The organism is Streptomyces sp. NPDC048389, from assembly GCF_040706335.1.
Taxonomy (GTDB): domain Bacteria; phylum Actinomycetota; class Actinomycetes; order Streptomycetales; family Streptomycetaceae; genus Streptomyces.
Window position 1 is genome coordinate 1 of the sequence record NZ_JBEZKP010000032.1, and the last position, 57,671, is coordinate 57,671.

At 70.0% G+C, this 57,671-nt stretch carries 48 protein-coding genes, 1 tRNA gene and 1 pseudogene (1 of these 50 running past the window's edge); 24 read left to right on the forward strand and 26 right to left on the reverse strand.

What is annotated here, in order from left to right:
* Nucleotides 1–244 precede the first annotated feature (244 nt).
* From AB0903_RS21480 to ssd, 4 genes are read right to left on the reverse strand one after another with little or no spacing between them, the layout of a single operon-like run.
* Entirely contained in the window at nt 245–1,033 is a 789-nt protein-coding gene (locus tag AB0903_RS21480; protein ID WP_366705075.1) for a type II secretion system F family protein, read from the reverse strand.
* The gene (locus tag AB0903_RS21485; RefSeq protein ID WP_366705176.1) at nt 1,030–1,863 is read right to left on the reverse strand and encodes a type II secretion system F family protein; all 834 of its coding nucleotides are present in this window, start codon (nt 1,861–1,863) and stop codon (nt 1,030–1,032) included. Before AB0903_RS21485 ends, AB0903_RS21480 begins: the two co-directional genes overlap by 4 nt.
* A 14-nt stretch (nt 1,864–1,877) precedes the next feature.
* Nucleotides 1,878–3,026 carry a TadA family conjugal transfer-associated ATPase gene (locus AB0903_RS21490; RefSeq protein ID WP_366705077.1) on the reverse strand — a complete coding sequence of 383 codons (1,149 nt, stop codon included), beginning with the start codon at nt 3,024–3,026 and terminating at the stop codon, nt 1,878–1,880.
* Nucleotides 3,023–4,135: a septum site-determining protein Ssd gene (ssd, locus tag AB0903_RS21495; protein ID WP_366705079.1), complete on the reverse strand. Its 1,113-nt coding sequence runs from the start codon at nt 4,133–4,135 to the stop codon at nt 3,023–3,025. The genes AB0903_RS21490 and ssd overlap by 4 nt, the downstream gene beginning before the upstream one ends.
* 512 nt (nt 4,136–4,647) lie before the next feature.
* On the opposite strand from ssd, the gene AB0903_RS21500 reads away from it, so the two are divergent.
* Entirely contained in the window at nt 4,648–5,520 is an 873-nt protein-coding gene (locus AB0903_RS21500) for an HAD-IB family hydrolase (protein ID WP_366705081.1), read from the forward strand.
* Between the two features lie 396 nt (nt 5,521–5,916).
* Here AB0903_RS21500 and AB0903_RS21505 read toward each other — a convergent pair whose 3' ends face one another.
* A complete protein-coding gene (locus tag AB0903_RS21505) occupies nt 5,917–6,747 on the reverse strand; it encodes an oxidoreductase (RefSeq protein ID WP_366705083.1) in 831 nt (276 codons plus the stop codon).
* Between the two features lie 103 nt (nt 6,748–6,850).
* Here AB0903_RS21505 and AB0903_RS21510 point away from each other — a divergent pair, with 103 nt between their 5' ends.
* Entirely contained in the window at nt 6,851–7,837 is a 987-nt protein-coding gene (locus AB0903_RS21510; protein WP_366705084.1) for an ATP-binding protein, read from the forward strand.
* 93 nt (nt 7,838–7,930) lie between these two features.
* Here AB0903_RS21510 and AB0903_RS21515 read toward each other — a convergent pair whose 3' ends face one another.
* Nucleotides 7,931–9,238: a hypothetical protein gene (locus tag AB0903_RS21515; RefSeq protein WP_366705086.1), complete on the reverse strand. Its 1,308-nt coding sequence runs from the start codon at nt 9,236–9,238 to the stop codon at nt 7,931–7,933.
* Nucleotides 9,239–9,524: 286 nt separating this feature from the next.
* Here AB0903_RS21515 and AB0903_RS21520 point away from each other — a divergent pair, with 286 nt between their 5' ends.
* The 6 genes from AB0903_RS21520 to AB0903_RS21545 all read left to right on the forward strand — a co-directional run bounded on the left by AB0903_RS21520 (nt 9,525) and on the right by AB0903_RS21545 (nt 17,580).
* The gene (locus AB0903_RS21520) at nt 9,525–11,900 is read left to right on the forward strand and encodes a bifunctional SulP family inorganic anion transporter/carbonic anhydrase (RefSeq protein ID WP_366705088.1); all 2,376 of its coding nucleotides are present in this window, start codon (nt 9,525–9,527) and stop codon (nt 11,898–11,900) included.
* Between the two features lie 257 nt (nt 11,901–12,157).
* Nucleotides 12,158–14,113: an acetate--CoA ligase gene (gene acs, locus AB0903_RS21525; protein ID WP_366705090.1), complete on the forward strand. Its 1,956-nt coding sequence runs from the start codon at nt 12,158–12,160 to the stop codon at nt 14,111–14,113.
* A 195-nt stretch (nt 14,114–14,308) separates the two neighbouring features.
* Complete coding sequence (nhaA, locus tag AB0903_RS21530; protein ID WP_366705092.1) at nt 14,309–15,703, forward strand: Na+/H+ antiporter NhaA; 1,395 nt, start codon at nt 14,309–14,311, stop codon at nt 15,701–15,703.
* Nucleotides 15,704–15,758: 55 nt separating this feature from the next.
* Nucleotides 15,759–16,262: a phage holin family protein gene (locus AB0903_RS21535; protein ID WP_366705094.1), complete on the forward strand. Its 504-nt coding sequence runs from the start codon at nt 15,759–15,761 to the stop codon at nt 16,260–16,262.
* A 54-nt stretch (nt 16,263–16,316) separates the two neighbouring features.
* Nucleotides 16,317–17,264 (forward strand): alpha/beta hydrolase, encoded by a 948-nt coding sequence (locus tag AB0903_RS21540; RefSeq protein ID WP_366705096.1) that lies wholly within the window; start codon nt 16,317–16,319, stop codon nt 17,262–17,264.
* Between the two features lie 124 nt (nt 17,265–17,388).
* A complete protein-coding gene (locus AB0903_RS21545; protein ID WP_366705098.1) occupies nt 17,389–17,580 on the forward strand; it encodes a hypothetical protein in 192 nt (63 codons plus the stop codon).
* Nucleotides 17,581–17,598: 18 nt separating this feature from the next.
* Here the strand turns inward: AB0903_RS21545 and AB0903_RS21550 are convergent, their stop codons facing one another.
* The 3 genes from AB0903_RS21550 to nth all read right to left on the reverse strand — a co-directional run bounded on the left by AB0903_RS21550 (nt 17,599) and on the right by nth (nt 20,558).
* Nucleotides 17,599–18,807 carry a MarP family serine protease gene (locus tag AB0903_RS21550; RefSeq protein ID WP_366705100.1) on the reverse strand — a complete coding sequence of 403 codons (1,209 nt, stop codon included), beginning with the start codon at nt 18,805–18,807 and terminating at the stop codon, nt 17,599–17,601.
* Nucleotides 18,808–18,919: 112 nt separating this feature from the next.
* Entirely contained in the window at nt 18,920–19,657 is a 738-nt protein-coding gene (locus AB0903_RS21555; protein WP_366705102.1) for a CoA pyrophosphatase, read from the reverse strand.
* A 58-nt stretch (nt 19,658–19,715) separates the two neighbouring features.
* On the reverse strand, nt 19,716–20,558 hold the full coding sequence (gene nth / locus AB0903_RS21560; protein ID WP_366705104.1) for an endonuclease III: 843 nt from the start codon (nt 20,556–20,558) through the stop codon (nt 19,716–19,718).
* Nucleotides 20,559–20,849: 291 nt separating this feature from the next.
* Between nth and AB0903_RS21565 the strand changes: the two genes are divergently transcribed.
* Nucleotides 20,850–21,524, forward strand: a complete 675-nt coding sequence (locus AB0903_RS21565) for a Crp/Fnr family transcriptional regulator (protein WP_005314425.1) — start codon at nt 20,850–20,852, stop codon at nt 21,522–21,524.
* A 112-nt stretch (nt 21,525–21,636) separates the two neighbouring features.
* Here AB0903_RS21565 and AB0903_RS21570 read toward each other — a convergent pair whose 3' ends face one another.
* From AB0903_RS21570 to AB0903_RS21585, 4 genes are all read right to left on the reverse strand, one after another.
* On the reverse strand, nt 21,637–22,479 hold the full coding sequence (locus AB0903_RS21570; protein ID WP_366705106.1) for an MBL fold metallo-hydrolase: 843 nt from the start codon (nt 22,477–22,479) through the stop codon (nt 21,637–21,639).
* The gene (locus AB0903_RS21575; RefSeq protein ID WP_366705108.1) at nt 22,476–23,342 is read right to left on the reverse strand and encodes an NUDIX hydrolase; all 867 of its coding nucleotides are present in this window, start codon (nt 23,340–23,342) and stop codon (nt 22,476–22,478) included. The genes AB0903_RS21570 and AB0903_RS21575 overlap by 4 nt, the downstream gene beginning before the upstream one ends.
* A gap of 183 nt (nt 23,343–23,525) precedes the next feature.
* Nucleotides 23,526–24,002: a RidA family protein gene (locus tag AB0903_RS21580; RefSeq protein ID WP_366705110.1), complete on the reverse strand. Its 477-nt coding sequence runs from the start codon at nt 24,000–24,002 to the stop codon at nt 23,526–23,528.
* Nucleotides 23,999–24,160 (reverse strand): DUF4177 domain-containing protein, encoded by a 162-nt coding sequence (locus AB0903_RS21585; protein WP_005314434.1) that lies wholly within the window; start codon nt 24,158–24,160, stop codon nt 23,999–24,001. Before AB0903_RS21585 ends, AB0903_RS21580 begins: the two co-directional genes overlap by 4 nt.
* A 116-nt stretch (nt 24,161–24,276) precedes the next feature.
* Here AB0903_RS21585 and AB0903_RS21590 point away from each other — a divergent pair, with 116 nt between their 5' ends.
* Nucleotides 24,277–25,287, forward strand: a complete 1,011-nt coding sequence (locus AB0903_RS21590; RefSeq protein WP_366705112.1) for an ArsA-related P-loop ATPase — start codon at nt 24,277–24,279, stop codon at nt 25,285–25,287.
* Nucleotides 25,284–26,687: an ArsA-related P-loop ATPase gene (locus AB0903_RS21595; RefSeq protein ID WP_366705114.1), complete on the forward strand. Its 1,404-nt coding sequence runs from the start codon at nt 25,284–25,286 to the stop codon at nt 26,685–26,687. Before AB0903_RS21590 ends, AB0903_RS21595 begins: the two co-directional genes overlap by 4 nt.
* Nucleotides 26,688–27,139: 452 nt before the next feature.
* On the opposite strand, the gene AB0903_RS21600 is transcribed toward AB0903_RS21595, so the two are convergent.
* Nucleotides 27,140–27,484 (reverse strand): WhiB family transcriptional regulator, encoded by a 345-nt coding sequence (locus AB0903_RS21600; protein WP_050791514.1) that lies wholly within the window; start codon nt 27,482–27,484, stop codon nt 27,140–27,142.
* A 409-nt stretch (nt 27,485–27,893) separates the two neighbouring features.
* On the opposite strand from AB0903_RS21600, the gene AB0903_RS21605 reads away from it, so the two are divergent.
* Complete coding sequence (locus tag AB0903_RS21605) at nt 27,894–30,125, forward strand: transglycosylase domain-containing protein (protein ID WP_366705116.1); 2,232 nt, start codon at nt 27,894–27,896, stop codon at nt 30,123–30,125.
* Between the two features lie 113 nt (nt 30,126–30,238).
* On the opposite strand, the gene AB0903_RS21610 is transcribed toward AB0903_RS21605, so the two are convergent.
* Nucleotides 30,239–30,703 carry a GatB/YqeY domain-containing protein gene (locus tag AB0903_RS21610; protein WP_366705118.1) on the reverse strand — a complete coding sequence of 155 codons (465 nt, stop codon included), beginning with the start codon at nt 30,701–30,703 and terminating at the stop codon, nt 30,239–30,241.
* Nucleotides 30,704–31,129: 426 nt separating this feature from the next.
* On the opposite strand from AB0903_RS21610, the gene AB0903_RS21615 reads away from it, so the two are divergent.
* A complete protein-coding gene (locus tag AB0903_RS21615) occupies nt 31,130–32,068 on the forward strand; it encodes a metallophosphoesterase (protein WP_366705120.1) in 939 nt (312 codons plus the stop codon).
* A gap of 167 nt (nt 32,069–32,235) precedes the next feature.
* Nucleotides 32,236–32,309 (forward strand) — tRNA-Pro (locus tag AB0903_RS21620).
* A 99-nt stretch (nt 32,310–32,408) separates the two neighbouring features.
* Here the strand turns inward: AB0903_RS21620 and AB0903_RS21625 are convergent.
* On the reverse strand, nt 32,409–32,894 hold the full coding sequence (locus AB0903_RS21625) for a hypothetical protein (protein WP_366705122.1): 486 nt from the start codon (nt 32,892–32,894) through the stop codon (nt 32,409–32,411).
* Between the two features lie 98 nt (nt 32,895–32,992).
* Complete coding sequence (locus tag AB0903_RS21630) at nt 32,993–33,679, reverse strand: TetR/AcrR family transcriptional regulator (RefSeq protein WP_366705124.1); 687 nt, start codon at nt 33,677–33,679, stop codon at nt 32,993–32,995.
* A 78-nt stretch (nt 33,680–33,757) separates the two neighbouring features.
* Here AB0903_RS21630 and AB0903_RS21635 point away from each other — a divergent pair, with 78 nt between their 5' ends.
* The 7 genes from AB0903_RS21635 (at nt 33,758) to AB0903_RS21665 (ending at nt 46,953) form a co-directional block, all read left to right on the forward strand.
* Nucleotides 33,758–34,300, forward strand: coding sequence for an MOSC domain-containing protein (locus AB0903_RS21635; RefSeq protein ID WP_366705126.1), 543 nt, complete (start codon nt 33,758–33,760; stop codon nt 34,298–34,300).
* Between the two features lie 305 nt (nt 34,301–34,605).
* Nucleotides 34,606–35,181 (forward strand): TerD family protein, encoded by a 576-nt coding sequence (locus tag AB0903_RS21640; protein WP_366705128.1) that lies wholly within the window; start codon nt 34,606–34,608, stop codon nt 35,179–35,181.
* A gap of 662 nt (nt 35,182–35,843) precedes the next feature.
* Nucleotides 35,844–36,488: a hypothetical protein gene (locus tag AB0903_RS21645; RefSeq protein ID WP_366705130.1), complete on the forward strand. Its 645-nt coding sequence runs from the start codon at nt 35,844–35,846 to the stop codon at nt 36,486–36,488.
* Between the two features lie 158 nt (nt 36,489–36,646).
* On the forward strand, nt 36,647–38,749 hold the full coding sequence (locus AB0903_RS21650) for an SPFH domain-containing protein (protein WP_366705132.1): 2,103 nt from the start codon (nt 36,647–36,649) through the stop codon (nt 38,747–38,749).
* A gap of 377 nt (nt 38,750–39,126) precedes the next feature.
* Nucleotides 39,127–44,040, forward strand: coding sequence for a DNA repair ATPase (locus AB0903_RS21655; RefSeq protein ID WP_366705177.1), 4,914 nt, complete (start codon nt 39,127–39,129; stop codon nt 44,038–44,040).
* 84 nt (nt 44,041–44,124) lie between these two features.
* Nucleotides 44,125–45,948 carry a prolyl oligopeptidase family serine peptidase gene (locus tag AB0903_RS21660; protein ID WP_366705134.1) on the forward strand — a complete coding sequence of 608 codons (1,824 nt, stop codon included), beginning with the start codon at nt 44,125–44,127 and terminating at the stop codon, nt 45,946–45,948.
* Nucleotides 45,949–46,191: 243 nt separating this feature from the next.
* Nucleotides 46,192–46,953, forward strand: a complete 762-nt coding sequence (locus tag AB0903_RS21665; RefSeq protein ID WP_366705136.1) for an SURF1 family protein — start codon at nt 46,192–46,194, stop codon at nt 46,951–46,953.
* Nucleotides 46,954–47,299: 346 nt separating this feature from the next.
* Here the strand turns inward: AB0903_RS21665 and AB0903_RS21670 are convergent, their stop codons facing one another.
* The 4 genes from AB0903_RS21670 to AB0903_RS21685 all read right to left on the reverse strand — a co-directional run bounded on the left by AB0903_RS21670 (nt 47,300) and on the right by AB0903_RS21685 (nt 51,989).
* Complete coding sequence (locus tag AB0903_RS21670) at nt 47,300–48,370, reverse strand: hypothetical protein (protein WP_366705138.1); 1,071 nt, start codon at nt 48,368–48,370, stop codon at nt 47,300–47,302.
* A 197-nt stretch (nt 48,371–48,567) separates the two neighbouring features.
* Nucleotides 48,568–49,143 carry a SigE family RNA polymerase sigma factor gene (locus tag AB0903_RS21675; RefSeq protein WP_366705179.1) on the reverse strand — a complete coding sequence of 192 codons (576 nt, stop codon included), beginning with the start codon at nt 49,141–49,143 and terminating at the stop codon, nt 48,568–48,570.
* Nucleotides 49,144–49,639: 496 nt separating this feature from the next.
* The gene (locus AB0903_RS21680) at nt 49,640–50,692 is read right to left on the reverse strand and encodes an aspartate-semialdehyde dehydrogenase (RefSeq protein ID WP_366705140.1); all 1,053 of its coding nucleotides are present in this window, start codon (nt 50,690–50,692) and stop codon (nt 49,640–49,642) included.
* Between the two features lie 25 nt (nt 50,693–50,717).
* A complete protein-coding gene (locus AB0903_RS21685) occupies nt 50,718–51,989 on the reverse strand; it encodes an aspartate kinase (RefSeq protein ID WP_366705142.1) in 1,272 nt (423 codons plus the stop codon).
* A gap of 352 nt (nt 51,990–52,341) precedes the next feature.
* Here AB0903_RS21685 and AB0903_RS21690 point away from each other — a divergent pair, with 352 nt between their 5' ends.
* A complete protein-coding gene (locus AB0903_RS21690) occupies nt 52,342–52,563 on the forward strand; it encodes a hypothetical protein (RefSeq protein WP_366705144.1) in 222 nt (73 codons plus the stop codon).
* Nucleotides 52,564–52,637: 74 nt separating this feature from the next.
* On the opposite strand, the gene AB0903_RS21695 is transcribed toward AB0903_RS21690, so the two are convergent.
* The 4 genes from AB0903_RS21695 to AB0903_RS21710 form a co-directional block, all read right to left on the reverse strand.
* Nucleotides 52,638–53,414 (reverse strand): hypothetical protein, encoded by a 777-nt coding sequence (locus AB0903_RS21695; protein ID WP_366705146.1) that lies wholly within the window; start codon nt 53,412–53,414, stop codon nt 52,638–52,640.
* A 117-nt stretch (nt 53,415–53,531) separates the two neighbouring features.
* Complete coding sequence (locus AB0903_RS21700; protein WP_366705148.1) at nt 53,532–54,191, reverse strand: DUF5063 domain-containing protein; 660 nt, start codon at nt 54,189–54,191, stop codon at nt 53,532–53,534.
* The gene (gene recR / locus AB0903_RS21705; RefSeq protein ID WP_366705150.1) at nt 54,184–54,783 is read right to left on the reverse strand and encodes a recombination mediator RecR; all 600 of its coding nucleotides are present in this window, start codon (nt 54,781–54,783) and stop codon (nt 54,184–54,186) included. The genes AB0903_RS21700 and recR overlap by 8 nt, the downstream gene beginning before the upstream one ends.
* Before the next feature lie 110 nt (nt 54,784–54,893).
* A complete protein-coding gene (locus AB0903_RS21710) occupies nt 54,894–55,229 on the reverse strand; it encodes a YbaB/EbfC family nucleoid-associated protein (RefSeq protein ID WP_366705152.1) in 336 nt (111 codons plus the stop codon).
* Between the two features lie 405 nt (nt 55,230–55,634).
* On the opposite strand from AB0903_RS21710, the gene AB0903_RS21715 reads away from it, so the two are divergent.
* Nucleotides 55,635–56,378, forward strand: a complete 744-nt coding sequence (locus AB0903_RS21715; protein WP_366705154.1) for an SLATT domain-containing protein — start codon at nt 55,635–55,637, stop codon at nt 56,376–56,378.
* Nucleotides 56,379–56,902: 524 nt separating this feature from the next.
* Here the strand turns inward: AB0903_RS21715 and AB0903_RS21720 are convergent.
* Entirely contained in the window at nt 56,903–57,487 is a 585-nt protein-coding gene (locus AB0903_RS21720) for a winged helix-turn-helix domain-containing protein (RefSeq protein ID WP_366705156.1), read from the reverse strand.
* 53 nt (nt 57,488–57,540) lie between these two features.
* On the opposite strand from AB0903_RS21720, the pseudogene AB0903_RS21725 reads away from it, so the two are divergent.
* Nucleotides 57,541–57,671 (forward strand): annotated as a pseudogene (locus AB0903_RS21725) (replication initiator) (its annotated part continues 526 nt past the right edge of the window); the annotation flags it as partial.

The following is a 57,671-nucleotide window of genomic DNA, read 5'->3' on the forward strand; positions in this document are numbered from 1 at the left end:
AACACGATGACACCTCACGCCACTACACACGCACGAAGGGCAGCCACCACCTAAAGCGACACCGGCGGCGTGGGACACAGTGAGTGCCGCGACACGCTTGGTCGTCATCCCGCCGTCGGTACGCATCCCGCGCCTCAGCGCCTTCAGCCGGTCACGCATCGCTTTTCGCATGTTCATGCCTCCAGATGTCGAAGTTGTCGTCTGTCCTGTCGGTGTTTTCGACAGGTGCCGAAGCCGTCGAGCCTCAGTTGCCGTGCAGGAGCCCGCTCGCCAGGCCGATCACAACCGGTGCCACGCCGACCGCGAGGAATGCGGGCAGGAAGCACAGCCCCACCGGAGCGGTGATCAGCACTTGTGCCCTGCGTCCTTGGCGCCCCGCGGCGCGGGCCCGCTCCGCACGGAATCTCTCGGCCAGCCGCGACACCTGTTCCGCGGCCGGCGCTCCGGTGGAGTCGGCCCGCTCCAGACAGCGAGCCAGCGGTTCCGCCCCCGGTATTCCGCCGAACCATTCCCACACGGGCGCCGGTTCGGCCCCGAGGCGCAATTGCGCGGCGGTGTGTGCGAGGCGTGCGCCGACCGGGCCGCCCAGCGACTCCCCGACCGCCTCTGCCGCCTCGCGCGGGCCCGCCCCCGCCGAGATGCAGGCGGCCAGCAGATCGGCAGCCAAGGGCAGTTGGCGGGCCGCCTCCCCGTGCTCACCTGCCTCGGCCGACCCCGGGCCCTCTCGCCGGTCACGGTTGCGCCGCCATCGCAGGACCCAGAAGGCCGCGGCGATCCCCACAGCACCGCCCGCCGGCCCACCGATCAAGATGCAGGCGAGAACCGCCACGCCCAGAGGCGCCGCCCAGCGCTTGCCCCAACGCCGGAAGTCCACTTGCCCCCGTCGGGGTTCAGGCCCGATACACAGCAGGGCCCTGAGCCTCCTTCGCGCCCTGCTCTCCCGCTGCCTTGCTGTCACCAGCGAGAGCAGACAGGCCACCGAGAAGAGGGCCGCCACAGTTGTCCCCAACCTGTGCACAACTTCGCCGTTCACCCCTCCTCCCCGATGCGGACGATTCGTCCGGCCCAGCACAGCCCTGCCGTCTCGAGCAGCCCGCCGACCACCAGGCAGGCGATACCTGCCGGGGTGTGGAAGAGCACGGACAGCGGGTCCGCCCCGAGCGCCCACCCCATGGCGAGGCCCCCGACCGGAAGCAGCGCGAGCAGCGTGATGGTCGACCAGGCGCCTGCCAACTGAGCTTTCAGATCCTTACGTTGATCGCTCTCGGCCTGCAGAGCCGCTTCCAGGCGATCCAGCCCGGCAGCCAGGCCCGCGCCACTGTCCACGGCCACCCGCCAGCAGGCCGCCATACCGGCCAGTGCTTCCGCACCAGGCTGCCGCGCTGCCGTGCGCAGCGCCCCGGGCACATCTCCACCGAACCGGGCGGCTGCCAGTACAGCGGCCTCCGCGTCACCGAGTACGTCCGACGCCCCCGCGGCGAAGAGCAGTGCCTGCGCCGGCTGCATCCCGGCCCGCAGCTCCCCCGCAGTCGCGCCGCACAACTCGATGACTCCCTGGGCCCGCCTGTCGCTGTCCCTTCTGCGCTCCCTGACCAGCAGCCACCGCCGCACCAACGGCACGGCCACCGCTCCCAGGGCCAAGGGCAGCGGCGACTCGGCCGCAAAGGCCACCATCAGCGCGGCCGGCAGGCACAGCCACTCCCTCCGCAGCCTGCTCACGGGCAGCAGCCGCTCTCGCGACCACCACGGAGGCAGCACCACCGCACCCGCGTCCGCGAAGAGCAGCCGCGCCCGCCGCAGCCCCCGCTGATGACCAGCCATGAGACACGCGGCCCCGAGCAGGCACAGCGCCGCCGCGCACATCGCATGCACGGCGTTCACAGCGCATCACCGGCCAGTGCCCGCAGCCGTTCCCATCCGGCCTCGGCCACGAAGGCCCCCTTGCCCCACCTCAGCGCGGGTACGGTCACCACCAAGCCCGCCGCATCACGCTCCAGGACACGGATCTCGGCCACCCGCCGGCGGCCCGCCCGGTCCCGCACAAGATGGATCACCACTGAGAGGGCCGCCGCCAGCTGGCTGTGCAGTGCGGCACGGTCGAGCCCGGCCGCGGTCCCCAGCGCCTCGAGCCGCGCCGGCACGTCCGCTGCCGCGTTGGCGTGGACCGTGCCGCACCCGCCCTCATGGCCGGTGTTGAGCGCGGCGAGTAGTTCGGTCACCTCCGCTCCGCGCACCTCACCCACCACCAGCCGGTCCGGGCGCATCCGCAGCGCCTGCCTGACCAGGTCCCGCAACGTCACCCGCCCGGCGCCCTCCTGGTTCGCCATACGCGACTCCAGCCGCACCACGTGCGGATGCTCGGGCCGGAGTTCGGCCGAGTCCTCGGCCAGCACAATGCGCTCCCGCTCCCCCACCAGCCCCAACAGGCTGCTCAGCAGAGTGGTCTTCCCGGAGCCTGTGCCTCCGCTGATCAGAAAGGACAGCCGGGCCTGGACCAGCGCCCGCAGCAGCCTGTCCCCACCCGGCGGTACCGTCCCCGCCGCGACCAGCTCCTCCACGGAGAAGGCGCGGGGCCGCACGACGCGCAGCGAAAGGCATGTCGAGCCCACCGCGACCGGAGGGATCACGGCATGCATCCTCGTGCCGTCCGGCAGGCGGGCGTCCACCCATGGTCGGGCGTCGTCCAGCCGCCGCTCGGCCACTGCCGCGAGGCGCTGGGCCAGTCTGCGCACCGATGCCGCATCGGCGAACGTCACCTCGGTGAGTTCCAGGCCCCTGCCCCGGTCCACCCACACCCGATCGTGGGCGGAGACCAGCACATCGGTGACCGACGGATCGGCGAGCAGCGGCTCCAGCGGTCCCGTGCCCACCAGTTCACAGCGCAGCTTCTCCGTGCCACCCAGCACCTCGGCGTCGCCCAGCAGCCGCCCCTGGGCCCGCAGTGCGGCGGCCACCCGGGCGGGCGTGGGCTCCGCTCCGCTCTCCGCCAGTCGCTGCCGGACCGCCTCCAACAGGCCGGAAGTCATGCGACGCCCTCCCCGACCAGCACACGGTCCCAGAAGGCCGTGCAGAACCTGGCCAGCGGTCCGCGGCCGTTCCCGCCCGGCGGCGCTCCTCCGCTCTGTGCGGCCGCCAGTCCGGGCTCTGTCGGCAACTCACCGGCGAGTGGCAGCCCGAGGGCGCCCGCCACCCACTGCTCGTCCAGGCCCGCTGCATACGGTCCACGCGCCACGACCCTCAGGTCGGGCAGGACCATGCCCACGACTGACGCCACCCGGTTGGCGGCTGCGACGGCGCGCAGCTCACCGGGGACGACCAGCAGGCCGAGGTCCAGCTGCGCCAGCGCTTCCGCCACGCCTTCGTCGACGCGGCGCGGCAGGTCGACGACGACTGCTCCGCCACGTCGCCGGGCGGCTGCCAAGACCGACCTCATCGCCTCAGGAGGGATGATCACGGAGTCACCGCGGTCCCAACTGAGTACGCGCAGCGCATGCAGTTCCGGCAGCGACTCCTCCAGCGCCCCGCCGGCGACCCGTCCCTTGGAAGCGGCGAAATCCGGCCATCGCCTGCCTTCGGTGTGCTCACCTCCGAGGAGGACGTCGAGCCCTCCGCCCAGCGGATCTCCGTCGACGAGCATCGTGCGCCGACCGCCGCGTGCTGCCGTCACCGCGAGCGCGGTCGCAAGCGTCGAGGCGCCGGCGCCGCCACGTCCACCGATCACTCCGACGGTCAGGGCCGGCCGTCCGACCCCCTCGACGACATCCGCAATACGGTCGACGAGCCAGCTCTCGGCGTCGGGCAGCCGGAGCACACAGTCGGCCCCGATCTCCACGGCTCGCCGCCATACGTCCGGATCGTCCTGGTCCTTGCCCACGAGCATCACCCCGCGCCTGCGTGAGGCCCCGCGGCAGCGTGCGGCAGCGTCGTCGCCGACCAGGACGAGCGGCGCCTCCTCCCACCCGCCGTTCCGCTCCGGCAGCGTGTGATGCACGTCGGGCTCGGCGCCGGCCGCCGCGCACAGCCGCAGCAGATCGTCGAGCAGCTCCAGGTTTTCGGTGATGATCAAGGGTCCGCCCGGCCGCTTCTCCGCGGCGCGCGAGCGGTCCGATGTGATGGATCCGGCCACGATCTCCATCCCTTCCCTCTGCGATCTCGCATCGCATCGAGATCCGTGATTCCTTCGGCCCGCGAGTTACGCGGGTGGAATCACGGTGCAGCGCCGTGAAAAATCGTGTGGATCTTGCTGAAAAACTGTGGACAACTCGCCACTTGTGAATATCCCCGTAGCTCATACCAGTGAGTGCGCGGCGACTCATGGACGATGCCGGGAAGAGTCGGGGAGACCTCCCTGAAGACCTGCCGGAACGCAGCCTGAACGCTACGCTGAGTGACAAATCCGGTGGTGGGTCGTCCGCTGCCGTCGAGGCACGCAGAAGCGCCGCACGAGCGGTGGCGAAACGGGCTGAAGAGAAAAACGTGCCCGGACATGCGACGACCCCCGCCGGGGGGGAGAGCGGGGGTCGTCTCTCCGGCCGACTCGGGGGGGGAGGAGCCGGACCGGGTTAGCACGGTCGCGAACGATCCGTGACTTCCATGGTGTACCCGAGAGCCTTCTCAGGCAAACCCACAGGCCCCAGCGTACGCCGAATGGCGGGCACATATGCTCAGCTCGTGGAAAACCACTCCTTGCCGCGCACAGCCGCCTTCTTTGACCTGGACAAGACGGTCATTGCGAAGTCTTCGACTCTGACCTTCAGCAAGTCCTTCTACCAAGGCGGGCTGATCAACCGGCGCGCCGTTCTGCGTACCGCCTATGCACAGTTCGTTTTCCTGGCCGGCGGTGCGGACCACGACCAGATGGAGCGGATGCGAGAGTACCTCTCCGCACTCTGCAAGGGCTGGAACGTCCAGCAGGTGAAGGAGATCGTCGCAGAGACCCTTCACGATCTGATCGACCCGATCATCTACGACGAGGCCGCCTCCCTCATCGAGGAGCATCACGCCGCAGGCCACGACGTGGTCATCGTCTCCACCTCGGGCGCCGAGGTCGTGGAACCCATCGGGGAACTCCTCGGAGCCGACCGGGTCGTGGCCACACGCATGGTTGTCGGCGACGACGGCTGCTTCACCGGCGAGGTGGAGTACTACGCCTACGGGCCGACCAAGGCGGAGGCCGTCAGGGATCTCGCCGAGTCGGAGGGGTACGACCTGGCCCGCTGCTACGCGTACAGCGACTCGGTCACCGACGTCCCCATGCTGGCAGCGGTCGGGCACCCCTACGCGGTGAACCCGGGGCGCGGGCTGCGCCGCGAGGCTGCTCTGCGGGACTGGCCGATTCTCGACTTCAACCGGCCCGTACGGCTGAAGCAGCGACTGCCCGGGTTCTCCATGGCACCGCGGCCCGCGCTGATGGCGATGGCGGCCGTCGGAGCGGCGGCGGCGACGGCGGGACTCGTCTGGTACGCCAGCCGTCGGCGCACTGTCACAGCGCAGGCCGCGAGCCGGGCCGCCCTCCCCTGAAGGGCACCACAACATCAGCGCGGCCCGGGGCGGGCATCTGCAGTTTCGTCCGTATTTGAACCTAAAAGTAAAGAAGCATCACCAGGGCTTTCACATCGCTGCCCGTAGTAGTACAAAGGAGTCACGGCCCGCGAGACCGAGGCACATCCGAAAGGATCACCTTTAACGCACAAAGGCCCCACGGACCGAAGCATGAAAACCGAGCACCCACGCGACGTCGACCCGTCGATTACGGGCCAGCCGCACCAGGTGACGGGCAAAGTCCCCGACCTGATGGGCAACATTTCGAGGACGCATGGTAACTCGGCGCTCATGCCAGCGGCGGTACCGAAATCGGTACCGCCGCACCCCTTTGCCCGGGACTCCCCCGCTCGGCGCAGACCTCTACGGAGACTGTCAGGCCGCACCCCGCTGAAGTGCCTCGCACACGGCGGTGGATTCCCTGACACCCAGTTCGACGGCGCGGCCGCAGTGGGCGATCCACGCGGCCATCCCCTCGGGCGTCCCGGTCAGATACGCCTCGAAGGCGGCGACGTAGGCGGCCCGGCCCTGCTCGGCGTGGCCCACCTCCGCCGGGCAGATCGACTTCGGGTCGAGTCCGCTTCCCACGAGCACGATCCGCTCCGCCGCCCGGGCGACCAGACCGTTGCACGAGCCGAAGGGCCGCAGAGCCAGCAGCTCGCCATGCACCACGGCGGCGGTAACCAGGGCGGGAGCCTCCGTGCCCGCGATGATCAACTCGGCCAGCCCGTCCAGTCGGCCCGTCAGCTCTGCGACATCCGGCAACGGCGCCCCGATCAGCGGCTCGTCCACCACCTCGCCGGGAAGACGGGGCCGCCCGACGGTGCCGTCGTCCCCCGCGCCACTCGCCGCGACCAGGTGCAGCCGGGCCAGCACACGCAGCGGCGACTGCCGCCAGATCGAGAGGAGCTGACCCGCTTCCGCGGTGAGTCGCAGAGCGGCGCCGACCGTACGGGCCTCCGGCTCACTGCCGAAGTCGGTGCGCCTGCGGACCTCCTCCAGCGCCCAGTCCGCCCCGGACAACGCGGCGGAAGCGCGGGCTCCGCGCAGCGCCGCCTCCGAGGTGATCTCGTTGCTGCGTCGGCGCATGACCCGGTGCCCGTAGACCCGGTCGACGGCTTTTCGCACGGAGTCCACGGAGTCGGCGACGCCCGGCAAGGCGCCAAGGGTCGCGAGGGGATCGGCCGACGAGGCGTTCGTACTCATAGGCAGCGAGGCTACGCGCCGCAGCGGGCGCTCCCCACCTTCGAGTGGCCTTCCTCACCCCGTGCGGCGACGCCATGCCATCACTCCGCTACGCTAGGTGAACATGAAGATCGCTTTCGTAGGAAAGGGCGGCAGCGGTAAGACGACGCTGTCATCGCTCTTCATCCGCCACCTTGCCGCCAACGAAGCCCCCGTCGTCGCGGTGGACGCCGACATCAACCAGCACCTCGGCACCGCCCTCGGCCTCAGCGAGGCGGAAGCAGCCGAACTGCCCTCGATGGGCGCGCATCTTCCGCTCATCAAGGACTACCTGCGCGGTTCCAACCCGCGCATCACCTCGACCGAGACGATGATCAAGACGACCCCTCCCGGGGAAGGGTCGCGTCTGCTCAGCGTTACGGAGGACAACCCGGTCTACGCATCGTGTGCCCGCACGGTCCGGCTCGACGACGGTGACATCAGGCTGATGGCCACCGGTCCCTTCACCGAATCAGACCTCGGTGTCTCCTGCTACCACTCCAAGGTCGGAGCGGTCGAGCTCTGCCTGAACCACCTCGTGGACGGCGCCGACGAGTACGTCGTGGTCGACATGACAGCCGGCTCCGACTCCTTCGCCTCCGGGATGTTCACCCGCTTCGACATGACGTTCCTGGTGGCCGAACCGACCCTCAAGGGCATTTCGGTCTACCGCCAGTACAAGGAGTACGCACGGGACTTCGACGTCGCGGTGAAGGTCGTGGGCAACAAGGTGCAGGGTCCTGACGACATCGAGTTCCTCCGCGAGGCGGTGGGTGACGATCTGCTCGTCACTCTTGGGCACTCCGACTGGGTGCGTGCCATGGAGAAAGGCCGCCCGCTCCGATTCGAACTCCTGGAAGCGGACAACCGCATGTCGTTGCAGACACTGCAGAACACGGCGGAGGACTCGTACGCCGCCCGTGACTGGGAGCGCTATACCCGTCAGATGGTGCACTTCCATCTGAAGAACGCGGAGAGCTGGGGCAACGCCAGGACCGGGGCCGACCTGGCGGCACAGGTCGATCCGGCGTTCGTGCTCCGTGAGCCCGCCCTGGTGCCGCAGCCGGGCTGAGGCGCAGTCCGGCTGCGGCGCATGCGGTCCCACCCCATGGGCTCTGCCCCGGGGGCGGGACCGCCGCCGTCCTCGCTGAACGCACCGTGGCGCTCAGCGCTTCTCCGTCGCCTTCGCCTCGGCTCCCTCTGCGGACTTTCCGGCCGGCGGCGCCGCCGGGGCCACCGGCGCGGCCAGGAACTGCTTCCAACCGCCCTTGGGTGCCTCGCCGACCCCGAGGCCGCGCAGTTTCTCGAGAACCTTCGGATCCTGCGCGTCCAGCCAGTCGACCAGCTGGCGGAACGACACGCACTCCACCTCGCTCTTCACGCACACCGTCGCGATTGTTTCCTCGATGGCACGCATGTAGGTGCCGCCGTTCCATGACTCGAAGTGGTTGCCGATGATCAGCGGCGCACGGTTGCCGTCGTAGGACCGCTCGAATGCCTGGATCAGACCGTCACGCATTTGGTTGCCCCAGTACACGTGCTTCGAGGGGTCTCCCTTCACGGTGCCGGACTGGTTGACCATGAAGTTGTAGTCCATCGACAGCGTCTCGAAGGCACGTCCGGGCACGGGGACCAGCTGCAGCGAGACATCCCACAGGCCGAGTTCCCTCTCCGGCCAGACCTGGTTGTTGACACCGCTGGTGTCGTAGCGGAAGCCCAGCTCGCTCGCGGCGCGCATGAAGTTCTCGCGCCCCTCCAGGCACGGCGTGCGGGCGCCGATGAGTTCCTTGTCGTAGTCGAAGGGGAGCGGCTCCATGGAGGTCAGGCCCGCATTCGTCTTCCAGTTCTTGACAAACGACTTGGCCTGGCGGATCTCGCTCTTCCACTCCTCCACGGACCAGGTGCCGACCCCTCGGTCCTTGCCGCAGAAGTGGCCGTTGAAGTGCGTGCCCACTTCGTTCCCGTCGAGCCAGGCGGCACGCAGCTCGCGGACGGTGTCCCTGATGCCCTCGACGTCGTTGAAGCCGATGTCGGAGCGGCCGGCCGCATGCTGCGGCGGCTGGTACATCGCCCGCTTCTCCTCGGGCAGGAGATAGACGCCGCTGAGGAAGTAGGTCATCGTCGCGTCGTACTTCTTGCCCACTTCGCGGAAATGGGAGAACAGCTTCTGGCTGTCCTCACCGGCGCCGTCCCAGGAGAACACGACGAACTGCGGGGGCTTCTGACCGGGCTTCAGCCGCTTGGGCTCGAGAAGGCCCGGCTGAGCACCGGTGAAGGCCGTGGACCCGTCACCGATCAGGCGTACCGCTCCCTTGGGCGCGGCGACTCCTTCCTTACCCCCTGCAGTGCCCTCCTTGGCGGCCGGACCGCCCGGCGCCTGGGTGCCGCCGGGCCCGGAACACCCTGCGAGACCTGCGGTCAACGCCGTGGCGACCGTGCCGACGACGACGAGCCTCTTCGTGGCGGCCAACATCCGCCCACCTCATTCCTGTGCCAATACGACTGCCTGACGACGGTGCATACGGAGCCGTCAAACTCGCATCGCGACGGCGAGCGGCCGCAGATGACAAGCCGATATGAACTGAATAACCAGCACATCGAGTGAAAGCGTGACCTATTTGCCTCGAAAATAATGCCCGAGTCTTTACTCTGCATTACGATCCATTTACCGAACGTTTGAGTATCCCGCCACTGCACGCCGTGACCCACGGCCGCGTCCCCCATTCCGCGACCGCGCTGCCCCGGAGGAGACGGGAACCATGTCCTGCGCCCCCACTCGCACCGACGATCCTTCTCACCAGCCCGACAAGTCCGCGAAGGACCATCCCGCCCGGTTCGGCCGGGCGTCCCCCGCATCCCCTTTCCAGCGTCCACACCGCCCGCCGCCCGGTGAAGCCCGTCGCTTCCACATCCGCGGTGCCGACTTCTCCGCTTCCATCGCCGTGTTCCTGATCGCACTGCCGCTGTCCCTCGGCATCGCGCTCGCCACGGGCGCGCCGCTGCAGGCCGGGCTCGTCGCCGCGGCCGTCGGCGGCATCGTCGCCGGGCGGCTCGGCGGCTCCCCCCTCCAGGTCAGCGGACCTGCCGCCGGACTGACCGTGGTGACCGCCGAGTTGATCCAGCAGTACGGCTGGCGCGCCACCTGTGCGATCACCGTGCTCGCCGGCCTGTCTCAACTCGGTCTTGCGGCACTGCGGGTAGCCCGCTCGGCTCTTGCCGTCAGCCCGGCAATCGTGCACGGCATGCTGGCGGGCATCGGTGTCACGATCGCCCTCGCCCAGCTCCACATCGTCCTCGGCGGCACCCCGGAGAGCTCGGTCGTCGCCAACATCCGGAGCCTGCCTGCGCAGTTGGCCGACGCCCGGCCCGCCGCCCTGTCGGTCAGCGCGTTGACCATCGCCGTGCTGCTGGGCTGGCCTCGTATCCCGGGGCGTGCCGGCCAGATCGTCCGGAAGATTCCCGCCGCCCTCGCCGCCGTGGTGGTGGCGACGACGATGGCCGCGGTCGTCGGCCTCGGACTGCCCCAGGTCGACCTGCCCTCCTGGCGCAGTCATGCGTTGCCTTCGTTGCCCGAAGGTCCGGTACTCGGACTCGCCGCGGCCGTCGTCACCATCACCCTGGTCACCAGCGTGCAGTCACTGCTGTCCGCGGTGGCGGTGGACAAGCTGGCGGCGGCCCGGCCGGAGTCGCACGGTCCCGTCCCCCGCTCCGACCTCGACCGGGAGCTGGCCGGGCAAGGCGCGGCCAACATCGTGTCCGGTGCGCTCGGCGGACTGCCCGTTGCCGGTGTCGCGGTCCGCAGTACGGCGAACGTGGCCGCCGGCGCCGTCAGCCGGCACTCCACGATGCTCCACGGGCTGTGGATCGTCGCCGCCGCGCTGCTCCTGGTCCCGGTCATCGACCTGATTCCGCTCGCCGCACTCGCGGCGCTCGTGATGGTGATCGGTATGCAGATGGTCAACATCACCCACCTGCAAAAGGTGAAGAGAAACCGCGAGACGCTCGTCTACGCGACCACGCTCGGCGCCGTGGTGATCACCGATGTCCTGGCCGGCGTGATCATCGGGGTGGCGGTGGCGGTCTCCGTCGCGCTGTACCGGCTCACCCGGACGCGGATCACGATCGAGGAACAGAAGGGCAGGCACTGTGTACGGGCCCGCGGCCAGCTGACCTTCCTCGCGGTGCCACGGCTCAGCCGGTTGCTGCACGAGGTCCCCCCGGGGGCGAACGCTGTCGTCGAACTGGACGGTTCCTTCATGGACCACGCCGCGTACGAGGCCCTGCACGACTGGCAGACCTCCCACGTCGCGCAGGGCGGGACGGTGGAGATCACCGGCCGGTCGGGCGTGCCGATCAGCGAGCCGTCCGACGAGTTCCATGAGTGCTGCCGGCCGTGGACCCCCTGGCGCAACCACCACTGCGGTGAGCGCCCGCAGCAGGCGGAAGCCCACCATCTCGCCAGCGGGATCAGCTCCTTCCAGCGGAACACCGCCCCACTGGTCCGCGATGAGCTGGCACGGCTGGCGCGCGAAGGCCAGCGCCCCTCCCAACTCTTCATCACCTGCGCCGACTCCCGACTGGTGACCAGCATGATCACGGCAAGCGGGCCGGGTGACCTGTTCACGGTGCGCAATGTGGGCAACCTCGTCCCGCACCCGGGGGAGGAGACCGGCGACGACTCCGTGGCGGCAGCGATCGAGTACGCCGTGGACGTGCTCTCGGTGGACTCGATCACCATCTGCGGGCACTCGGGGTGCGGTGCCATGCAAGCCTTGCTGGCCAGCCCACCCGAAGGGGTCCAGACGCCCCTGAGGCGCTGGTTGCGCCACGGCCAGCCCAGCCTGAAGCGGATGGAGAGCCGGCACAACCGCCGGGCGAGAGTCTCCGGCCGTCTGCCGGCCGACGCGGTGGAACAGCTGAGCCTGACCAATGTGGTCCAGCAGCTGGAACATCTGCGCGCTCACGAGTCGGTGGCGCGTCGGCTCGCGGAGGGATCCCTCCAGTTGCACGGCATGTACTTCCATGTCGGTGAGGCCCAGGCGTATCTCCTGACGAGCACCGCGGAGCACGAGGTCGAGGAGGTCTTCGACAGAGTGGCCCCCACTCCCTTGGCGCTGGAGAAGTCCCGGGCCTGATCCAAGGGCCTGGCCTGCTCCATCCGCCGGGCCGCCGGTTGCGGCCGACCGGCAGCGTGGCTGAACCACCCCCGCCCCGCGTCCGTGAAAGCGTGTGGCCCCTCGTCCCCACCGCCCGGGGACGAGGGGCGCCCACAGATGTGGGGATGACAGGTCTAAACCAATATCCGGAAGGGCCTTGTCACCCGGCCCCCTGGCTGATGAGCTATGGCCTGGGACACATACGCACGGAAGACGCCCTGGGAAAGGGAGATGTCGTGAGCAACGAGAGCCTGGCCAACCTTCTTAAAGAAGAGCGGCGGTTCACTCCGCCGGCCGAGCTGGCAGCGAACGCCAACGTGACGGCGGAGGCGTACGAGCAGGCCGCGGCGGACAGGCTTGGCTTCTGGGCCGAGCAGGCACGTCGGCTCAGTTGGGCCACCGAACCGACCGAGACCCTCGACTGGACCAACCCGCCCTTCGCCAAGTGGTTCGCCGACGGCAAGCTGAACGTGGCGTACAACTGCGTGGACCGCCATGTCGAGGCGGGCCACGGCGACCGTGTCGCCATCCACTTCGAGGGCGAGCCGGGCGACGGCCGCGCCATCACCTACGCGGAGCTCAAGGACGAGGTCTCCAAGGCGGCGAACGCGCTGCTCGAACTGGGTGTCCGCAAGGGCGACCGGGTCGCCGTGTACTTGCCGATGATCCCCGAGGCCGCTGTCGCGATGCTGGCCTGCGCCCGCATCGGCGCCGCGCACTCCGTGGTCTTCGGCGGTTTCTCCGCCGACGCGGTGGCCTCCCGTATCCAGGACGCCGACGCCAAGCTCGTCATCACGTCCGACGGTGGATACCGCCGCGGCAAGCCGAGCGCACTCAAGCCCGCCATCGACGAGGCGGTCACCCGCTGCCCGCAGGTCGAGCATGTGCTCGTCGTGCAGCGCACGGGTCAAGAGACGGCCTTCACCGAGGGGCGCGACGTCTGGTGGCACGACATCGTCGGCCGCCAGTCCGCTGAGCACACGCCAGAGCCCTTCGACGCCGAGCACCCTCTCTTCATCCTCTACACCTCGGGCACGACGGGTAAGCCGAAGGGCATCCTGCACACGTCGGGCGGCTACCTGACCCAGACGGCGTACACCCATCACGCCGTGTTCGACCTCAAGCCCGAGTCGGACGTCTACTGGTGCACAGCCGACATCGGGTGGGTGACCGGCCACTCGTACATCGTGTACGGGCCGCTGGCCAACGGTGCGACGCAGGTGATGTACGAGGGGACTCCGGACACCCCGCACCAGGGCCGCTTCTGGGAGATCGTCCAGAAGTACGGCGTCACGATCCTCTACACCGCACCCACCGCGATCCGTACGTTCATGAAGTGGGGCGACGACATCCCCGCCAAGTTCGACCTGAGCAGCCTGCGGGTCCTCGGGTCGGTCGGTGAGCCGATCAACCCCGAGGCATGGATCTGGTACCGGGAGAACATCGGCGGAGGCAAGACCCCGGTCGTCGACACCTGGTGGCAGACGGAGACCGGCGCCATGATGATCTCGCCGCTGCCCGGTGTCACCGCAGCCAAGCCGGGCTCCGCCCAGCGCCCGCTGCCCGGTATCTCGGCCACCGTCGTGGACGACGAGGCGCACGAGGTCCCCCACGGGGGCGGCGGCTATCTGGTCCTGACCGAGCCGTGGCCGTCGATGCTGCGCACCATCTGGGGCGACGACCAGCGCTTCCTCGACACCTACTGGTCGCGCTTCGAGGGCAAGTACTTCGCGGGCGACGGCGCCAAGAAGGACGACGACGGCGACATCTGGCTGCTCGGCCGGGTAGACGACGTCATGCTGGTCTCCGGTCACAACATCTCGACCACCGAGGTCGAGTCGGCGCTGGTCTCGCACCCGAAGGTCGCGGAGGCGGCCGTCGTGGGTGCGACGGACGAGACCACCGGACAGGCCATCGTCGCCTTCGTGATACTGCGCGGGACGGCGACCGAGGACGACAGCCTCGTGAACGACCTGCGCAACCACGTCGGCACGACCCTCGGACCGATCGCCAAGCCCAAGCGGATCCTCCCGGTGGCCGAGCTGCCGAAGACCCGTTCCGGAAAGATCATGCGGCGCTTGCTGCGGGATGTGGCGGAGAACCGCCAGCTGGGAGACGTCACCACGCTGACGGACTCCTCTGTGATGGATCTCATCCAGTCGAAGCTGCCCAGCGCGCCCAGCGAGGACTGACCAGCAGACTCCCCCTGCGCAGGCCCCGGACGACCGTGCCGGGGCCTGCGCATGCCCGCCCCCCCACTCACTGATCGTGTCCGAGCGGGCTTGGGTAGAGTGAAGAACGCGTCAGTGAGCGACGTAGATCCAAGGTGCGCCGGGAAGTCTGGTCGGCAAGCTTGTTGTGCTGCCCCCGACCGGAGGTTTCGTCCCGTGGTTCCGCCCAGTCCCAACCGTAAGTTCCTCGGCCGCCTTTCCCTGCCCGAGCGGAACTATGTCGCCGAAGCACTGCGCACCGAAACCGTGGGCGGCATGTTGCTGCTGCTCGCGGCGGTCGTGGCGCTGATCTGGGCGAACACGCCCCTCAGTGACAGCTACGCCTCCGTACGCGACTTCCACATCGGCCCCGCCTCCCTCGGCCTCGACCTGTCGATACAGCACTGGGCCGCCGACGGACTGCTCGCCATCTTCTTCTTCGTCGCCGGCATAGAACTCAAGCGAGAACTGGTCGCCGGCGAGCTCAGCGACCCCAAGGCAGCAGCCCTGCCGGTGATCGCCGCCCTCTGCGGCATGGTGGCGCCGGCGCTCGTCTACCTGGTGGTCACCGGGATCGGCGGGGGATCGGCCGCCGGCTGGGCCGTACCGACGGCCACCGACATCGCGTTCGCGCTCGCGGTTCTCGCCGTCATCGGCACATCGCTCCCGTCGGCACTCCGGGCCTTCCTGCTGACGCTGGCCGTCGTCGACGATCTCTTCGCGATCCTGATCATCGCGGTCTTCTTCACGAGCGACCTGAATTTCGTGGCCCTCGGCGGGGCCGCCGTGGGTCTCGCCCTGTTCTGGCTGCTGCTGCGCAAGGGAGTGCACGGCTGGTACGTGTACGTGCCGCTCGCGTTGATCATCTGGGGCCTGATGTACAACAGCGGGGTCCATGCCACCATCGCCGGTGTCGCGATGGGTCTGATGCTGCGCTGTGCCCGTCGTGAGGGCGAGGAGCACTCACCGGGCGAGCACATCGAGCATCTCGTCCGCCCCCTCTCCGCCGGCTTCGCCGTGCCGCTGTTCGCGCTGTTCTCCGCCGGGGTCGCCGTCACCGGTGACTCGCTGACCGATGTGTTCACCAAGCCCGAGACCCTCGGTGTCGTCCTCGGTCTGGTGGTCGGCAAGGCCCTCGGCATCTTCGGCGGCACCTGGCTGGCCGCGCGCTTCACCAAGGCAGAGCTCAACGACGACCTGGCCTGGCCCGACGTCCTGGCGCTCGCCACACTCGCCGGCATCGGCTTCACCGTCTCGCTGCTCATCGGCGAGCTCGCCTTCACCGGTGATGCGACGCTGACCGACGAGGTCAAGGCAGCGGTGCTGATCGGCTCACTGATCGCCGCGGTCTTCGCCGCGATCCTGCTGAAGATGCGAGTACGCACCTACCAGGCCCTGTCCGCGGAAGAGGAGCGCGACGAGGACATGTCCGGGATCCCGGACATCTACGAGGAGGAAGACCCGGCGTACCACCTGAGGATGGCCGCGATCTACGAGAAGAAGGCGGCGGATCACCGCAGAAAGGCAGAAGCGGCCGCGGTTTCGAGCGACAACGGCGACAGTCCGGCATGATCTGACATCGGACCGTACGAACACCGGACCCGTGGAAGAGGAGAGGGAGTCAGCGATGAGCGACCCCGGCAACACCACAGCGAACGCTGTCGGCGCCGACCGCAGTCTCGGCCGGCTGGTCGCCTCGGCGACCGCCGAGATGTCCGCGCTGGTGCACGACGAGATCGCGCTGGCCAAGGCCCAGCTGCGGCAGGACGCGAAGAAGGCCGGGATCGGTGGAGTCGTGCTCGGCCTGGCCGGCGCGGTACTGCTCTTCTCGTTGCCCATGCTGAGTTTCGCCCTGGCCTACGGCTTCGAGGCATGGACCGGCTGGAACCTGGCATGGTGTTTCCTGCTGTCGTTCGCGGTGAATGTCTTTCTGGCCGGTCTGCTCGGACTCATCGGCGTGGTGTTCGTCAAGAAGGCGAAGAAGGGCAAAGGCCCGCAGAAGGCCGTCGCTTCCGCCAAGGAGACGGCCGCCGTGCTGGGCAACGCCAAGCCGCATCCGCGTGGCGTCGAGCTGACGAAGGTCTCGCGCAGCACGACGGCGGGCCGGATGCCGGACAAGGTTTCGGCATGACCCCGGACCCGGGGTCGCGAACACCGCGCCCCGGGTTGTGGCACGCTCATCAGCATGACGGTCCCTGATTCCACCCCCGGCAGCCTCGGCACACTCGGCAGCCCCGTACGCATCGACGGTCCCTGGACCCACCGCGACGTGGCGGCCAACGGCGCCCGCTTCCACATCGCCGAGATGGGCGACGGGCCGTTGGTGTTGCTGCTGCACGGTTTCCCGCAGTTCTGGTGGACCTGGCGGCATCAACTGACGGCGCTCGCCGACGCGGGGTTCAGGGCCGTGGCGATGGACCTGCGCGGCGTGGGCGGCAGCGACCGTACGCCGCGGGGCTACGACCCGGCGAATCTGGCACTCGACATCACCGGTGTCGTCCGGTCGCTGGGCGAGCCGGACGCCGCCCTGGTCGGGCACGATCTGGGCGGCTACCTGGCGTGGACCGCGGCCGTGATGCGCCCCAAGCTGGTGCGCCGACTGGCCGTGTCCTCGATGCCGCACCCGCGGCGGTGGCGCTCGGCGATGCTGTCCGACTTCGCGCAGAGCCGCGCCGGCTCCTATGTGTGGGGCTTCCAGCGGCCTTGGCTCCCGGAGCGCCAACTGGTGGCGGACGACGCGGCCTTGGTAGGCGAGTTGATCGAGAGCTGGGCCGGGCCGCAGCCGCTCGACGAGGAGGCCGTGGAGGTCTACCGGCGGGCGATGTGCATCCCCTCGACCGCGCACTGCTCCATCGAGCCCTACCGCTGGATGGTGCGGTCGCTGGCCCGACCGGACGGCATTCAGTTCAACCGCCGGATGAAGCGTCCGGTACGGGTTCCCACGCTGCACCTGCACGGCTCACTCGATCCGGCGATGCGGACACGCAGTGCGGCCGGCTCCGGGGTATACGTCGAAGCGCCCTACCGGTGGCGGCTGTTCGACGGCCTCGGCCACTTTCCCCACGAGGAGGATCCTGTGGCCTTCTCGAACGAGCTGATCAACTGGCTCAAGGACCCCGAGCCTGACCGCTAGGCGGCAGAAGGATTCGGTCCCGGGAAGAACGGTTGTCCTACGAACAGCCAAATGCCGGGCGCATAAGCCAATTGGCCGCCTCCGACACGGTTACCGACCATGGGGCCCGGGCACACGTCGGGGTATGGGCTGGACGCACGATTACGGTGACGCAGCACGCAACCGACGCTCGGCCAGCGCGCCGATCCCGCACGAGGCCAGTGGCCTTCCGAACGAAGACCACGAGCATCCGGGGCAGGGGATGGGGATTCCGCGCATCCTGCGGCGCCGCGCGCGGTGGATGTCCGCACGCCTGCGACATCACCCGCGAAACTGACTCTGCGTTGCCTCGCCGCTACAGCGCGCAGCCCTGGCTGTCGACCTGCTGGTTGGCGCTGCGGCCGAGTTCGATGTCCTCGCGGATCTCGTCCGCCGTCAGGGCGTAGCCGGTGTCCGCGTCGTCGAGGGACCTGGCGAAGATGACGCCGTAGACCTTGCCGTCCGTGGTGAGCAGGGGACCGCCGGAGTTGCCCTGCCGCACGGTCGCGAACAGGGAGTAGACGTCGCGGCGGACGGTGCCCCGGTGGTAGATGTCGGGGCCGTTGGCGTTGATGCGTCCGCGGACGCGAGCGGAGCGCACGTCGTACGAGCCGTTCTCCGGGAAGCCTGCGACGATCGCGCTGTCGCCGCTTTCGGCGTCGCCCTCCTCGAAGTCGGCGAACTCGAGCGGGCGTGCCTGAAGATCCGGGACGTCCAGGACGGCGATGTCACGCTGCCAGTCGTAGAGGACGACCTTGGCGTCGTAGAGCCGGCCCTCGCCGCCTATCTGCACGGTCGGTTCGTCGACGCCGCCGACGACATGGGCGTTGGTCATCACGCGGCGCTCGTCGAAGACGAAGCCCGTTCCTTCGAGGACCTTGCCGCAGCTCGTGGCCGTACCGACGACCTTGACGATGGACTGTTTGGCGCGCGCGGCGACGGGGCTTCCGACGAGCGCCGGGTCGGGGGGCTGCACCTCGGTGATGGGCTCGTTGGTGAAGGGGCTGAAGACCTGGGGGAAGCCGTTCTGGGCGAGTACCGAGGAGAAGTCCGTGAACCAGGTGTTGGCCTGATCGGGCATCACACGCGACACGCCGAGGAGCACCTTCGAACTGCGGACCTCCTTGCCCAGGGTGGGCAGTGAGGTGCCGGCGAGCGCTGAGCCGATCAGCCACGCGACGAGCAGCATCGCGACGACATTGACCAGAGCGCCACCGGTGGCGTCCAGCGCCCGGGCCGGGGACCAAGTGATGAACCGGCGCAGCTTGTTCCCGAGATGGGTCGTGAACGCCTGGCCGACCGAGGCACAGACGATCACGATGACGACGGCGACTATCGCGGCCGTGGTGGACACTTCCGAGTCGTCGGTCAGCACGTTCCAGATCACCGGGAGGAGATAGACCGCGACGAGTCCGCCGCCGAGGAAGCCGATCACCGACAGGATGCCGACGACGAAGCCCTGGCGGTAGCCGACGATCGCGAACCACACGGCGGCGACCAGCAACAGGATGTCCAGCACGTTCACCGAAATTTGCCTCGCACTGTCGTCGCCGGTGCTCTGTCCGGCTGGGGTGGGCACGGCGCGCCGCGCGTTGTGTGTCACGCCCCCGCCGGGAGGGCATCACTGGGTCAGCCTGTCATGCGTGCCAGTCCAGCGGGACCTGCTTGGTGCGGTCCCATGGTCGCTCCCAGCCTGCGAAGTGCAGGATCCGGTCGATCACCCCGGCGGTGAACCCCCAGACCAGAGCCCCTTCGACCGTGAACGCCGGTCCGACGTGGCCGCGCGGGTGCACTGCCGTCGCGCGGTTGGCCGGGTCCGTGAGGTCTGCCACGGGCACGGTGAACACCCGTGCGGTCTCCGCGGGATCGACCGCTCCGACCGGGCTGGGTGTGCGCCACCATCCCAGTACGGGCGTCACGACGAAACTGCTCACCGGGATGTAGAGCTTGGGCAACACACCGAAGGTCTGCACGCCTGCCGGGTCCAGCCCCGTCTCTTCCTGGGCCTCCCGCAGCGCGGCCCGAAGCGGGCCGGTCGTCGCCGGGTCGCCGTCCACGGGATCGAGTGCGCCGCCGGGGAAGGAGGGTTGTCCCGCATGCGAACGCAGAGTGCCCGCGCGCTCCATGAGCAGCAGTTCCGGCCCCTTGGCGCCCTCTCCGAAGAGGACGAGGACGGCGGACTGGCGGCCGTGTCCGCTCTCGGGCGGCAGGAAGCGGCTGAGCTGGTGCGGCTCCACCGTGTCGGCGGCACGCACCACAGGGTCGAGCCACGCAGGCAGCCCCTGGGTGGTGACGACCACGTCACCGTCGACGACCACCTCGCCGTCGCCGTGCTGTTCGAATCGCTGGTATGTCTCTTCTCCAGTACGTGTCATCGGCACCCCCTCACGCACAACGCCGCAGGGCGCTTCGATCGTTCTGCACGCGGCGGCGTCACCCGATCGCACGCACGGCCGGGGCCGGTTTGCCCGGGTAGTCCGGGGGTGGCTTGAGACGCTGGCCCGGCTGGCCGCCCTTTTCGTACTTCAGCAGCTTCGTCGCCTTCTCCGGGTCGGTCTCGCCCTCCCCGTACGCCGGGCAGAGGTGCGTGATCGGGCAGGCGCCGCAGGCGGGTCTGCGGGCGTGGCAGATACGGCGGCCGTGGAAGATCACCCGATGCGAGAGCATGGTCCACTCGCTCTTGGGGAAGATCGTGGCGATCTCGGCCTCGATCTTCACCGGATCGTCCTGATCGGTCCACTTCCAGCGCCGGGCCAGCCGCATGAAGTGGGTGTCCACGGTGATGCCCGGCACGCCGAAGGCATTGCCCAGGACGACGAACGCGGTCTTGCGGCCCACTCCGGGCAAGGTCACCAGGTCTGCCAGCCTGCCGGGGACCTCGCCGCCGAAGTTGTCGCGGATGGCGGCGGAGAGACCCATGATCGACTTGGTCTTGGCGCGGAAGAACCCGGTCGGCCGGATGATCTCCTCGACCGCCTCCGGCTCCGCCGCCGCCAGATCCTCGGGCGTGGGGTACGCGGCGAAGAGGGCGGGCGTCGTCTGGTTGACCCGGAGGTCGGTGGTCTGTGCCGACAGGACCGTCGCGATCAGCAGCTGGAAGGCGTTCTCGAAATCGAGCTCCGGATGGGCGTACGGGTACACCTCGGCGAGCTCGCGGTTGATGCGGCGGGCGCGCCGGACCATGGCCAGCCGCGATTCCGGCTTGGGCGTTTTATTCTTTTTGCCCAGGGCGGGCGATCGTTGTTCACCCACAGCGGAATTCTGCTTACCGGACACGTTCCCAGCCCCCTCGGCCTGTGCTCTCACCGGCGAATTGGACACCCGGCCAGCCTAAAGGCCCCCACCGACATTCGCCCAGGTCGCCCGCGATCAGGACCCGATCGGGCCCCTGCCGTAGGGCGAGGCGCGTCAGTACGTCAAACTTGTTGTGACTGATCGCACGATTGTTTACCACCAGGGTCCGTACCCGGGTGGAGCCCTACGGGGCACAGTGTCCCCAGGCCGGTACAGCACAGTCCGGCATCATGGGACCAACGCCCCCTGAGCAGGTCGACAAGGAGAGAACTCGTGGACGACGTTCTGCGGCGCGCCCCGCTCTTCGCGGCGCTCGATGACGAGCAGGCCGCGGAGCTCCGCGCCTCGATGAGTGAAGCGACGCTCGCCCGCGGCGACGCGCTCTTCCACGAGGGCGAACCGGGCGACCGCCTCTACGTGGTCACCGAAGGCAAGGTCAAGCTCCACCGCACCTCACCCGACGGCCGCGAGAACATGCTCGCGGTCCTCGGCCCCGGCGAGCTGATCGGCGAGCTGTCCCTCTTCGACCCGGGCCCGCGCACCGCGACCGCCACCGCGCTGACCGAGGTCAAGCTCCTCGGCCTCGGCCACGGTGACCTCCAGCCCTGGCTGAACGTGCGGCCCGAGGTGGCCACGGCACTGCTGCGCGCGGTCGCCCGCCGGCTCCGCAAGACCAACGACCAGATGTCCGACCTGGTCTTCTCCGACGTCCCGGGCCGTGTGGCCCGCGCGCTCCTCGACCTGTCGCGCCGTTTCGGCGTGCAGTCGGAGGAAGGCATCCACGTCGTCCACGACCTCACCCAGGAAGAGCTGGCCCAGCTGGTCGGCGCCTCCCGCGAGACCGTGAACAAGGCCCTGGCCGACTTCGCGCAGCGCGGCTGGCTGCGCCTGGAGGCGCGTGCGGTGATCCTGCTGGACGTCGAGCGCCTGGCCAAGCGTTCGCGCTGACGCAACCGGTCCAGGTACGCCCCGTACCCGACGCGAAGGGGCCGCCCGCCTGGGCGGCCCCTTCGCGTCGGGTGCATGTCCGCGGCGTCCCCCGACGCCCCTGCGGGTGCCTTTAGTCGATGGGCCCGATGAGGCCGTGCTCCCGAAGATATTCGAGCTGTGCGCGTACGGAGAGCTCTGCGGCCGGCCACAGGGACCTGTCCACCGCCGCGTACACCTGCGCGACGACCTCGGAGGCCGAGGTGCAGCCGTTCTCCACCGCTGTCTCCACCTGCGCGAGCCGGCTCGCGCGGTGCGCGAGGTAGAACTCGACGGCGCCCTGGGCGTCGTCCAGCACCGGGCCGTGACCGGGCAGCACGGTGCGGATGCCGTCGTCGACGGTGAGTGAGCGCAGGCGCCGCAGGGAGTCGAGGTAGTCGCCGAGCCTGCCGTCGGGGTGGGCGACGACGGTCGTCCCGCGACCGAGGACCGTGTCGCCGGTGAGCACGGCCCGGTCGGCCGGCAGGTGGAAGCTGAGCGAGTCCCCGGTGTGGCCGGGCGTGGGGACGACCCGCATCTCCAGGCCGCCTGTGGTGATCACATCGCCCGGGGCGAGCCCTTCGCCGCCGAGCCGCAGCGCCGGGTCGAGGGCCCGGACGTTCGTACGGGTCAGTTCCGCGAAGCGGACAGCACCTTCGGCGTGGTCCGGATGGCCGTGGGTCAGCAGGGTGAGGGCGATCCGCTTGCCCGCCCGTTCGGCGGTGTCGACGACGGCCCGCAGATGGCCGTCGTCGAGCGGCCCGGGGTCGACGACGACCGCGAGGTCCGAGTCCGGCTCGGACACGATCCAGGTGTTGGTGCCGTCGAGGGTCATCGCGGACGGGTTCGGGGCCAGTACGTTCACGGCGCGGGCGGTCGCGGGCCCCGACAGCACACCGCCACGGGGCTGCCCCGGCAGAGTCGCGGCGTCCGTCATCGCGGGCCTCCGGTGGGTACGTGTTTGGTGAACTCGTCGTGTCCCGGCCAGCTCAGGACGACCTCCCCGCCCTCCAGCCGGGCCGTGGCCAGCACCGGCGTGAGGTCCTGGTCCGCCGCCGCTTCCAGGGCCTGCGCGGCCGTCCGGTACGGCTGGAGCGTGCGGAGCGTCGCTACGGTCGGCGGCATCATCAGCAGGTCGCCCTTGTCGTATCCGGCCGTGGCGTCCGCGGGGCCGATCCAGACGGTGCTGTCGGCCTCCGAGGAGGCGTTGCGGGTGCGCTGGCCCTCGGGGAGCACCGCCACGAAGAACCAGGTGTCGTACCGGCGCGGCTCGAACTCCGGCGTGATCCAGCGCGCCCACGCGCCCAGCAGGTCCGAGCGGAGCACGAGCCCTCTGCGGTCCAGAAAGTCCGCGAACGACAGCCGCCGGTCGACCAGTGCCCGCCGGTCCGCCTCCCAGTCGTCGCCCGTCGTGTCGCCGACGACCGTGTCGTGGGTGGCACCGGCCAGCAGGACACCCGCCTCCTCGAACGTCTCCCGTACCGCCGCGCACACGATGGCCTGGGCGGACGCCGTGTCGTCGATGCCGAGGCGCTCCGCCCAGACCTTCAGGGAGGGGCCCGCCCAGCGCACCGGGCGGTCGTCGCGCGGGTCCACACCGCCGCCCGGGTACGCGTACGCGCCCCCGGCGAAGGCCATGGAGGCGCGTCGGCGCAGCATGTGGACAGCGGTGCCGTCGGCCGTGTCGCGCAGCAGCATCACCGTGGCGGCCCGCCTGGGGGCGACGGCGGTGAGTTCACCGCTCGCCAGCGCGCGGATGCGGTCGGGCCATTCCGGCGGGTACCACTGACCATTGGACATGGGCGGATGCTATGCGCTTCCGCGCCGATGTTCGAGGGACCTCTTCCGGGTGCCTGGCCGGCAGGCCGAGAGCCCGGCGGATCCGCCCCGCGTCCTCACCGAACGCCGGGCGTACGGCAACGGCCCCGTGCCCGCCGGAAGTCCGGCGGGCACGGGGCCGTACTCGTACCGAGGTGTGCTCTGTCAGCTTCCGTCCTGGACGAGTTCCACCTGGATCTCGACCTCGACCGGTGCGTCCAGGGGCAGCACGGCGACACCGACGGCGCTGCGCGCGTGGATTCCCTTGTCACCGAGCAGCTCGCCGAGCAGTTCGCTGGCACCGTTGAGGACGGCCGGCTGGCCGGTGAAGTCGGCGGCGGACGCCACGAAGCCGACGACCTTCACCACACGCGCGATGCGGTCCAGGTCGCCGACGACCGATTTCACGGCCGCCAGCGCGTTCAGCGCGCAGGTGCGGGCGAGTTCCTTGGCCTCCTCAGGGGTAACCTCGGCCCCGACCTTGCCGGTCACCGGAAGCTTGCCCTCCACCATCGGGAGCTGGCCCGCGGTGTAGACGTACGGGCCGGACACCACGGCCGGCTGGTACGCGGCCAGCGGCGGCACCACTTCCGGCAGCGTCAGTCCGAGTTCGGCGAGCCGGGCGTCGACGACGCCGCTCACGAGGACTTCTCACGCTTCAGGTAGGCCACGAGCTGCTCGGGGTTGTTGGGCCCGGGTACGACCTGGACCAGCTCCCAGCCGTCCTCGCCCCAGGTGTCCAGAATCTGCTTCGTCGCGTGCACGAGAAGGGGCACGGTCGCGTATTCCCACTTGGTCATGGAGCCGACTGTAGCCGCACCCCCGGCATGGTCCGTGACGCAGCCCGACGGTTCGTGACGCAGGCCGCACACCGCCTCGTGCGTAGGGCGGGGCGCGACTGGTTAGGCTCGCATACGTGAGCAGGCTCCAGGTCGTCAGCGGCAAGGGCGGGACCGGTAAGACCACGGTTGCCGCCGCCCTCGCGCTCGCCCTCGCGACCGAGGGAAAGCGGACTCTTCTCGTCGAGGTCGAGGGCAGGCAAGGCATCGCCCAGCTGTTCGAGACGGAGGCCCTTCCTTATGAGGAACGCAAGATCGCCGTTTCCTCCGCGTCAGAAGGTGCATCGCGCAGCGATTCGGACAAGGGTGGTGGTCGACGGGCGGGAGAGGTGTTCGCGCTGGCCATCGACGCCGAGCGCGCCCTCCTCGACTACCTCCAGATGTTCTACAAGCTCGGCGGCGCCGGCCGCGCCCTGAAGAAGATCGGCGCGATCGACTTCGCGACGACGATCGCCCCGGGCGTCCGCGACGTGCTGTTGACCGGCAAGGCATGCGAAGCGGTCCGCCGCCGGGACAAGCAAGGACAGTACGTCTACGACCATGTGGTCATGGACGCCCCGCCCACCGGCCGCATCACCCGCTTCCTGAACGTCAACGACGAGGTGGCCGGGCTGGCGAGGATCGGCCCGATACACAACCAGGCACAGGCGGTGATGCGGGTCCTCAAGTCTCCCGAGACGGCCGTCCACCTGGTGACCCTCCTGGAGGAGATGCCGGTACAGGAGACCGCGGACGGCGTCGCCGAACTACGCGCCGCCGATCTGCCGGTGGGCCAGGTCATCGTGAACATGGTCCGCCCGCACCTCCTTGACGAGGACGCGGTGCGCGTCGCGGCGAACAGCCGGCGCGGTGCCGTCACCAAGGCCCTCACGGCGGCCGGCGTCCCGGGTGCCGCGACGCTCGTCACGCCTCTGCTGGAGCAGGCCGCCGAGCACGCTCAGCGCGTGGAACTGGAACGAGAGCAGCGCACCACGCTGAGCACCCTGAAACTCGGCACGTACGAACTCCCCATGCTGGGTGAGGGCGTCGACCTGTCCGGCCTCTACCAACTGGCGAAGGAACTGCGCAAGCAAGGGGTGGGCTCATGACACTGGACCCGTCGGCCCGGCTCGAGATCGACCCGCTCATCGACGACCCGGCCACCCGCATCATCGTGTGCTGCGGCGCCGGGGGCGTCGGCAAGACGACGACGGCCGCCGCCCTCGGCGTACGGGCGGCCGAGCGCGGCCGCAAGGTGGTCGTCCTCACCATCGACCCGGCCCGTCGGCTCGCGCAGTCCATGGGTATCGACTCCCTCGACAACACCCCGCGCCGGGTCAGGGGCATCGAGGACCGGGGCGGGGCACCGGGAGGTGGTTCGGGCAGGGCCGGTGACGGCCGGCCGGCGGGCGAACTGCACGCCATGATGCTCGACATGAAGCGGACGTTCGACGAGATCGTCGAGGCGCACGCGGACGGGGAGCGGGCCCGCGCCATCCTGGAGAACCCCTTCTACCAATCCCTGTCCGCCGGTTTCGCGGGCACGCAGGAATACATGGCCATGGAGAAGCTGGGCCAGCTGCGGGCGCGTGACGAGTGGGACCTGATCGTCGTCGACACGCCGCCGTCGCGTTCGGCGCTGGACTTCCTGGACGCGCCGAAACGCCTCGGGTCGTTCCTGGACGGCAAGTTCATCAAGCTGCTGATGACCCCTGCGAAGGTGGGCGGCCGTGCGGGGATGAAGTTCCTCAATGTCGGCATGTCGATGATGACGGGCACGCTGGGCAAGGTGCTGGGCGGCCAACTGCTGAAGGACGTGCAGACGTTCGTCGCGGCGATGGACACCATGTTCGGCGGGTTCCGTACGCGGGCGGACGCGACGTACCGGCTGCTCCAGGCCCCGGGGACGGCGTTCCTCGTCGTCGCGGCGCCCGAGCGCGACGCGCTGCGGGAGGCTGCGTACTTCGTGGAACGGCTGGCGGCGGAGGACATGCCGCTTGCCGGTCTGGTCCTCAACCGGGTGCACGGCAGCGAGGCGGCGCGGCTGTCCGCGGAGCGGGCGCTGGCGGCCGCGGAAAATCTTGACGAGGCCGGCATTGTGGATCAGGTGCCCGGGAAGACTGGTGTTCGTGACGCCGCGGCCGTCTCCCCCGAATCGCCGTCCGCGGGTCGCTCCCCCGCAGCCCCACCGCCAGTCGGCCCGTCGGCGGCCGGCACCCCGGAAGCAGTACCGGACCCTCCCGAAGCCCGTGAAGAATCCACAAGCTTGAAGAACGCGCCGGAGCAGACCACCGAAGAGATGACCGCCGGTCTGCTGCGGCTGCATGCCGAACGGATGCAGGTGCTCGCTCGCGAACGGCGCACCCGCGACCGTTTCACCGCGCTGCACCCGGAAGTGGCGGTGGCCGAAGTGCCCGCGCTCCCGGGTGACGTACACGATCTCGCCGGCCTGCGCGCCATCGGCGACCGCCTCGCGACGGGCGGGAGCGCCGCGGCCGGCGCGGCGTAGCCGCGACGGGGCGGCCGGAGCGTGCGTGCGCTCGGGCAGGGCTCCGTGCGCAGGACACGGGGCCGGACGGCCCATGGGCCTTGGCGCCGCGCCGGGCCTTGGGCGCGGACATGCCGCGGCTCGTGCGCCGAGGACGTCCGGGCTCGTGGGCGCAGCATGGCGAAGCCCCCGGGCGGGGCGCGCTCGTCGGAGCCGCCGACGTCCGGCGGCGCCGCGTCGATGCCCAGCACCCCGAAGTGCCGCGCCGGTGCACGACGTCCGGCGTGCGGCGGCTGTCGACCTTCGTGCGCGGCCCGGTGTCAGGCGGGCGTGGCCGGTGTGCGGCGTGCACGGGCCGGTGACAGGAATGCCTCGCGCACTGGGGCGCACGCCCCTCGCGATCGGCCCCCGTCGCGCAACGCCCTGCCGAAGGCGCACGGCCGAGGCGTCACGTCACGCACTCCCGTGAACCGCTAGCCGACCGCCGCATACGCCTCGTACGTCTCGTCGTCGTCGAGGGCGACGGGAAGGATCCCCGCACTGCGCTCGTATTCCGTGCGTGCGGTCTCGAGCAGTCGCCGCCAGGAGGTGACCGTGGGCCGCCTGCGCAGCAGTGCCCGCCGCTCCCGCTCGGTCATTCCACCCCACACCCCGAACTCGACGCGGTTGTCGAGCGCGTCGGCCAGGCACTCGGTGCGCACCGGGCATCCCGTGCACACCGCCTTGGCCCTGTTCTGCGCTGCCCCTTGTACGAACAGTTCATCCGGATCCGTCGTGCGGCAGGCTGCCTGCGCACTCCAGTCGGTTACCCAGCCCATGCCGGCGCCGTCCTCTCCCGAATCGAGGCTCCCCCACGGCGGCAGCGGCATATTCACCGCTGCCAGTTGAGGACGTTACGGAAGGTGGGCACAGCGCAACACCCCCTTGGGGCCCAATCTTGAATGGCCCGAACGGACTATGCGTACGCGGCAGATCACCCAGGGGAGTGACCTGGGGACATATCGAAGAAGCCCGACGACACGGGGCAATTCAGTTGGACCACAAGGGGGCACATCATCACGCATGCGCCGGATTCGGACATGACTCACGGACACAACTTCGCCGGATTCGGGTACAGCGGAAGTCGTGTCAAGTACTTGATGCAGAACCACACTGCTGTGACAGTTGTGAGCAGCTTAGGCCAATGCCTTTACGCCTGTCCGGCAAATGAGAACGTAGGCTGCCCTCATGGCAAAGAAGCGCTCGGGCGGCGGTCTGACAGCGACCCAGCAGGCCGCCAAGTTCCTCGGTGTCAGTGTGCTCTCCGGAGCGGTGCTGGCAGGCATCGCCCTGCCCGGATTCGGAGCGCTGGGGCTCGCGGCCAAGGGGACGGTCGAAGGGTTCGACACCATCCCGGCCAACCTCAAGACGCCGCCGCTGAGTCAGCGCACCACGATCCTCGACTCCGAGGGCGGGAAGATCGCCGTGGTCTACTCGCGTGACCGCACGGTGGTACCCCTCAAGGACATCTCGCCGTACATGCAGAAGGCGATCGTCGCCATCGAGGACGCCCGCTTCTACGAGCACGGCGCGATCGACCTCAAGGGCGTGCTGCGGGCGCTGAACAAGAACGCGCAGTCGGGCGGCGTCTCCGAGGGCGCCTCCACGCTCACCCAGCAGTACGTGAAGAACGTCTTCGTCGAAGAGGCCGGCGACGACCCGGACAAGGTCGCCCAGGCCATCCAGCAGACACTTGGCCGCAAGATCCGCGAACTGAAGTACGCGATCCAGGTCGAGGAGGAGCTCGGCAAGAAGAAGATCCTCGAGAACTACCTCAACATCACCTTCTTCGGTCAGCAGGCGTACGGCATCGAGGCCGCGTCCCAGCGTTACTTCTCCAAGCACGCCAAGGACCTGAAGCTGGGGGAGGCGGCGCTGCTAGCGGGCGTCGTCCAGTCGCCAAGCCGCTTCGACCCGGTCAACGACTCGGAGGAGGCGACCAAGCGCCGCAACATCGTGCTGCAGCGCATGGCCGACGTCGGCGACATCTCCCGGGGCGAGGCGGAAGAGGCCAAGGCCGCGCCGATCGAGCTGAAGGTGAGCAAGCCGAAGAACGGCTGCATCACCGCCGTCGACGGCGCGGGCTTCTTCTGCGACTACGTCCGCCAGGTGTTCTTGACCGACCCGGTCTTCGGAAAGACCCGGAAGGACCGGCTCAAGGTCTGGAACCAGGGCGGTCTGACGATCAGGACCACGCTGAAGCCGCAGGCCCAGAAGGCTGCGCAGCAGTCGATAAAGAACCACGTCTACCAGACCGACAAGGTCGCCACCGCAGTGACGCTGGTCGAGCCCGGGACCGGCAAGATCGTGGCGATGGGACAGTCCAAGCCGTACGGCTTCGGCAAGAACGAGACCCAGATCAACTACTCGGTCAACAAGGCGATGGGCGGCTCGAACTACGGCTTCCCGGTCGGCTCCACCTTCAAGCCGTTCCTGGCGTCCGCCGCGCTGGAACAGGGCAAACCTCCGACGCAGGTGTATGCGTCGCCGTTCAAGATGCCGTATCCGCAGTCGATCCCGACCTGCAACGGAAAGCCCTGGGTCAACACTGACGGCGCAGTCCTCGAGAACGAGAACGAGTCGGAGGTCGGACCGTACCCGCTCAGAAAAGCGATGGAACTGTCCGTCAACACCTACTTCGTGGAGATGATCGGCGAGATCGGGATGTGCCCGATCTCGGAGATGGCCACCAAGCTCGGTGTGGTACAAGGCGACGGAAGTAAGCTTCCCGAACTGCCGTCGGCCCTCACCCTCGGCTCCACCGGCATCTCGCCGCTCACCATGGCCAACGCCTACGCGACCTTCGCCAACCGCGGCAACTACTGCACTCCGACGGCGATCGAGTCGATCACCACGGCAGACGGCAAGAGCCTGAAGGTCCCGCAGACCCAGTGCTCCCAGGCGATGTCGCAACAGACCGCCGACACCATCAACACGCTGCTGCGCGGAGTGGTCGACTCCGGTACGGGCAGGCAGGCCGGGCTCCAGAGCCGCGACAACGCGGGCAAGACCGGCACGACGGACTTCCGCAAGAACGCCTGGTTCGTGGGCTACACCCCGAACATGTCCGGCGCGGTCTGGGTCGGCAGCGCCGACCAGCAGGTGGAGATGGAGAACATCACCATCGGCGGCCAGTACCACCCGAAGGTCTTCGGTGGCGGAGTGCCGGGTCCGATCTGGAAGGACGCGATGGCGGGGGCGCTGGAGGGCCAGCCCGCCCCGCAGTTCGACGTCGTGCACATCCCGGACCCGCAGAAGGAGAAGGACAAAGAGAAGGACAAGGACAAGGGGAAGCCGGGCGACGACAAGCCCGGCGACGAGGACCCGTGGCCCGGCATCTCCATCCCGCCGGACCTGATCGGCGGCGGCAACAACCGCGGCCAGGGCAACGGCGGCGGTGACGGCGGCAACTGGCCGTAGAAGTCCGTCCGTACGAGGCGCACGAAGGGGGCGCCCCCGGTCCTGAGGAACCCGGGGCGCCCCCTTCCGCATTCTGCGCCGAGCCGGGACCGTGTCCCGCGGCGCCCCGGACGTCAACCCGCGAGCAGCTGCTTCACCGTGGCGGCCACGCGGCCACCCTCTGCGCGGCCGGCCACCTTCGGATTCACGATCTTCATGACGGCGCCCATCGCGCGCGGTCCCTCGGCACCTGCGGCCTTGGCCTCATCGACCGCCTGCGCCACGATCTGGCGCAGCTCGTCGTCCGTCAGCTGCTGCGGCAGGTACGCATCGAGAATCAGGCCCTCCGCCTTCTCACGCTCGGCCTGCTCGGCACGACCACCCTGGGCGAACGCGTCGGCGGCCTCGCGGCGCTTCTTCGCCTCCTTGGCGATCACCTTCTGCACCTCGTCGTCGGAGAGTTCACGGGCACTCTTGCCCGAGACCTCCTCCTTGGTGATCGCGGCGAGGGTCAGCCGGAGCGTGGAAGAGCGCAGTTCGTCGCGCGCCCTGATCGCCTCGGTGAGGTCTTCCTGCAGCTTGGACTTGAGCGTGGTCATGCCGCCAAGTGTGGCAGGTGGGCGACGGAACGCGCCCGCGCATTTCGTGTCGGGCGCCGCGCGGAGTCGATGGCGGGTACTTCGGCGGGCGCGCCGAACCACGTGCGGCGTGGCGGGAGTCGCGCTGCTCGGCGTGGCGTCCATGGCGCTCCGCCTGCCCCGACTCGCCGTGCACTGCGACACGGACCCCTCCGTGGCACTGTGGCTCGGCGGCTCAGCCCTCTGATGCTGCCGCGCCTTGTCAGCGGTGCGAACAACGACGCGACCGTGCCGGAGCTGCTGGGCGTCGGACTCGTGGCTGCACTCGGCCGCAGACCGGTCATGGCCGTAGCGCTGATCACCTTGGTAACCCTGGTAAAGCGCCCGCGGCCCTCGGGCTCGTCGCCGTCGTCGTCGCCATCCTGCCAGGTCTGCGACGATGGACACATGCGCGCACGTTACGGGCTCCCCCTGAAGATCACCGCAGGAATCACGGCGGCCGGAGCCGCCGGACTCGTCTACGCCGCGGGCATCGAGGCCCGTTCGTTCCGGCTGCGACGGGTGACGGTACCGGTGCTGCCGCGCAGGATGCGGCCGCTGCGCGTGCTCCAGGTCTCCGACATCCACATGGTGAGCGGTCAGCGCAAGAAGCGAGCCTGGCTCCAGTCGCTGGCCGGCCTGCGCCCCGACTTCGTCGTCAACACGGGCGACAATCTCTCCGACTCGGAGGGCGTGCCCGAGGTCCTGGACGCCCTGGGCCCGCTCATGGAGATCCCCGGCGTCTACGTCTTCGGCTCCAACGACTACTACGGACCGAAGCTCCGCAACCCTGCCCGCTACCTCCTCGAGAAGGCGCAGGGCCGCCACGGCCTCAACGGCAATGCCCCGGCCGTCGGCGTCGTCCACAACCCGTGGGAAGGCATGCGGGACGCGTTCGACTCCGCCGGATGGCTGGACCTCACGAACACCCGCGGCCGGCTGAAGCTCGACGGCTACGAGATCGCGTTCACCGGCCTCGACGACCCACACATCAAACGTGACCGGTACGACAAGGTGCTCGGCGGCCCGGAGAAGGACGCGGACTTCTCCCTGGCCGTGGTCCATGCCCCCTACCTGCGCACTCTCGACGCCTTCACCGCCGACGGCTACCCCCTGATCCTCGCGGGCCACACCCACGGCGGCCAGCTGTGCATCCCCTTCTACGGCGCCCTGGTCACCAACTGCGACCTGGACACCGACCGGGTCAAGGGCCTCTCCACCTACCGGGCCGAGGGGAACGTCTCCTACCTCCACGTCTCTGCGGGCTGCGGCACCAACCGCTACACCCCGGTCCGTTTCGCCTGCCCCCCTGAGGCGACCCTCCTGACCCTGACCCCGCGCGACTGATGACCCCGCGCTCACACGGCCCCGGCCCGGCCGGACGCGGCCGCTAGGCGGGTCCGACGGCGCGTCCGGGCGGGGTCCGGGACGCAGCCGGGCCCGGTAGAAACCGGATTTCGTCTCCGGCCGCGGGTGGGCTAAAGTAATCGATGTCGCCGGGACACCGGCGACATCGGGGTGTAGCGCAGCTTGGCAGCGCGCTTCGTTCGGGACGAAGAGGTCGTGGGTTCAAATCCCGCCACCCCGACAGCTGAAACACCAGGTCAGGGGCCTGATCCGCATCGCGGGTCGGGCCCCTGAGTGGTTTTCCCGGGCGTCGCTCCCCCCGGGTGTGCGGGGCGGGTCGTCAGCGTCGGCCGGGGTGCTGAACCCGGTGGGCGTCGCGGAGGAGGGCGGGCGCCACTCGGCGGTGCGTGGCGGACAGCCGTGACCAGAGCCTTGCGGCTACCGGCCGGTCGTAGCGGATGAAGGTGGCCAGCGACACGTGCCGGTCGGCGACGTGCATGACGAGGTGGCCGGTCAGCATCCAGGAGCGGGCCTCGAGTCTGATCCATCGGTCGCTGTGGTCGGCGATCCGCCATCCGGCCACGTGGTCCGACGAGGAACGCCACTTCAGGCGCAGGCCGAGGATGAGCCGCCAGATTACCTGGCCCTGTGGGCCCGCGACGTCTTCGAGCGCGGCGCGGGCCCACTGCTCGGGTGACCTGAGTGCGGCGTCGTCCGTGATGAGGGTGAAGACGTCGGCGTAGTCGGGGTCGGGGATCGGGCAGAGAGAGGAGATCGCATCCGGCAATTCGTGCTGTTGACGGACGGTCAGGGCGCGGTTGTCCATGGTGCTTCCCTCTTGGTGGGCGCGGCAGTTGGTTGCCGGTTCCGGTGTGGGACCGCGGGGAGCGGCACCACCCCTGCCGACGGGGGTACTTCGGGTTGTTATCGGGGATCCTCAGGCCGGTCGTGCGCAGCGGGCGCGAGACCGAGCACGCCAATGGCGGCGCGTTCAGCGAGTACCTCGTCGTGCGGAGCCTGGCCGACCAGGGCGACGACGGTCCCTTCGAGGGCACCGACGAAGGCCGACGCCAGAGTGCGGGTCGGCGGCCCGGGTGGAATGGCACCGGTCGCGCGGCCCGCGTCGATGTGACCGCCGCACAGGGTGACGAGTTCCTCGTAGCCGCTCTCCACCGCGCGCCCGACGGGATGGTCCTGCCCCGTGAACTCCAGCCTCAGGGCGAGCGCCATACGGGCGACGTCGCGCCGGCAGAAGACAGCGTGTCCGCGCGCCACGGCCCTCAGCGCCGCAACCGGCTCCGACTCCTGTTCGACGAGGCGCCCCACCTCCTGCTGCCAGGCGTCGAGGACCCACTCGAGGGCGGCCAGAGTCAGTTCCTGCTTGTCCTTGAACTGGTGGTACAGGGCGCCGCGGGTGTATCCGGCCTCGCCGGCCACCTGCTCGAGCTTCAGGTTGCCGTAGCCGTAGCGGGACAGGCCCCGGGCGGCGGACTCGAGCAGCGCGCCGCGGGACCGGGCTCTGCGGTCGGCCTGGCTGGAGCGTGAGCGGGAACGGCCGGCGTCGGCCCACCCTGCCCGCCCGGTCGGGCCCCTCTCGTTACGTACGTTCATGCATGTATGTTATGTCGGTGTGGGTGCCAGAAGCTAGGCTCGTCGTGGATTCATGCCGATGAGACGGGGGGTTCTGCCATGAGCGGGACAGTTGCGGCGGTCAGCAGCAACGGCGAGTACTCGTTCACCAAGGGGAACCGCGACAGCATTACGTTGCTCGCGGGGCTCGGTGTGGAGGGGGACGTGCACGCGGGCGTCACGGTCAAGCACCGTTCGCGGGTCGCTCAGGACCCGACCCAGCCGAATCTGCGTCAGGTGCACCTCATACAGGAGGAGCTCTTCGCGGAGGTCGCTCGGGAAGGGTTCGACGTGAAAGCCGGCGACCTCGGGGAGAACATCACGACGCGCGGCATCGACCTGCTCGGCCTGCCGGTCGGGACGCGGCTGCACATCGGGGATGAGGCGGTTGTGGAGGTCACGGGCCTGCGTAACCCCTGCCTGCAGATCGACAACTTCCGGGCCGGGCTGCTGAAGCAGGTCGTCGGCCGGGACGAGGCCGGGAACGTCGTGCGGAAGGCGGGCATCATGAGCGTTGTCGTCACGGGTGGCGTGATACTGCCCGGCGACACGATCGCGGTGCGTCTGCCGGAAGAGCCGCATCGGCCGCTCGACAAGGTCTGACGGCTCCGGAGGCCACGCCGCACCTGAGCCGTGCCCAGGGGCCAGGACGAATCCCGACGGTCCGAGCCGGGGCCGAGTTCGCCGAGTACTGCGTCGAGCACGACGGCTCGTCGACGAGGACGGCACCTGACATGTTCGTGGCCCTGTGAAAGCGCCGACGTCAGGGGCCGGGCGGGTGATACGGAGCAAATTCCCGACAGGTGATCCGACGGGTGGGGAACCGAAGCGGGGGGTCCGTCGTTGACCGGTTGGGCAAAGGAATCGTCAAGTGGCGCGGCCCGCGCCGGATTGCGCAGGGGATTTCCATGGGTGTCAGCCTTTCCAAGGGCGGCAACGTCTCGCTCAGCAAGGAGGCCCCGGGCCTGACCGCGGTCGTCGTGGGCCTCGGTTGGGACGTCCGCAGCACCACCGGGACCGACTTCGACCTGGACGCCAGCGCTCTGCTGGTGGACGCGAACGGCAAGGTCCTGAGCGACCAGCACTTCGTGTTCTTCAACAACCTCAAGAGCCCCGACGGGTCCGTCGAGCACACCGGCGACAACCTCACCGGCGAGGGCGAGGGCGACGACGAGCAGATCAAGGTCAACCTGGCCGGTGTGGCCGCCGAGGTCGACAAGATCGTCTTCCCGGTGTCGATCCACGAGGGCGAGAGCCGCGGCCAGTCGTTCGGCCAGGTGCGCAACGCTTTCATCCGCGTCGTCAACCAGGCCGACAACAACGAGCTCGCGCGTTACGACCTGAGCGAGGACGCCTCGACGGAGACCGCGATGGTCTTCGGTGAGCTGTACCGCAACGGCGCGGAGTGGAAGTTCCGTGCCGTCGGCCAGGGTTACGCCTCCGGACTGCGCGGCATCGCGCAGGACTTCGGCGTCAACATCTGAGGGCCGGCACCTGAGCATCGGTACCTGCATGCCGGTATCTGCGCGCCGGTAGCTGCACGCCGGTAGCTGCACGTCAGTACCTGCGCGCCGCGTACCTGAGGTCAGCCCCTGAGGCGTCTGCACGTAGGGGCGCCAGTGTCCGAGGCGCCGACATGTGAACAAGTGCCGGCTCCTGGTGCCCGGCCCGTGCCACGGGCCGGGCACCGGCTGCCTCGGCACTACCGCCTGAACTCCAGGGCCGCCGAAACAGGCCCTCGCGGCCCGGAATCGCGGCCCGAACCGGCCCCGGAGTCACCCCTGGCCGCCCCCGCACGGCCACCGCACGCCGGCCCCGGCGCAGCCGCCCCCGCCCCCGGCCCGCCCGCGCGGCGCCGAGGCAAGCCCGCGTGCAGCCTCCCGCACCCCGCCAGGCGCGCGCGCCCGCACCCCGCCCCCACCCCTCGCGCATTTCACCCACTGCTCCCGGAACCAATCGGCCCCCGGCTGCGTCACGCGGCCCCCGATCCGGCATCAACGCCCCGTGAAGATTGCCGGAAACCGGCAATGCGCCTGAGCCGCCCTCGCTGCCAGGATGGGACCAGTCGGCAGCCCGGGACATCCCGGGTGCCACTGCTCGGCAATGGGCCGGTCATGGTTCGGTAGAGGGAGACGGGGGCGAAACGGTGAACGAGTTCCTGTCGACCGCCTTCGCGTTTCCCACCATCCTGTTCAGTGCCGCTCTCGCCGTGGTCATCTTCTTCTGGCTTCTGGTGCTGCTCGGTACCGCCGAGCACGACTCGTTCGACAGCGACGTCGAGCCGTCCGGCATCGGGACTTCGGGACTCGGCGGAGTGCCGGTCGCCGTCGCCGCGTCGCTGCTGATCACGATCGCGTGGTTCACCAGCCTCGCCGGCTCGGTGCTGCTGCGCCGTTCCGACCTCGCCGGCGTCCCGTACGCCGCTCTCGCCTGCGCCGTACTCGCCGCTGCCGTACTCGTCGCCTGGGTGGTGACGCGACGGCTTGTCCGTACCGCGGCGAAGCTCTTCCCCGACGAACGGGTGCCGTCCCGGCAGGACTTCGTCGGCATGACGTGCACCGTCCGTACGGGACGGGTCGACGCGGGCTTCGGCCAGGCGGAGGTCAGGGCCAGCGACGGCTCCACCGCAGTCGTACAGGTCAGACAGTTGGACGCCAACGGCGAGGGGCCTCTCGCCACCGGGTCCACGGGGCTGCTCTACCAGTACGACGAAGCCGGTGAGTTCTTCTGGGTCACGCCGTTCACCACGATCGGCGAACTGCCCGGCGCCGATTCCTCGAACGCGGCCTGAGCCCCGCCCGGCCCGAGGCCGCCCGGCCCCGTCACGTCAGCCAGGCAGAGAAACGCCACACGGACACCCGTACCGACGCCGACGGCCGCACCCGGCCGTCCGCACCGGCAGCCCCTTCTCACCGCTTGTTCTTCACCTCTCACCCCGAGGGATTCCTCATGGATGCCATCACCGCGGGCATCGGCGTGCTCATCGCCGCCGTACTGCTCATCGCCGTAGGTCTGTTGCTGATCGTCACAAGACTGTTCCGCAAGGTGGAGCAGGGCAAGGCCCTGATCGTCTCCAAGATGCGGAAGGTCGACGTCACCTTCACCGGTCAGGTCGTGCTGCCCGTCCTGCACAAGGCCGAGACCATGGACATCTCGGTGAAGACCATCGACATCACGCGGACCGGCCGCGACGGTCTGATCTGCCGCGACAACATCCGCGCCGACATCCGGATCTCGTTCTTCGTCCGCGTCAACAAGACCGTCGAGGACGTCATCAAGGTCGCCCAGGCCATCGGCACGGCCCGGGCCAGCGACAAGGAGACGCTGCAGGACCTGTTCAACGCCAAGTTCTCCGAGGCGCTCAAGACGGTCGGCAAGCAGATGGACTTCACCGACCTCTACACCAAGCGCGACGAGCTGCGGGACCGGATCATCCAGCTCATCGGCACCGACCTCAACGGCTACAGCCTCGAGGACGCGGCGATCGACTACCTGGAGCAGACGCCGCTCTCCCAGCTCGACCCGTCCAACGTCCTCGACGCGCAGGGCATCCGGAAGATCACCGAGATGACGTCCGTCGAGCATGTGCGCACCAACGAGTTCCAGCGCACCGAGGAGAAGGAGATCACCCGGCAGAACGTCGACGCCCGCGAGGCGATCCTCGAACTGGAGCGCCGGCAGGCCGACGCCGAGATCAAGCAGCGCCGCGAGATCGAAACCGTGCGGGCCCGTGAGGAGGCGGAGACCGCCCGGGTGATGGAGGAGGAGCGGCTGCGGGCGCAGAGCGCGTTCCTGCGGACCGAGGAGCAGCTCGGCGTCCAGCGCGAGAACCAGGCGCGCGAGGTGGCCGTCGCGGAGAAGAACCGCGAGCGTGTGATCGCCATCGAGAGCGAGCGCATCGAGAAGGACCGGCTGCTCGAGGTCATCGCACGCGAGCGGGAGACGGCGCTGACCCGGATCGCCGCCGACAAGGAGGTCGAGGCGGAGAAGCGGGACATCGCGGAGGTCGTGCGCGAGCGGGTCGCGGTGGACCGTACGGTCGCCGAGCAGGAGGAGTCGATCAAGAGGCTGCGCGCGGTGGAGGAAGCGGAGCGCGAGCGTCAGGCAATCGTCATCGCGGCCGAGGCGGAGGCTCAGGAGAGGCTCGTCAAGGACATCAAGGCAGCGGAGGCGGCCGAGCAGGCCGCCGTGCACCGCGCGGCAGAGGAGATCACGCTCGCCGAGGCCCGGGTGAAGTCCGCGGACCTCGACGCCCGTGCCAAGCTGCGGCTCGCCGAGGGCGTCCAGGCCGAGGCGGCGGCTGAGGGACTGGCGGCGGTCCAGGTGCGTGAGAAGGAGGCCGACGCGATCGAGAAGGCCGGCCGTGCGGAGGCCGAGGCGACGCAGGCACGCCTGCTCGCGGAGGCCGAGGGCGTACGGGCCAAGGGCGCGGCGGACGCGGCGGCGATCGGCGACAAGCTGAAGGCCGAGGCCGCGGGTCTGACCGAGAAGGCCGCGGCGATGGCGGCGCTGGACGAGGCGTCGCGCGGGCACGAGGAGTACCGGCTGCGCCTGGAGGCGGAGAAGGACATCCGGCTGGCGGGGCTCGACGTTCAGCGGCAGGTGGCGGAGGCGCAGGCGACGGTGCTCGCCACAGGTCTCGAGAGCGCGGACATCAGCATCGTCGGCGGGGAGTCCGTGTTCTTCGACCGGCTCATGTCGTCGATCTCGCTCGGCAAGGGCGTGGACTCGTTCGTGCAGCACTCGCAGACCGCGCAGACGCTGGCGGGGCCGTGGTTGGACGGCACGTCGAGCTTCACGGACGACCTCACGTCGGTCCTCGGCTCGGTGTCGACCGGTGATGTGCAGAACCTGACGGTGTCGGCGCTGCTGATGCGGCTGATGAAGTCCGGGATCGGCGGCGCGCAGAGCGGGCAGCTGGAGCAGCTGCTGGAGGCCGCCGACCGGCTGGGCCTCGCGGACACCCCTGTCGGGTCGCTCAACGCCCCGGCTTCGCAGGGCGGTGCCGCCCCGGCGGCGTCGCTCAACGGCTCGGCGCACCCGGCCGCCTGAATCTCCGGGGCGGGACCGGTGCTGCCGGACGGGGGTCAGCAGCGCCGGTCCCGCTCCGGGTACGGACTTCATCGCAGGAAGCGAGCACGCACATGACGACGCCCACCACCGCCGTGCCCGTCAACGACGGCCCGGCACTCGCGGGGACCGCACCGGGCGGCAACCCGCCGGTCCCGGAGGCCGCGGGCTCGAATCCGATGGTCGCCAGGGCCGCGGCCCCCGTCGCGGCGGGAACCGGGACCGCGGGAGCCGACGTCGCAGGTTCCGGAAGCGCGGGAGCCGACGCCACTGGATCCGGGACCGCAGGCTCCGGGAGCGCAGGCACCCGAAGCACGGCGTCGGGGACCGCAGGCTCCAGCAGCACCGGCTCCGGGACGATGGACGCCGGTACGTACGAGGTACTGCGCGACCGGCTCGCCGCGCAGGCGGCCGAGCTCGCCCGGCGCGCCGACGACCTCAACACCCGCCGCGTCGCCACCTTCGGCTCGACGGAGCTGCGGCTTCTCGGTACCGAGCACCTCGGTACCGGGAACAACAGCGTGCCGCGCGACATCGTGGCCGTCGGCGACAGCCTGCTCTTCGGCTACAACGTCGTCCTCGGAGTGCGTCCGCAGACCTCGGTCGGCGACGTCCTGGCCCTGCACGACCGGGACCTGAACCGGCTCCCCGACGACGCGGTGCCCGGCCTCCTCGACGACCCGGCTTTCCTGCGGGAGTTCGAGGCCCTGTACCGCTACTACCAGGGCGCCCGCCTCCTCCAGCTCCGCCGCACGGGCGGCCGGCTGCTGGCCGTCTTCCGCACCGGTGACAAGCCCACCGACATCCGGGTCCTGCGCTGGGCGGTGACGCCCGACGGGAGGGCCGAGTTCCTGGACGCGCGGGGCGAGCGCGACCATGTCTTCCCCGCGTCGCACGAGTTCGAGTGGACGGCATCGACCCGCGACGACCATGTCCTCGGCCGGCATCCGCACGTGTCCATCGGCGGCGAGGTCTTCGTCTCGACCGTCGGCGGCACCCTGACGGTGAAGACCGAGGACGACACCGATACCGGCGAGGGCATCCACTCGGAGCCCGTCGACGAGCCGCTCCAGTCGCTGGCGGACGCCGAGATCGAGCACGCACGCGTCGGACCGCTGGTCCTGCTGCGCATCCGCCCGTACAAGGAGGAGGCGTACCGGTACCTCGTCCACAACACGGTCACCAGGACGGTGGTGAGGCTCGACGGCATCGGCCAGGCGTGCCGCCTGCTGCCGGAGGACCAGGGCATCGTCTTCCCCGGCGGCTACTACCTGGCCGCGACGGGGACCGCCCGTACCTTCGACATCGACGCCGGGCTGATCGGTTCGCTGGAGTACGAGCGGACGGTGCGGTCGCCCAACGGCGAGGACGTGATGTTCGCCTTCCACGCACGTGTGGAGGGCCGCAGTCTCCTGCTGCCGTACAACGTGATCCGCAAGACGGTCGCCACTCCCCTGAACTGCCAGGGCTACGCCGTGTTCGAGGACGGCACACTGCTGGTACTGCGCGCCGACGGCGTGGAGCCGACCAGGGTGCATCCGGTGCAGCGCTGGCAGTCGCCGTTCGTCTCCGACACGTATGCCGCCGCCCGCCCCGCCGGACAGGGCCCGCTGGCCGTCGTCGGCAACGCCGATCTGGTACGCGGTATCTCCGACTGCCTGTCGCTCGCCCGTGCCGTCACCGAGACGCGGTCCGGTCCCACGACCGGGCTCTACGAGGCGCTGGTCTCCTCCTGCACCCGCACCGCCGACGCGTACCACTGGCTGGCCGACCCCGAGTTCGGCGATCTCGCCACGCCGCTTGCCGGCATGCGGGCGACCGCGGAGCAGGTGATCGGCGAGTTCGAGACCGTACGGGAGCTGACGGAGCGCGCCGCACGCGCGCTGGAGGACGCCGCGGGGCGAATCGCCGCTCAGGTGCGCCGGCTGCGCGGCGAGACGCCCCGCGGCGCGAGCGGATGGGTCGACGGACTCACCGGACTGCGCCGCGCACAGGGCGAGTTGATCACGCTCAAGGAACTCCGGTACGCGGACACGGACCGTATCGACGGCCTGGCCGCGGACACCGACGCCGACATCGCCTCCTTCGCCCAGCGCGCCGTGGCGTTCCTGGAGCGCGAGGACGCGTTCGCGGACTACCACGCGGACATCGCGGATCTGACGGAGCGGGCCGGAGCGATCGCGACCGTCGCCGAGGCCGCGCCGGTCGGCGGGCAGCTGGACGGGCAGGCGGAAGGGCTGCGCACGGTGACCGAGGTGGTCGCCGGACTGGACATCGGCAACGCGGTGGTCCGTACGTCGATCCTGGAGCGGATCGCCGAGGTCCTCGGCGGCGTCAACCGCGCCCGCGCCACGCTCGACGCCCGCCGCAGGGAGCTCCTCGCCCACGAGGGCGAGGCCGAGTTCGCCGCGGAACTGGCGCTGCTCGGGCAGGCGGTGACCGGCGCGCTCGCCGCCGCCTCGGACCCGCAGGCGTGCGACGAGCAGCTCGCGGCGCTGCTGCTGCGGCTGGAGAACCTGGAGTCACGGTTCGCCGAGTCCGACGACTTCCTCACCGAACTGGGCGCGAAGCGCACCGAGGTGTACGACGCGTTCGCGTCCCGGCGCCAGACGCTCCAGGACGCGCGCGCCCGGCGTGCCGAGCGGCTGGCAGGATCGGCCGTACGCGTACTGGAGACGGTCTCCCGCCGGGTCGCCGCCCTCGCCGACACCGGTGAGATCAACACGTACTTCGCGTCCGACCCGATGGTCGCCAAGGTCCGCCGGACCGCCGACGAGCTGCGCGGGCTGGGCGACGAGGTCAGGGCGGAGGAGTTGGAGGGCCGGCTGACGGCGGCTCGCCAGGAGGCGGCACGGGCGCTGCGCGACCGGACCGACCTGTACACGGACGGGGGCGCGTCGATCCGGTTCGGCCGGCACCGGTTCGCGGTGAACAGCCAGCCGTTCGAGCTGACCCTCGTGCCGCAGGGAGAGGGGCTCGCGTTCGCGTTGACCGGCACGGACTACCGTTCGCCGGTCACCGACTCCACGGCGCCCGGCTTCTCGGACACCCGGCCGTACTGGGAGCAGACGCTGCCGTCGGAGAACGTGTCGGTGTACCGCGCCGAGCATCTGGCCGCCCGGCTCCTCGAGGAGCACGGCCCCGAGGCCCTGGCGGGCCCCGATCTCGCCGATGTCGTACGCAGGTCGGCGGAGGCGGCGTACGACGAAGGCTACGAGCGGGGCGTCCACGACCACGACGCGACCCTGATCCTCGGCGCGCTGCTGCGGCTGCACGAGCAGGCCGGGCTGCTGCGTTACCCGCCGCAGGCGCGGGCCGCGGCCCAGCTGTTCTGGGCGCACGGCACGGACGGGGCCCGGCGCACGGCGTGGACGCGGCGTGCGGTGTCGCTGGCGCGTGCGCGCGAGACGTTCGGTCTGGCGCCGGCGATCGATGCGTTCCGGGCCGAGATGGCCGAGGAGTTGGGGGACGCGCTCGCGGCCGAGTACCTCTTCGAGGAGCTGTCCTGCGGCCCCGAGGGTTTCGTGACGGGTGCCTCGGCTCGCACGCTGCTGGAGAAATTCCGCCGTACGGTCGGGACTTCGGCGTACGAGGACGACATGGCCGCGCTCGGCGACGACCTGCCGGCCCGACGGCAGGTCGTCGAGAACTGGCTGTGCGCCTACACCGAGGCGACCGGCGCGGACGACACGGACCTCGCGGAGGCCGCGGCGATCGAACTGTGCCCGGACCTCGCGCGCTACGAATGCGCGGCACCGCTCAGCGAGTCGGTCGAGGGGCTGCTCGGGAGCCACCCGCGCGTCGAGCGGCGGACCATGACCGTCCGCATCGACGAACTCCTCGCCCGGACCCGGCGCTTCCGCGACGACGTGGCTCCCGGCTTCCGGTCGTACCAGCAGCGCCGCGCCGCCCTGGCCACGACCGAGCGGGACCGGCTGCGGCTCGACGAGCACCGGCCCCGCGTCATGCCGGCATTCGTGCGGAACCGGCTGATCGACGAGGTGTACCTGCCGCTCATCGGCGACAACCTGGCCAAGCAGCTCGGCACCGTCGGCGAGTCCCGGCGCACCGACAGCAACGGCCTGCTCCTGCTGGTCTCCCCGCCCGGCTACGGCAAGACGACGCTCATGGAGTACGTCGCCGACCGGCTCGGCCTGCTCCTCGTCAAGATCAGCGGCCCGGCGATGGGGCACGCGGTGACGTCGCTGGACCCTGAAGAGGCACCGAACGCGACCGCCCGCCAGGAGGTCGAGAAGATCAACTTCGCGCTGGAGGCGGGCAGCAACGTCCTGCTGTACCTGGACGACATCCAGCACACATCGCCCGAGCTGCTGCAGAAGTTCATCTCGCTGTGCGACGCGCAGCGCCGCATGGAGGGGGTGTGGCGGGGCGGGACACGTACCTACGACCTGCGCGGCAAGCGCTTCGCGGTGTGTATGGCGGGCAATCCGTACACCGAGTCGGGGCAGCGGTTCCGCATCCCCGACATGCTCGCGAACCGTGCCGACGTGTGGAACCTGGGCGACGTACTGACCGGCAAGGACGACGTGTTCGCGATGAGCTTCGTCGAGAACGCGCTCACCTCCCATCCGCTGCTCGCACCGCTGTCCGGCCGGGACCGGGCGGATATGGACCTGCTCGTCAGGCTCGCCGCCGGGGACCCGACCGCGCAGGCCGACCGGCTGCGGCACGCCTACGCGCCGGCCGAGCTGGAACAGGTCCTGGCGGTCCTGCGGCATCTGCTGACCGCCCGCCGCACGGTCCTCGCCGTGAACGCCGCGTACATCGCCTCGGCGGCGAGCAGCGACGAAACCCGCTCCGAGCCGCCGTTCCGGCTCCAGGGCTCCTACCGCAACATGAACAAGATCGTGGAGCGGATCAGTCCGGTGATGAACGACGACGAGCTGGCGTCCGTGATCGAGGACCACTACGCCGGCGAGGCCCAGACGCTGACGACCGGCGCGGAGGCGGCCCTGCTCAAGCTCGCCGAGTTGCGCGGCACGCTGACGGCGGAGCAGGCGGTCCGCTGGGAGGAGATCAAGTCGCGGTACGTACGCGCCCGTGCCCTCGGGGGCCCGGACGGTGACCCGCTGACGCGGGCCGTCGCGGCGCTCGGGCTGCTCGCCGACCGGGTGGCCGCGGTCGAATCCGCGATCACGCGAGCGGCCGACCCCCGCCACCTGATGGCCCGCCCGACGGGCCGCCACGCGGCGCCCGCCCAGTCGGCACCGCACCCCGGGGGCGAGGGGACGGCGGCAGACCACGAGGTGTGATCCACGGCCGGCTACGGGCGCCGGTGAGCAGCCTGTGGACAAGTTGTCCACAGGCTGCGGAGGATGTGGGCGCCATCGGCTTTCATGGAGGGCATGAACGACGCACACACCATGGCCGAGATGCCCGACTGGGAGAAGCGCTTCAGGGCGCCGCGCGTATCCCTGCCCGACTGGGCGGAGGCCGCGCCGGACCGATCCCTCTTCGTGTCGAACGCGACGGGGACGTACGAGCTGTACACCTGGGACCGGGCGACGGGCGCCCGGCGCCAGGTCACCGACCGGCCGAACGGCACGTCGGACGGGATACTCACTCCTGACGGTGAGGCGATCTGGTGGTTCTCGGACACCGACGGGGACGAGTTCGGCATCTGGATGCGTCAGCCGTTCCACGGCGGTGACGACGTACCCGCCGCTCCCGGCCTCGAGCCCTCGTATCCGGCAGGTCTCGCCATCGGCAGGGACGGGACCACCGCGGTCGTCGGCCGCTCCACCGACGAGGACGGCACCACGATCCACGTCGTCCGGGCCGGGGCGGCGCCCCGGGAGATCTACCGGCACCGGGAGTCCGCCGGGGTCGGCGACCTCTCGCGCGACGGGTCGCTGCTCGTGATCGAGCACACCGAGCACGGGGACGCGATGCACTCCGCACTGCGGGTCACCCGACTCGACGGCACGACCGTGGCCGAGCTGGACGACACGGCCGGCGGCACGGTGGAGCTGGGCCTGGAGGTCCTGGGCTTCGCCCCGGTCGACGGCGACACCCGGCTCCTCGTGGGGCATCAGCGGCGCGGCCGCTGGGAGCCGATGATCTGGGACGTCGCCTCGGGCGAGGAGACCGACCTCGGTGTCGAGCTGCCGGGCGATGTGAACGCCGAGTGGTTTCCGGACGGTTCCGCGCTGCTGATCGCGCACAGCTTCGAGGCGCGCGGCGAGCTGTGGCGCTACGACCTGGCGACACGTGCGCTCACCCGGATCGACACACCGGCCGGTTCGGTCTCCGGTGCGACGGCCCGGCCGGACGGCAGCGTCGAGTATCTGTGGTCGTCTGCGGCGCAGCCGCCCCGGGTCCGGTCCACCCGTGGTGGTGCGGTCCTCGACCCTCCCGGCCCGAAGGCACCCGCTTCGGTGCCGGTCGAGGACGTGTGGGTGGAGGGGCCCGGAGGCCGGATCCACGCCCTGGTGCAGAAGCCGGCGGGCGCCGCCGGCCCGCTGCCGACGGTCTTCGAGATCCACGGCGGTCCCGCCTGGCACGACAGCGACGCCTTCGGCGCGGGCCCTGCCGCCTGGATCGACCACGGGTACGCGGTCGTGCGCGTCAACTACCGCGGCTCGACGGGCTACGGCCGCGAGTGGACGGACGCGCTGAAGCACCGGGTCGGCCTGATCGAGCTGGAGGACATCGCGGCGGTCCGTGAGTGGGCGGTCTCCTCCGGACTCGCCGACCCCGCGAAGCTGGTACTGGCAGGCGGGTCCTGGGGTGGCTACCTGACTCTGCTGGGTCTCGGCACCCAGCCGCAGGAGTGGGCCGTGGGCCTCGCCGCGGTGCCGGTCGCCGACTTCGTCGCGTCGTACGAGGACGAGATGGAGAACCTGAAGGCGCTGGACCGCACGCTGTTCGGCGGCAGTCCGAAGGAGGTGCCCGAGCGGTACGAGGCATCGTCGCCCCTGACGTACGTCGACGCGGTCCGGGCCCCCGTCTACATCTCGGCCGGGGTCAACGACCCGCGCTGCCCGATACGGCAGATCGACAACTACGTGGACAGGCTCATGGCACGCGGCGCGGTCCACGAGGTGTACCGGTACGACGCGGGGCACGGCTCCCTCGTGGTGGAGGAGCGCATCAAGCAGGTGCGCCTCGAGATCGACTTCGCCGACCGGCATCTGAAGGGAACCGCGATGCAGCCCTGAGCCGTCCCTCCCCGCCGCTGCGCCGGGACAGCCGTACCGCTGCCCTCGGATGCCCCGCCGCGGGGGCGACCCGCCCGCCGTCGCTCCGGCAGCCGCCGGGGCGACGCCGGTGCGGCGCCGGTGCGGCGCCGGTGCCGGCGCCCGGGAGCATCGGGGCGACGCCACTGCCCCCCTGCGCACTCCGGGCAGCCGTCGAGGCGCCCCGGCACAAGGAACCGCTGACGCGTTCCGTACCGTGGAGGGGTGTACCGATTCCTGCTGACGCCCCGCTGGTGGGGGATCAACGTCTTCGTCCTGCTGGCGATCCCTTTCTGCATCTTCATGGGTTCGTGGCAGCTGGGCAGGTTCGAGGACCGCGTCGACTCCCACCGCGAGGCAGAGCACCGGCCGGGCGAGAAGCAGCAGAGGGCGGTACCGCTCGACGAGCTGCTGCCCGTGGACAAGGAGACGTCCGGCCGGCTGGCGACGGCGTCCGGCCGGTACGGCGAGCAGTTCGTGGTCCCGCAGCGGGAACTCGACGGCAAGCGCGGCTCGTACGTGCTGACACTGCTGCGGACGGACAGTGGGCGGGTGCTGCCCGTGGTCCGCGGCTGGATGCCCGAGGGCGGACGGGCGCCTGCCGCCCCGGCCGGCGACGTCACGGTCACGGGGGCGCTGCAGGCATCCGAGTCCACGGGTACGGACGGGGTGCACGCGGCGGGCGGCCTGCCGAGCGGGCAGCTGGGCATGATCAGTGCGGCGTCGCTGGTGAACCTGGTCCCGGACGACGTGTACGACGCGTGGGTCACGCTGTCGAAGGCGGACAGCGGACTGACGGCCGTACCGGCGGCGGCTCCGGAGAACAGCGGCCTGGACCTCAAGGCGTTCCAGAACCTCGGCTACACGGGCGAGTGGTTCGTCTTCGCCGGCTTCGTGCTCTTCATGTGGTTCCGCCTGGTCCGCAGGGAGGCGGAAGCGGCCCGGGACAGGGCCCTGGGTCTCGACCCCGGGACCGAGACCGTCTGACCCGGCCCGACCCGGCCCGCATCACCCGAACCCGGCCACGCCGCACCGTCCCCGCTCGCGTCGCGCAGGACCCCGCCCACGTCACCCGACCCGGCTCGCCTCGACGACCTGACCCGCCCACGTCCGCGCGGTACAACCCGTCCGGAGTCGGCCCGGGCCGTCCCACGTCGGGCAGGCTCCGCCTGCCCAACCTGCCCAACCTGCCCACATCGGCCGACCTGCCCGACCTGACCGCGTCGGCCGACCTGCCAACACCGGCCCCGGGGCCGGCCCGCGTCAGCCGACCTCGTCCTGCCCGACCTGACCGCGTCGGCCGGCTCCGTCCGCCCGAGTCGGCCGGCCCGTGTCACTGACCTGCCAGCACACCTGTGTAGTAGATCGTTCCGGCGCAGGCGTCGGGAATGTTCGTCCGGCCGCTGACCATGCCGTTCAGCGCCGAGTACGTGACTGCCACGCTGCCGTCCTGCGTGCCGTCCTCGGTCAACAGCTGGGGCTCGGCGTCGTTCCCCTCTGACGTACTGGTGCCGTCCTGGCCGCCGACACCACCGGCGCCTCCGCCGGTCGTGTCGGTGCCGCCCGAGGCGTCACCACCGGAAGAGGAGGGGGCGGGAGAGGGAGCCTCGGTCGGGCATGTGTCGGACGGCACCCATGCGAACCTCACCTGGTACACCGTGGCCGCCCTCGCGACCGCCGTGTCCGTCTCCGTCGCCATCGGGTCGGGCAGGCCGCTCGCCGCGTCACCCGCCGTATGGCGCGCCACACCGATCCGGGACGGGTCCGCGGCGCCCATCGCCCGGAAGCCGACGGTGGAGCCGCCGACGAAGCAATCGGTGTCGGAGACGTTGGTGACGCGGAAGGTTCCGTATGCCTTGCCCTCGGCGTCCGGGGCGCTCAGCTCCGTCGCGACCGTCAGCTGCCCGGGGTCGCAGGGCTTGGCCTTCGCCGCGGGGGTCTGCACCGCGCCGGAAGCACCGTCCGAGCCTCCGGTCGGCGCCTCCGCCGACAGGTCCGGTCCAGTCGTCCGGCCGGGCACGACCGCGTTCCCGGCGCCCTGAGTGGGCCCCTTGACTCCGTTGTCGCCACCGGTGACGCCCGGGTCGTTGCCCGTCCCGCCCTTCGCCTGCTGGTCGTGTCCGGCGTTGACGGGGTCGGCGCTGTCGCTGCTTCCCGAATTCGCCACGTGGATGAAGGCGGGGACGGCGGTGCCGATCAGCAGGGCCGCCGCGGCAACTCCGACCAGGGCCTGCCGCTTGCGGGCCCGTCGCGCAGGAACCGCCCGGCGCAGATGGTCCAGTGCCTCTGCGGAGGGCTGGATGTTCTGGACGGCGCCGTGCAGCAGGCGCCGCAGTGCGTCCTCGTCCTCTCCAGCGTCGCTGACCGGAAGATCCTTCGGCTCGTCGGCCGGCCCGTTGTTCACAGTCTCGTTCCCAGTCCGGTGGTCGGACGGCCCGTCCGGCCCGTAACGCTCAGCATGCCCATACTTGCCAAGAAGCCCGAAAAAGCCAAAGCGTGAAGAGCGTTCGGAACGCCCGAAGCCCCCGAAGCGCCGCATGTGCTCGAAACGCCTGCGTGGTCCGCGAGGTTCGAACGGCTCCAAGTCGTGGTCGCGACCGCTCATTTCGCGTCCTCCATGGCGACACGGAGCGCCGCGATACCCCGCGAGCCGTATGCCTTCACAGAGCCGAGGGACACCCCCAGCGTCTCGGCCACCTGAGCTTCCGTCATGTCGGCGAAGTATCGCAGCACCAGCACCTCGCGCTGGCGGCGCTGCAGCCCCTTCATCGCCTTGATGAGCGCGTCCCGCTCCAGTTGGTCGTAGGCGCCTTCCTCTGCGCTTGCCATGTCCGGCATCGGCTTGGAGAGCAGCTTGAGGCCGAGGATGCGCCTGCGCAGTGCGGAACGGGAGAGGTTGACCACGGTCTGCCGCAGATAGGCGAGGGTCTTCTCCGGATCGCGTACGCGGTTCCGCGCCGAGTGGACCCGGATGAACGCCTCCTGGACCACGTCCTCGCACGACGCCGTGTCGTCGAGGAGCAGGGCGGCAAGGCCCAGCAGTGATCGGTAGTGGGCGCGGTAGGTCTCGGTGAGCAGGTCGACGGTGGTGCCCATGGCCATGGTGTCGTCAGCACCCTGCCGCTGGGACGGCATGCGCGTGGTCCGCGAAGCAGGCATGGGCGCGATCACCGGCATGCCGCCGGCCGGGCATGGCCTGCGACGCGGGCGCACGGAAGCGCCACGCACCGGGACCATCCTTGCGATGTCGAGAACCTCTGCCACGCCTGTTGGACACACTGCCCCCCGCCAGGGTTGTACGCGCATGCCACCGCTTCTGACGGCGAACCGAACATCCGCATGCGCACCGCTCTCCCCCAATGCCCCACTTTTAGGGGCACCGTGCCGAGGTGCCCGCAAGGACGCTCCCGCCCAACTACCGTTTGCAGCAAGGGGGAATCGCATCCTCGAACATGCCGACGCCCCAGCTCAAGTGGTACAGACCATCGGTTTTCTCACAGGGCGTTCACAGATCCTACAAAGAACGGAGCCCGGACCACGTCGTATTAACTGCTGGGACCATGAGACTACGAGACGGCACCGACAGCCCCGCCGCGACCCGTCGCCGAGTCGCCGCCCGAGCCACCGTCCGAGGCGGGTACAAACCGGCACGAACCGGCATGAAAGGGCGGCCTCACACGTATTCGGCGGCCACGCACTCGGCGATCTGGGCGGAATTGAGAGCCGCACCCTTGCGGAGGTTGTCGCCGCACACGAACAACTCGAGACCGCAGACGTCGTCCGGGGAACGCCGCACGCGCCCCACCCAGGTCGGGTCGGTCCCCACCACGTCCGCGGGTGTGGGGAAGTCGCCCGCCTCCGGGTTGTCGTAGAGGACGACACCGGGCGACGTCGCGAGGACCTCGTGCGCCCGCTCGACGGTGATCTCCTTCTCGAAGCGCGCGTGCACCGACAACGAGTGGGTCGTCAGCACCGGCACCCTCACACAGGTCGCGGTCACCTTCAGCGCCGGCAGGCCGAGGATCTTGCGCGTCTCCGCCCGCAGCCCCAGTTCCTCGGACGACCAGCCGCCGTCGGCGACCGTGCCCGCCCACGGCACCACGTTGAGCGCCAGCGGCGCCGGGAACGGCCCCAGGTCGTCGCCCACCGCACGCCGTACGTCTCCGGGCCCGACGCCCAGCTCCGTACCGGCGACCATCGAGAGCTGCGCCCGCAGCGAGGCCACGGCCTCACGGCCCGCGCCGCTGACGGCCTGGTAGGACGAGACGACCAGTTCCTGCAGGCCGAACTCGCCGTGCAGCGCACCGACGGCCGGAAGCAAGGCGAGCGTGGTGTCGTGCGGGCTCGCGACGATGCCGCGCGGGCGCACCCGCACGGCATGGGAATTGACCTCGGGGACGACCAGCGGGACCTCGGCGTCCATCCGGAACGCCGGTGACGCGTCCACGACGACGGCGCCCTTGGCGACCGCCACGGGCGCCCACCGCTCGGACACCTCGGCCGGCGCCAGGAAGATCGCGACGTCGACGCCGTCGAAGACGCCCTCGCCGAGATCCAGGACCTCGCATTCCTCCCCGCGCACAGCCAGCTTGCGGCCGGCCGAGCGCGGGGAGGCGGCGAGTCGGATCTCGCCCCAGACGTCCGCGTGCTGGGACAGGATCTGGAGCATCACCGCACCGACGGCTCCGGTCGCTCCCACGACCGCGAGCGTCGGCTTGGGCGTCATCGCCGCACGCCTCCGTGCCGACGCTTCATCGGCCGGTGCCTCCGTAGACGACGGCCTCGTCCGAGTCGGAGTCGAGCCCGAAGGCAGTGTGCACGGCGCGCACCGCCTCGTTGACGTCGTCGGCACGGGTGACCACCGAGATGCGGATCTCGGACGTCGAGATCAGCTCGATGTTCACGCCCGCGTCGGACAGCGCTTCGAAGAACGAGGCGGTGACGCCCGGGTTGGTCTTCATACCGGCGCCGACCAGGGAGATCTTGCCGATCTGGTCGTCGTAGCGCAGCGAGTCGAAGCCGATGGCGGACTTCTGCTTCTCCAGGGCGGCCATCGCCTTGGCGCCGTCCGTCTTGGGCAGCGTGAAGGAGATGTCGGTCAGGGCGGTGGTGGCCGCCGAGACGTTCTGCACGACCATGTCGATGTTGATCTCGGCATCGGCGATCGCGCGGAAGATGGCTGCCGCCTCACCGGGCTTGTCGGGGACGCCGACAACCGTGACCTTGGCCTCGGAGACGTCGTGGGCGACTCCGGAGATGATGGCGTGCTCCACCTTCTGATCCCCTCGCGGTTCGTTGCTGACCCAGGTGCCGCGCAGTCCGGAGAAGGACGAGCGGACGTGGATCGGAATGTTGTATCGACGTGCGTACTCCACACAGCGGTGGAGCAGCACCTTGGAGCCGGAGGCGGCGAGCTCCAGCATGTCCTCGGAGGAGATCCAGTCGATCTTCCGGGCCTTCTTGACGACCCGCGGGTCGGCGGTGAAGACACCGTCGACGTCGGTGTAGATCTCACAGACCTCGGCGTCCAGCGCGGCGGCCAGCGCCACCGCCGTGGTGTCGGACCCGCCACGCCCGAGCGTGGTGATGTCCTTCTTGTCCTGGGAGACACCCTGGAATCCGGCGACGATGGCGATGTTGCCCTCGTCGAGCGCCGTGCGGATCCGGCCCGGCGTCACATCGATGATGCGCGCTTTGTTGTGGACCGAGTCGGTGATGACGCCTGCCTGGCTGCCGGTGAACGACTGTGCCTCGTGGCCCAGGTTTTTGATCGCCATGGCCAGCAGGGCCATGGCGATCCGCTCTCCCGCGGTCAGCAGCATGTCGAACTCACGCCCGGCAGGGATCGGGGATACCTGCTCGGCGAGATCGATCAGCTCGTCCGTCGTGTCACCCATCGCCGACACCACGACGACCACCTGGTGGCCGTCCTTCTTGGCATCGACGATTCGCTTGGCGACCCGCTTGATGCCTTCGGCATCGGCTACGGAGGAGCCTCCGTACTTCTGCACGACAAGGCCCACGTGCGCTCCTCGCTCGGTCTTCTGCAGTCACTACTGCGGTCGGCTCATTTTATCGAGCGGCCACGGATCGCCCCTGTCATGTCACATGGTGAGATGTCCCGCTCACTGGATGATCACCCGGAAGTCCCGGAGGGCGCCCGCGGCCGTTCGGGTTGGCTACTGCCCAGGGGTCGCCGGGGTACGCGAGGATGTGGGCCGGCTCACACGTAACGGCCCCGACCGTCACAACGGCCCTGACCGACGCCACGGTCCTGACCAGACGTCCCGACCAGACGTCCTGACCGGGCGTCCTGCCGGCCGTCTTGACCGACGCAACGGTGCACTGGCCGACGCGTCGCTCACCGATGTCCGTGTGGAAACGGTGGACTGGCCCGTCGAGATCCGTTCCGCCGAGCACCTGTGGGATGTGGCGACCTCCAGCAACCCGATCGCCGCCGGGCTCGTCGCGGACGTGTCGGAGGAGCACCGGAGGGCGGCCCGTCAGGTGCTGGACGGCAGGATCCGCGAACGCGCCGGGGAGAGCCGCGTCGCGGTACTCCACAGCCGGATGAACATCGGCGTCGGCACGAAGTGACGTCGCGCAACACGTACTCGGCGATGGAGGGGACCGGCCGGGCTTCGGCTCCGGGCCATCGGCTCAGCCCACCGTCAGCCGCGGCGTGCCGTGACCATCAGAGACGTGGCCGCGGGCACACCGCGCTCGTACGCCGCGCTCTCGGGCGCGGTCGTGTCGATGAGGCGGATCATCAGGGCCGTGGAGCCCGTCGGCCCGCTCCTCTCGGCGCGGATGCGGTAGCGCTCGGTCCGTGTGGCGTCCTTGCCGAGCGGGGCGCCGCCGCTGAACAGGTAGTGCGGCTGGACGTCGTTCGCGACGCGGAGTTCGACCGTCTTCCAAGCGCCGGTGGCGGGGTCGCGGCGTTCCAGGGAGAAGCCGTTCTGCGGCGGGGCGGTGCCGCCGTCGGCACCGAACATCATCTCCATCTGGAAGACGACCCTCAGGGCGCCGTAGGCGCGGGTGCTGCCGTTGCCCACCGAGACCGTGAACTCGCGGGCCGCCCCGCCGCGCGACAGATTCAGGGGACCGCCGCCGGCCGACGCGTGCATCGACAGGACGGTCGGCTTCGGGGGCCGCGTGGTGGTGGGCGGTGCGGCGGGGGTCCGGAGCGGGGCGGGCTTCGACGCTGACGGTGAGGCGGAAGCAGGCGGGGTCGAGGACGGAGACGAGGACGGGGACTTCGATGCGGTCGTCACCGACGGAGACGGCGATACGGACGCGGCGGAGGCGGTGGCGACCGTCGCGTCCCCGGCCCCGTCCTTGCCGTCGTCGCTCTTCGGGCCGCACCCGCCGGTCAGGAGCGCGGCCGCGACAAGGGCAGCCGTGCCCGCTGTGCGGGTACGTGCGCCCGTCCACCCCTGTGTCGTCATTGTGTCCGCTCCCCCGCTGCCGGTCGTTCAGCGGCTGAACCTGGCAGCGCGGAGGAGCGGTCAGGACACGCGGCTATACCGGTTGTACTACGGCTTGTACTACGCCCGCGGAAACAGTCAGCGGGCCCGTCGCAGCCCCAGCGGAGCGGCGATCTCCTGCACCATGACCCTGCCGGCCTCCTCGGCCAGCGCCTCCTCTGTGAGGTCCTCGTCGGTGTCGAGGCCGTCCAGCTCCGCGAGGGGCTGGTCGAGGCGGACATGGGCGACCAGGGACTGAAGGGCGCGCAGGGTCGCGGAAGCCGTCGGACCCCAGTTGGAGAAGTACGAGAACTGCCACCACCACAGCGCCTCGCTGGTGCGGCCCGCCCGGTAGTGGGCGAGGCCGTGGCGCAGATCCATGATGATGTCGGCGAGGCTGTCGGAGATCCGCGAAGGAACCGGCGCCTTGCGCGGCTCGTACGGGTCGAAGACCTCGGAGAAGACGTCGATCGGCTCCAGCATGGTCGCGAACCGCATGCGCAGCCCGTCGACGTCCAGGTCCGGGCCGGTGTCCGGTTCGTACCGCTCGTCCGGGACGATGTCCTCGTGCGCGCCGAGGCGGCCCCCGGTCAGCAGCAGCTGGGAGACCTCGAGCAGCAGGAACGGGATCGCACTGTCGGGCTCGTCGCCCTTGGCGACCTCGGTGGTCGCGACGATGAAGGACTCGATCGAGTCGGCGATCTGGACCGCGAAGCTGTCGGGGTCCTGTCCTACGGCGTGCAGCATGGCATCAGACATCGAGCAGTCGTCTCCCCTCGAAGGCACGGCCGAGCGTGACCTCGTCGGCGTATTCCAAGTCTCCCCCTACAGGGAGCCCGCTGGCCAGCCGCGTGACCTTCAAACCCATCGGTTTGATCATCCTCGCGAGGTACGTGGCCGTCGCTTCGCCCTCCAGGTTGGGGTCCGTGGCCAGGATCAGCTCGGTGACCGTGCCGTCCGCGAGGCGGGCCAGCAGCTCGCGGATGCGCAGGTCGTCGGGGCCGACGCCCTCGATGGGGCTGATGGCGCCGCCGAGGACGTGGTACCGGCCGCGGAACTCCCGCGTCCGCTCGATCGCGACGACGTCCTTCGGCTCTTCGACGACGCAGACGACCGTCGGATCGCGGCGGGCGTCGCGGCAGATGTTGCACTGCTCCTGCTGGGCGACGTTGCCGCACACCGCGCAGAAACGCACCTTGTCCTTGACCTCGAGCAGGGCGTGCGCGAGGCGGCGGACATCGGTCGGCTCGGCCTGGAGAATGTGGAAGGCGATCCGCTGCGCGCTCTTGGGACCGACGCCGGGCAGCCTGCCCAGTTCGTCGATGAGGTCCTGAACCACGCCTTCGTACAACGGAACGCCTCTCCCGGAGTGCTTGCTGCTTACGGTAGTTGCTGCCGGTGCCCCTCAGAAGCCCGGCAGCGGGAACGGACCGCGGGAACGGACCGAACGATCACAAGGGATCAGAAGGGCATGCCCGGCATGCCGCCGAGGCCCTGCGCCAACGGCCCGAGCTTGTCCTGCTGGAGCTGCTGGGCGTTCTCGTTCGCGGCCTGCACCGCGGCGACGACGAGGTCCGCCAGGGTCTCGGTGTCCTCGGGGTCCACGGCCTTCGGGTCGATGACCAGGCCCCGCAGTTCGCCGGAGCCCGTGACGGTGGCCTTCACGAGACCGCCGCCGGCCTGACCCTCGACCTCGGTCTGCGCAAGCTCCTCCTGGGCCTGCGCCAGCTCCTGCTGCATCTTCTGGGCCTGCTGGAGCAGCTGCTGCATGTTGGGCTGGCCACCACCGGGGATCACGGTCACTCCTGGCTACGTCGACGACTGAAAGCGCTGTACCTTTCGGCACTCCCCGAGCCTACGTGCTCACCCGGCCGGCCGCCCCACCCTGCATCCCACCGCATCGGGCAACTCTTTCGAGTGAGCGGTACGGGGCCGCTCGACGCTCCCATACCTGACCAGAACCCCCGTGCGGACGGAAATACCGGGATCCGCGACCCACAGCCCACCATTCGGCGGTATGAAGGGCCTGCGTCGCATCAGAACGTACGCACGCCACGTACGTCACGCGGTGTAACGTCAGCACCTTTTCAGCACCTTTTCGGACCTGATAGTCAGTCCTGGTCGTCAGTCCTGAGCGTCAGTCCTTGGCGTCAGTCCTGGTCGTCAGTCCTGGTCGTCAGCAGAGCGCAGAGGAGTGCACCGGTGAGCCAGCCGGAGATGCAGCCCGGGGGGCCGGCCCGCGAGGAGGGCGGCGAGGCGCCGCCGAGTAACCTCACGGGACGGACGTTCCCTCTCGGGGACTGGGGCGAGCCCGCGGCCCGACTGGACGAGCTCTACCACTGGGTCGAGGCGGACGCACTCCGCACGGCGGACTGGTATCTGGCCGACCGGGTCGTCAAGCGCCGGGCCGCGCGCCTGCTGCGCCTCGGCACGGCTGCCGGCGCGCTCACCGGCGCGGCCCTCCCTCTCCTGGACCTGACCCGGGCGATCCCCGGAGCCGCCCCCTGGGGCTATCTGTCCCTGCTGGCGGCCGCCGCCTCCCTCGCCTGCGACCGGTACTTCGGCCTGACGGCGGGCTGGATGCGGGACGTGGCCACCGCGCAGGCGGTACAGCGCCGCCTGCAGGAACTCCAGTACGACTGGGCCTCGGAGAGCGTCCGCGAGATCCTCGGCCCGGCCGAAGGCACGGCGAGCGAGGCGGCCGAACGCTGCCTGGGCGTGCTGCGCCGCTTCTCCGAGGACATCGCCGACCTGGTCCGCTCAGAGACCTCCGACTGGATGACCGACTTCCGCCCCGGCCCGGCCCCGCTGCGCCTCCCGCCCTCGCCCCTGCGTCCCACCCCGGACCCCCACCCCGCCCCGGGCGTCATCCAGGGCCGCTTCCCCCTCCCCCCGACCACCCGCCCCAACATGCCCCGCCAGCGGCCCCCGGAGCCGCCGCGCTGACCTGGGCACCGTCGGGTCCGTAGCTCCCGCGCCCTCCCACCCGGGGTGCGAACCCGACGATCGGCGATCGCGCCGGGGCGGACTCGAGAGCGTCCGCCCAGGCCGCCCCACGCACACGGCCAGAAAGCACAAGGCCCCCTGCCATGCACGAGTTGTTGGGGGCCATGCACACGAGTACCACCACTGTCGGCCTCGCAGCCGCCGAACTTCTCATGTTCATGCTCACCACCTGCAGTGCCGGCGAGGACAGCAAGCCTGCGGCCGGGCCCTCGGCCACGTCCGGCTGCGGAGCCGGTGAAACCCAAGGCGCCTTCCGCCCCTGGAAATTCCTTGAAGCCGCACCGCTCAGCGCACGGCCGACGAGCTCAGGCGGCTGCATCCGCTGCCCCATCCGAGCGACAACACTGCAGCGCCGCCCGCAACGTCAAAGCCACCGCAGCCCGGCCCCGGCGCCGGCTCGGTCGAGGGCGGTGCGAAAGCGGGACGGCTTGGACTCGACACCCACCCGGCTACCAGGGGCTTCTCTACATCTGCGCACCGCCCGCACACTCAGCGGGCGTGCCCAGAAGACAGGTTTGCTCCTCCCGGACCGCGACCCATCGTTGGTCCAGCTCTGCTTCTCGCGCCAGCAACTCCTCGTCGCTGAGGTCGGCGAACTCGGTGGCGGCTGCGCGCGCCTCGCGGGCGATCTCATCACGCAGCAGGTAGTCCGTGATGGCTCCGTGGTGCTTGCCCGGCTCTGGTTCCTGGCGGACGAAAACACCGCGTCCCTTGACCGCGTACACCAGCCCCGCTTGCTTGAGGCTTCGATAGGCGTTCTGCGCGGTGGAGCTGGCGACTTTGAATCGCTCTTGGATCTCCCGGGCGGGCGGCAGTTGGGAACCTGGGGGGTAGGTGCCTTCCACGATTTCCCGGCGGAGGATGTCGGCGACCTGGGCGTACGGCGGTCGGGCGTCGTCGTTGCGGATGGCGTCGAGTGGCCAGTCCGGCCCCTCGGCGTCGGCTTCCTCGTGATCGCTCTTGGCCCCTTCGTCGCTTCCGCCGATGGAGGTGCTGACGTAGCTGCCCCGGCCGAGCTGGTAGTGGACCAAGCCTTCCTGCTTGAGCACGCGCAGGGCGTTCTGAACAGTGGAGCTGGAGACCCCGGACCGGTCGCGCAGACGTCCGCGTCACGGTCGAATCGGACGCGATCGGAGAACGCGAACTCACCTGGGGCAAACAGCTCGACGTATCCGCGATCAGCGCCTTCGGCACCGACGCCGAATTCACCGACCAGGCCGTGGCCGCCTACAT

Coding starts and splice junctions, on each gene's coding strand:
- AB0903_RS21615 (WP_366705120.1), top strand. CDS start 31,130: ATGCGCGCACGTTACGGGCTCCCCCTGAAGATCACCGCAGGAATCACG.
- AB0903_RS21695 (WP_366705146.1), bottom strand. CDS start 53,414: ATGACGACACAGGGGTGGACGGGCGCACGTACCCGCACAGCGGGCACG.
- AB0903_RS21700 (WP_366705148.1), bottom strand. CDS start 54,191: ATGTCTGATGCCATGCTGCACGCCGTAGGACAGGACCCCGACAGCTTC.
- AB0903_RS21655 (WP_366705177.1), top strand. CDS start 39,127: ATGGACGCCGGTACGTACGAGGTACTGCGCGACCGGCTCGCCGCGCAG.
- AB0903_RS21570 (WP_366705106.1), bottom strand. CDS start 22,479: ATGACGGACGCCGCGACTCTGCCGGGGCAGCCCCGTGGCGGTGTGCTG.
- AB0903_RS21490 (WP_366705077.1), bottom strand. CDS start 3,026: ATGACTTCCGGCCTGTTGGAGGCGGTCCGGCAGCGACTGGCGGAGAGC.
- AB0903_RS21575 (WP_366705108.1), bottom strand. CDS start 23,342: ATGTCCAATGGTCAGTGGTACCCGCCGGAATGGCCCGACCGCATCCGC.
- AB0903_RS21600 (WP_050791514.1), bottom strand. CDS start 27,484: ATGGGCTGGGTAACCGACTGGAGTGCGCAGGCAGCCTGCCGCACGACG.
- AB0903_RS21545 (WP_366705098.1), top strand. CDS start 17,389: ATGGGCTGGACGCACGATTACGGTGACGCAGCACGCAACCGACGCTCG.
- AB0903_RS21500 (WP_366705081.1), top strand. CDS start 4,648: ATGGCGGGCACATATGCTCAGCTCGTGGAAAACCACTCCTTGCCGCGC.
- AB0903_RS21540 (WP_366705096.1), top strand. CDS start 16,317: ATGACGGTCCCTGATTCCACCCCCGGCAGCCTCGGCACACTCGGCAGC.
- AB0903_RS21605 (WP_366705116.1), top strand. CDS start 27,894: ATGGCAAAGAAGCGCTCGGGCGGCGGTCTGACAGCGACCCAGCAGGCC.
- AB0903_RS21515 (WP_366705086.1), bottom strand. CDS start 9,238: ATGTTGGCCGCCACGAAGAGGCTCGTCGTCGTCGGCACGGTCGCCACG.
- AB0903_RS21675 (WP_366705179.1), bottom strand. CDS start 49,143: ATGCCGGTGATCGCGCCCATGCCTGCTTCGCGGACCACGCGCATGCCG.
- AB0903_RS21660 (WP_366705134.1), top strand. CDS start 44,125: ATGGAGGGCATGAACGACGCACACACCATGGCCGAGATGCCCGACTGG.
- AB0903_RS21585 (WP_005314434.1), bottom strand. CDS start 24,160: ATGACCAAGTGGGAATACGCGACCGTGCCCCTTCTCGTGCACGCGACG.
- AB0903_RS21595 (WP_366705114.1), top strand. CDS start 25,284: ATGACACTGGACCCGTCGGCCCGGCTCGAGATCGACCCGCTCATCGAC.
- AB0903_RS21485 (WP_366705176.1), bottom strand. CDS start 1,863: ATGTGCGCGGCGGCGCTGTGCCTGCTCGGGGCCGCGTGTCTCATGGCT.
- AB0903_RS21510 (WP_366705084.1), top strand. CDS start 6,851: ATGAAGATCGCTTTCGTAGGAAAGGGCGGCAGCGGTAAGACGACGCTG.
- AB0903_RS21535 (WP_366705094.1), top strand. CDS start 15,759: ATGAGCGACCCCGGCAACACCACAGCGAACGCTGTCGGCGCCGACCGC.
- AB0903_RS21610 (WP_366705118.1), bottom strand. CDS start 30,703: ATGACCACGCTCAAGTCCAAGCTGCAGGAAGACCTCACCGAGGCGATC.
- AB0903_RS21555 (WP_366705102.1), bottom strand. CDS start 19,657: ATGACACGTACTGGAGAAGAGACATACCAGCGATTCGAACAGCACGGC.
- AB0903_RS21630 (WP_366705124.1), bottom strand. CDS start 33,679: ATGAACGTACGTAACGAGAGGGGCCCGACCGGGCGGGCAGGGTGGGCC.
- AB0903_RS21625 (WP_366705122.1), bottom strand. CDS start 32,894: ATGGACAACCGCGCCCTGACCGTCCGTCAACAGCACGAATTGCCGGAT.
- AB0903_RS21520 (WP_366705088.1), top strand. CDS start 9,525: ATGTCCTGCGCCCCCACTCGCACCGACGATCCTTCTCACCAGCCCGAC.
- AB0903_RS21635 (WP_366705126.1), top strand. CDS start 33,758: ATGAGCGGGACAGTTGCGGCGGTCAGCAGCAACGGCGAGTACTCGTTC.
- AB0903_RS21640 (WP_366705128.1), top strand. CDS start 34,606: ATGGGTGTCAGCCTTTCCAAGGGCGGCAACGTCTCGCTCAGCAAGGAG.
- AB0903_RS21650 (WP_366705132.1), top strand. CDS start 36,647: ATGGATGCCATCACCGCGGGCATCGGCGTGCTCATCGCCGCCGTACTG.
- AB0903_RS21505 (WP_366705083.1), bottom strand. CDS start 6,747: ATGAGTACGAACGCCTCGTCGGCCGATCCCCTCGCGACCCTTGGCGCC.
- AB0903_RS21680 (WP_366705140.1), bottom strand. CDS start 50,692: ATGACGCCCAAGCCGACGCTCGCGGTCGTGGGAGCGACCGGAGCCGTC.
- ssd (WP_366705079.1), bottom strand. CDS start 4,135: ATGGAGATCGTGGCCGGATCCATCACATCGGACCGCTCGCGCGCCGCG.